Annotated in this window: 46 protein-coding genes, 1 tRNA gene and 1 pseudogene; 30 read left to right on the top strand and 18 right to left on the bottom strand. The window is 30.0% G+C overall.

Translation table 11 applies throughout. The features are described from left to right. Positions 1-87: 87 nt before the first annotated feature. The 4 genes from H2280_RS04415 to tgt form a co-directional block, all read right to left on the bottom strand. Positions 88-1,227, bottom strand: coding sequence for a lysozyme inhibitor LprI family protein (locus H2280_RS04415; RefSeq protein ID WP_337215794.1), 1,140 nt, complete (start codon positions 1,225-1,227; stop codon positions 88-90). A 592-nt stretch (positions 1,228-1,819) separates the two neighbouring features. Then, positions 1,820-1,896: transfer RNA gene (locus H2280_RS04420), tRNA-Arg, on the bottom strand. A 43-nt stretch (positions 1,897-1,939) separates the two neighbouring features. Then, entirely contained in the window at positions 1,940-2,716 is a 777-nt protein-coding gene (locus H2280_RS04425) for a CorA family divalent cation transporter (RefSeq protein ID WP_137624279.1), read from the bottom strand. Continuing rightward, a complete protein-coding gene (gene tgt / locus H2280_RS04430) occupies positions 2,706-3,836 on the bottom strand; it encodes a tRNA guanosine(34) transglycosylase Tgt (RefSeq protein ID WP_337215795.1) in 1,131 nt (376 codons plus the stop codon). Before tgt ends, H2280_RS04425 begins: the two co-directional genes overlap by 11 nt. Positions 3,837-3,869: 33 nt before the next feature. On the opposite strand from tgt, the gene H2280_RS04435 reads away from it, so the two are divergent. The 14 genes and pseudogenes from H2280_RS04435 (at position 3,870) to H2280_RS04505 (ending at position 23,150) form a co-directional block, all read left to right on the top strand. After that, the gene (locus tag H2280_RS04435; protein WP_137624277.1) at positions 3,870-5,258 is read left to right on the top strand and encodes a COG3400 family protein; all 1,389 of its coding nucleotides are present in this window, start codon (positions 3,870-3,872) and stop codon (positions 5,256-5,258) included. A 68-nt stretch (positions 5,259-5,326) separates the two neighbouring features. Further along, on the top strand, positions 5,327-6,382 hold the full coding sequence (gene aroB, locus H2280_RS04440; RefSeq protein WP_337215796.1) for a 3-dehydroquinate synthase: 1,056 nt from the start codon (positions 5,327-5,329) through the stop codon (positions 6,380-6,382). Then, on the top strand, positions 6,379-7,929 hold the full coding sequence (locus tag H2280_RS04445; RefSeq protein WP_337215797.1) for a mechanosensitive ion channel domain-containing protein: 1,551 nt from the start codon (positions 6,379-6,381) through the stop codon (positions 7,927-7,929). The genes aroB and H2280_RS04445 overlap by 4 nt, the downstream gene beginning before the upstream one ends. Positions 7,930-7,932: 3 nt before the next feature. After that, the gene (mtaB, locus tag H2280_RS04450; RefSeq protein ID WP_337215798.1) at positions 7,933-9,186 is read left to right on the top strand and encodes a tRNA (N(6)-L-threonylcarbamoyladenosine(37)-C(2))-methylthiotransferase MtaB; all 1,254 of its coding nucleotides are present in this window, start codon (positions 7,933-7,935) and stop codon (positions 9,184-9,186) included. Positions 9,187-9,189: 3 nt separating this feature from the next. Next, on the top strand, positions 9,190-10,794 hold the full coding sequence (locus H2280_RS04455; RefSeq protein ID WP_337215799.1) for an ATP-dependent metallopeptidase FtsH/Yme1/Tma family protein: 1,605 nt from the start codon (positions 9,190-9,192) through the stop codon (positions 10,792-10,794). 222 nt (positions 10,795-11,016) lie between these two features. Continuing rightward, positions 11,017-11,805, top strand: coding sequence for an HrcA family transcriptional regulator (locus H2280_RS04460; protein ID WP_337215800.1), 789 nt, complete (start codon positions 11,017-11,019; stop codon positions 11,803-11,805). Beyond that, entirely contained in the window at positions 11,802-12,329 is a 528-nt protein-coding gene (gene grpE, locus H2280_RS04465) for a nucleotide exchange factor GrpE (RefSeq protein ID WP_137624271.1), read from the top strand. Before H2280_RS04460 ends, grpE begins: the two co-directional genes overlap by 4 nt. 23 nt (positions 12,330-12,352) lie before the next feature. After that, the gene (gene dnaK / locus H2280_RS04470) at positions 12,353-14,221 is read left to right on the top strand and encodes a molecular chaperone DnaK (RefSeq protein ID WP_337195695.1); all 1,869 of its coding nucleotides are present in this window, start codon (positions 12,353-12,355) and stop codon (positions 14,219-14,221) included. A gap of 117 nt (positions 14,222-14,338) precedes the next feature. After that, complete coding sequence (locus tag H2280_RS04475; protein WP_337215801.1) at positions 14,339-16,255, top strand: class I SAM-dependent DNA methyltransferase; 1,917 nt, start codon at positions 14,339-14,341, stop codon at positions 16,253-16,255. Further along, positions 16,252-17,305: pseudogene (locus H2280_RS04485) on the top strand (restriction endonuclease subunit S). The gene H2280_RS04475 and the pseudogene H2280_RS04485 overlap by 4 nt, the downstream one beginning before the upstream one ends. Positions 17,306-17,317: 12 nt before the next feature. Then, positions 17,318-18,856, top strand: coding sequence for an ATP-binding protein (locus H2280_RS04490; protein ID WP_337215803.1), 1,539 nt, complete (start codon positions 17,318-17,320; stop codon positions 18,854-18,856). Beyond that, entirely contained in the window at positions 18,853-21,786 is a 2,934-nt protein-coding gene (locus tag H2280_RS04495; RefSeq protein ID WP_337215804.1) for a type I restriction endonuclease subunit R, read from the top strand. The genes H2280_RS04490 and H2280_RS04495 overlap by 4 nt, the downstream gene beginning before the upstream one ends. Then, positions 21,776-22,786, top strand: coding sequence for an MBL fold metallo-hydrolase (locus tag H2280_RS04500; protein ID WP_337215805.1), 1,011 nt, complete (start codon positions 21,776-21,778; stop codon positions 22,784-22,786). Before H2280_RS04495 ends, H2280_RS04500 begins: the two co-directional genes overlap by 11 nt. 10 nt (positions 22,787-22,796) lie before the next feature. Further along, the gene (locus H2280_RS04505) at positions 22,797-23,150 is read left to right on the top strand and encodes a cupin domain-containing protein (RefSeq protein ID WP_137621541.1); all 354 of its coding nucleotides are present in this window, start codon (positions 22,797-22,799) and stop codon (positions 23,148-23,150) included. A gap of 36 nt (positions 23,151-23,186) precedes the next feature. Here the strand turns inward: H2280_RS04505 and H2280_RS04510 are convergent, their stop codons facing one another. From H2280_RS04510 to H2280_RS04565, 12 genes are all read right to left on the bottom strand, one after another. Continuing rightward, positions 23,187-24,356: a pyridoxal phosphate-dependent aminotransferase gene (locus H2280_RS04510; RefSeq protein ID WP_337215806.1), complete on the bottom strand. Its 1,170-nt coding sequence runs from the start codon at positions 24,354-24,356 to the stop codon at positions 23,187-23,189. Between the two features lie 131 nt (positions 24,357-24,487). Next, positions 24,488-26,332 (bottom strand): biosynthetic arginine decarboxylase, encoded by a 1,845-nt coding sequence (speA, locus tag H2280_RS04515; RefSeq protein ID WP_337195687.1) that lies wholly within the window; start codon positions 26,330-26,332, stop codon positions 24,488-24,490. Then, entirely contained in the window at positions 26,329-27,555 is a 1,227-nt protein-coding gene (gene hisS, locus H2280_RS04520) for a histidine--tRNA ligase (protein ID WP_337215807.1), read from the bottom strand. The genes speA and hisS overlap by 4 nt, the downstream gene beginning before the upstream one ends. Continuing rightward, positions 27,552-28,130, bottom strand: coding sequence for a dTMP kinase (gene tmk, locus H2280_RS04525; protein ID WP_337215808.1), 579 nt, complete (start codon positions 28,128-28,130; stop codon positions 27,552-27,554). Before tmk ends, hisS begins: the two co-directional genes overlap by 4 nt. After that, positions 28,121-28,597: a pantetheine-phosphate adenylyltransferase gene (coaD, locus tag H2280_RS04530; RefSeq protein ID WP_137624263.1), complete on the bottom strand. Its 477-nt coding sequence runs from the start codon at positions 28,595-28,597 to the stop codon at positions 28,121-28,123. The genes tmk and coaD overlap by 10 nt, the downstream gene beginning before the upstream one ends. A gap of 62 nt (positions 28,598-28,659) precedes the next feature. Beyond that, on the bottom strand, positions 28,660-29,217 hold the full coding sequence (locus H2280_RS04535) for a UbiX family flavin prenyltransferase (RefSeq protein ID WP_137624262.1): 558 nt from the start codon (positions 29,215-29,217) through the stop codon (positions 28,660-28,662). Beyond that, entirely contained in the window at positions 29,214-29,876 is a 663-nt protein-coding gene (flgA, locus tag H2280_RS04540; RefSeq protein WP_337215809.1) for a flagellar basal body P-ring formation chaperone FlgA, read from the bottom strand. Before flgA ends, H2280_RS04535 begins: the two co-directional genes overlap by 4 nt. A gap of 12 nt (positions 29,877-29,888) precedes the next feature. Next, positions 29,889-30,662 (bottom strand): MetQ/NlpA family ABC transporter substrate-binding protein, encoded by a 774-nt coding sequence (locus tag H2280_RS04545; RefSeq protein WP_337215810.1) that lies wholly within the window; start codon positions 30,660-30,662, stop codon positions 29,889-29,891. A gap of 61 nt (positions 30,663-30,723) precedes the next feature. Continuing rightward, complete coding sequence (locus H2280_RS04550) at positions 30,724-31,650, bottom strand: methionine ABC transporter permease (protein WP_337215811.1); 927 nt, start codon at positions 31,648-31,650, stop codon at positions 30,724-30,726. Beyond that, positions 31,647-32,657: a methionine ABC transporter ATP-binding protein gene (locus tag H2280_RS04555; protein ID WP_337215812.1), complete on the bottom strand. Its 1,011-nt coding sequence runs from the start codon at positions 32,655-32,657 to the stop codon at positions 31,647-31,649. The genes H2280_RS04550 and H2280_RS04555 overlap by 4 nt, the downstream gene beginning before the upstream one ends. A 3-nt stretch (positions 32,658-32,660) precedes the next feature. Continuing rightward, positions 32,661-35,279: a valine--tRNA ligase gene (locus H2280_RS04560; RefSeq protein WP_337215813.1), complete on the bottom strand. Its 2,619-nt coding sequence runs from the start codon at positions 35,277-35,279 to the stop codon at positions 32,661-32,663. 29 nt (positions 35,280-35,308) lie between these two features. Further along, positions 35,309-36,355: a hypothetical protein gene (locus H2280_RS04565; protein WP_337215814.1), complete on the bottom strand. Its 1,047-nt coding sequence runs from the start codon at positions 36,353-36,355 to the stop codon at positions 35,309-35,311. A 125-nt stretch (positions 36,356-36,480) separates the two neighbouring features. Here H2280_RS04565 and H2280_RS04570 point away from each other — a divergent pair, with 125 nt between their 5' ends. From H2280_RS04570 to H2280_RS04630, 13 genes are all read left to right on the top strand, one after another. Then, entirely contained in the window at positions 36,481-38,505 is a 2,025-nt protein-coding gene (locus H2280_RS04570) for an ATP-dependent helicase (RefSeq protein WP_337215815.1), read from the top strand. Positions 38,506-38,591: 86 nt separating this feature from the next. Further along, entirely contained in the window at positions 38,592-39,116 is a 525-nt protein-coding gene (gene tpx / locus H2280_RS04575) for a thiol peroxidase (RefSeq protein WP_137624254.1), read from the top strand. Positions 39,117-39,380: 264 nt separating this feature from the next. Next, a complete protein-coding gene (gene napA, locus H2280_RS04580; protein ID WP_337215816.1) occupies positions 39,381-42,155 on the top strand; it encodes a periplasmic nitrate reductase subunit alpha in 2,775 nt (924 codons plus the stop codon). A gap of 17 nt (positions 42,156-42,172) precedes the next feature. Continuing rightward, complete coding sequence (gene napG / locus H2280_RS04585) at positions 42,173-42,916, top strand: ferredoxin-type protein NapG (RefSeq protein WP_337215817.1); 744 nt, start codon at positions 42,173-42,175, stop codon at positions 42,914-42,916. Further along, positions 42,913-43,695: a quinol dehydrogenase ferredoxin subunit NapH gene (napH, locus tag H2280_RS04590; protein ID WP_337215818.1), complete on the top strand. Its 783-nt coding sequence runs from the start codon at positions 42,913-42,915 to the stop codon at positions 43,693-43,695. The genes napG and napH overlap by 4 nt, the downstream gene beginning before the upstream one ends. Further along, a complete protein-coding gene (locus tag H2280_RS04595; RefSeq protein WP_337195674.1) occupies positions 43,692-44,216 on the top strand; it encodes a nitrate reductase cytochrome c-type subunit in 525 nt (174 codons plus the stop codon). Before napH ends, H2280_RS04595 begins: the two co-directional genes overlap by 4 nt. A 9-nt stretch (positions 44,217-44,225) precedes the next feature. Continuing rightward, positions 44,226-45,140 carry a WD40 repeat domain-containing protein gene (locus H2280_RS04600; protein WP_337215819.1) on the top strand — a complete coding sequence of 305 codons (915 nt, stop codon included), beginning with the start codon at positions 44,226-44,228 and terminating at the stop codon, positions 45,138-45,140. Continuing rightward, a complete protein-coding gene (locus H2280_RS04605; RefSeq protein WP_137624248.1) occupies positions 45,133-45,468 on the top strand; it encodes a chaperone NapD in 336 nt (111 codons plus the stop codon). The genes H2280_RS04600 and H2280_RS04605 overlap by 8 nt, the downstream gene beginning before the upstream one ends. A gap of 12 nt (positions 45,469-45,480) precedes the next feature. Continuing rightward, the gene (locus H2280_RS04610; protein WP_137624247.1) at positions 45,481-45,666 is read left to right on the top strand and encodes a hypothetical protein; all 186 of its coding nucleotides are present in this window, start codon (positions 45,481-45,483) and stop codon (positions 45,664-45,666) included. Between the two features lies 1 nt (position 45,667). Next, the gene (locus H2280_RS04615) at positions 45,668-46,246 is read left to right on the top strand and encodes a LysE family translocator (RefSeq protein ID WP_137624246.1); all 579 of its coding nucleotides are present in this window, start codon (positions 45,668-45,670) and stop codon (positions 46,244-46,246) included. Between the two features lie 53 nt (positions 46,247-46,299). Then, on the top strand, positions 46,300-46,548 hold the full coding sequence (locus tag H2280_RS04620; protein WP_337215820.1) for a tetratricopeptide repeat protein: 249 nt from the start codon (positions 46,300-46,302) through the stop codon (positions 46,546-46,548). Next, complete coding sequence (ciaD, locus tag H2280_RS04625; protein WP_337215821.1) at positions 46,545-46,991, top strand: effector protein CiaD; 447 nt, start codon at positions 46,545-46,547, stop codon at positions 46,989-46,991. Before H2280_RS04620 ends, ciaD begins: the two co-directional genes overlap by 4 nt. Continuing rightward, positions 46,960-48,081 carry a CCA tRNA nucleotidyltransferase gene (locus tag H2280_RS04630; protein WP_337215822.1) on the top strand — a complete coding sequence of 374 codons (1,122 nt, stop codon included), beginning with the start codon at positions 46,960-46,962 and terminating at the stop codon, positions 48,079-48,081. Before ciaD ends, H2280_RS04630 begins: the two co-directional genes overlap by 32 nt. A gap of 199 nt (positions 48,082-48,280) precedes the next feature. Here the strand turns inward: H2280_RS04630 and H2280_RS04635 are convergent, their stop codons facing one another. Beyond that, entirely contained in the window at positions 48,281-48,805 is a 525-nt protein-coding gene (locus H2280_RS04635; protein ID WP_337215823.1) for a BspA family leucine-rich repeat surface protein, read from the bottom strand. Between the two features lie 142 nt (positions 48,806-48,947). Continuing rightward, a complete protein-coding gene (locus H2280_RS04640) occupies positions 48,948-52,460 on the bottom strand; it encodes an acyl-[ACP]--phospholipid O-acyltransferase (RefSeq protein WP_337215824.1) in 3,513 nt (1,170 codons plus the stop codon). Positions 52,461-52,703: 243 nt separating this feature from the next. Here H2280_RS04640 and H2280_RS04645 point away from each other — a divergent pair, with 243 nt between their 5' ends. The 3 genes from H2280_RS04645 to H2280_RS04655 form a co-directional block, all read left to right on the top strand. Next, positions 52,704-52,940, top strand: a complete 237-nt coding sequence (locus H2280_RS04645) for a hypothetical protein (RefSeq protein ID WP_337215825.1) — start codon at positions 52,704-52,706, stop codon at positions 52,938-52,940. A gap of 264 nt (positions 52,941-53,204) precedes the next feature. Beyond that, positions 53,205-54,683, top strand: coding sequence for a hypothetical protein (locus H2280_RS04650; RefSeq protein WP_337215826.1), 1,479 nt, complete (start codon positions 53,205-53,207; stop codon positions 54,681-54,683). 2 nt (positions 54,684-54,685) lie between these two features. Next, positions 54,686-55,108 (top strand): hypothetical protein (locus H2280_RS04655; RefSeq protein WP_337215827.1); only part of this gene is annotated, 423 nt, incomplete at its 3' end.

Raw genomic sequence — 55,108 nt, forward strand, 5'->3', positions numbered from 1 at the left:
TGGCTATTGCCATAAACTTGCCTCGAAGCGTTACAAAAATAATTGGGTGAATTAAACGCTTTTTTACCCCTTGTAAATAATACCTTGTTAATTTTTCCTAATATAAATATATCTCTTTTCATAAGTGCATTTTAATTCTCTTTTATCGCCTTTTAAAAGATAAATGCGTTCTATTGGATAAGTAGATTTTTCATCATCCTGAAATCTGCGATTATAAAGGGTAATATAATTTTTTCCTTTAAACTCCATAACTCCATAGTATAAATAGCCTAGCATAGGATATCCAAAATCAAATTTTAGTGGTTGTGAAATTTTATTGCTTGGCATGGCATATAAACCAAATACTACAGCAGCATCGCTGTCAAGACCTGCTCGAAGATTATCTCGAGTATCTAATCCATCAAGATGTAAATCATCCCCATAGATTTTATCACTTGCTTTTGCATCTAGCTTACCATTTTTATATATCCAAAGTGCTTCATAATAAGCCCCTGATATAAGAATCAGATTTTCGGGCACTCCATCATTGTTAATATCAATTTTTCTTTTATACATTTTGGTATTATGGATAAAGAAAAAATTGTCATCATATTCGTCTTTGATAGCTTTTGCCATTTTTTCTTTTATAATCTCTCCCTTTTCTGTGCAAAAATCTGAAGTAATACCATATCTACTACTTGTTCCAAAAGTACAAAAGCCTATGCTATATGGAGGATTGACAGAAGGAGGAACTTCTTGCCATTTATTCTCATCAAATTGATCATCATGCTGTCTTGCATATTCACATAATTCTTTATTGTTAGAATCTAGCACCTTACCTAGAAGTTTAAGCAAGTCTGTAATGCGGTTTTCATAAGAATGTCCTATAAAATCAGAGCGTTCTTCATAGGCATCTTCTTCATCATAATCATATTGTATAAAATCAGCTCTATCAATTTTATTTAATTTTTTAATAAATGCCCTTTGTGAATCTAAAAGATCTTTTAGTCTTTGCTCCTTATCTGGAAACTTAGAGACTTTTAACTCTTTTGTTAATTGTGTATAGACTTCAGCCATATAGCGATCTAAATTTTGTAAATTCCCGCTTTTATCATTGCATATCATCTTTTCAACATTGCTTTTTGCTTTAGCACAATCAAAACTAGGTTTAGCTTCACTTGGAGATTGGGCATTAGCACTAATGCCTAAAATTAAACACAATCCTAAAACTATTGAAAACTTTTGCATGGATACTCCTTTAAATGTTATTAAAGATATTTAAATACTGCAATTAATTTGCATATTATATAAAACAATAAGAAAAATAATAAATTTAAACCAAGTAAATAATACTTCTCTTTTTTCACTAAAGGAATTTTATGCTTTTTTAAAATAAAAATTTTAAATATTAAAAGATAAATAAGAGAGCAGATATTAAAAATTAAGGTTGCAAAAAATATAAAATCAAGTTCAGCTTTTAAATGAATATTATCATAAGATATTGCAATTGAAAAAATGATTCCGGTGCTAACACAGCAAATAATTCCATAAAAAAACCAATAGATAATACTTTTTTCTTTGGATAAAATTTGCCTGATCTTAGGAAAAAATAAAGCAATGATAAAAGGTGCTAAGCCTTTTAAAATTTCTTGAGGAAATGAGACACAAACGATGAATGCAGTCCATAGGCAACTAAAAATATAATCTCCTAGAGTTGTCATAATTGAACCTTAATTTTAAATTTATATATTTTATAAAAAATACATAAACTAAAATGATTTTAAAAGATGAAAAGCTTAATTTTTTATGATAAATCTAAATGAATGTTTTTGAAGTTTAATGGTGCGCTCAAGAGGATTCGAACCTCTGGCCTTTTGAACCGCAATCAAATGCTCTATCCAGCTGAGCTATGAGCGCATTTTTAAAGACGCTATTATATAATATTTTTCTTAAAAATAGGTTATTTGTTTGATTTTTTAGTAATTTTATCATCAAATTCCAATTCTTTTTTTCTTTTTTTATAATAAACAATAAGTCCAAGAACTAAAATCAAGCATATAAGTGTAAAAATATACCAAGTAGCATTTTTATTGCCGTTTAAAAATAACCCATTCGTATTCATTCCAAAAAAACCTACGATTAAATTTAGAGGCAAAAATATCGCAGAAAGGACGCTTAAAAAATATAAACTTTGATTAATCCTTTCATTTTTGATCGCATTTATAAATAAATGTAATTCGTTAAGTCTTGTTAGAATTTCTTTGCTATTTTTCAAGGCTATATTAGCGCCAAAAATCAATGGTCTTAAGGCTTTTTTATGCGGACTTGATTCAGCAAGTAAATTTAAAGCTTCATTAAATAGAGAAAGGTTTTTTAAATTTTTATTTATTTTTTGCTTTAAAATGAAACTTTTTTTAAAAAAATTTTTAATCAAATTGCCCTTTAAAAGGATATTTTCTTTATGCTCTATAATATTTTCAAAATGCGTATTCATCGCTTTATATTCATCCAAGTTAGCACGGATAATGTTTAGAAAATCATTAAGGTTGAAAATTTTAAATTCTGTATTTTCTAATTTGAAAATATATTCTTCCTCAAATCCAAAAACATGAATCTTTTCTTTATCTGTTTTGGAGTTTAATGAGGATAAAATTAAAATTTTTTGCCCTAGAAAATCCATATATAAAGTGTTGGAATTTTTACTTAAAAATTTAGCTAAATTATCATCATACTGCATTGTTTAACCTTTTAGAATAAAAATCTTTTCTAAATTTATTAAATTCGTTTTTTTGAATCGCCTCTCTCATTTGTTTTACCAAATCAAGATAATAATGCAAATTATGCAAACTCGCTAAGCGAAAAAAAGTTAGCTCCTTAGCTTTAAAAAGATGATTTAAATAAGCACGTGAGAAGGTGCGGCAAGTGTAGCATTGACAAGTTTTATCTATAGGATCGTGATCGTTAATAAATTCTGCTTTTTTGATATTAAATTTGCCAAAGCTAGTGAAAAAAGTTCCATTTCTAGCATTTCTTGTTGGCATAACACAATCAAACATATCTACCCCACGTGCAACATTTTCTACTAGATCTTCAGGAGTGCCAACGCCCATTAAATATCTAGGACGATTTTCATCTAAAAAAGGATTTAAATTTTCTACAGTTTCATACATAAGAGCATTTTCCTCTCCGACACTAAGCCCTCCTATAGCTAGTCCATCAAATTCCATTTCATTTAAAGCTAAGGCGCAACGTTTTCTTTCTTCATAATCAGTTCCGCCTTGGATGATTCCAAAAATATTTTGATCTAAACCTATGTTTTGTTTTTGCATTTTTTTATGATATTCTATGGCTTCTTTTGCCCATAAAATAGTCCTATCAACAGAAATTTTAACCCTTTCTTTGGTTGCAGGTAGGGCAACTAGATCATCTAAGATCATCATAATATCTGATTTAAAAGTATATTGGATATCCAAAACACTTTTAGGGGTAAAAAGATGCTTGCTTCCATCAATATGACTTTTAAATTCTATACCTTCATTAAAATGTTTTGAATTTTTACTTAAAGAAAAAGCTTGAAAACCACCACTATCGGTTAAAAAACTTCTATCAAATTGGGTAAAACCATGCAAGCCTTTAAAATTTCTAATCACCTCCAAACCAGGACGCAAATACATATGATAAGTATTAGCAAGAATGATTTTTGCATCGAGTTCTTTTTTAAGATCGTTAGCATCAAGGCTTTTAACCGCACCCACTGTTCCAACAGGCATAAAAATAGGAGTTTCAAAGGTGCTATGTGCTGTAGTGATTTCACATACTCTAGCCATGCCATCTTTATACTTTAATTTAAATTCCATTTGATATAATTCCTTTTTTTGGAGATAAACACAATGAATCATATTTTAATTATAATTGATGGAATTTTAGCAAAGCATTTCTTAGAAAGGCTTTGTTTTGAAAAAGGTTTAGGGTATTTTTTTACTATCGTTTGCCAAGAAGAACTTAATATAAAGAGTGATTCTTTGGAATTATATCGTTTTGATCCTACCAGTACAGCACGTCTTGAAACGATTATGGGTAAAAACTTTAAACAAGCTTTTATTTACATGCAAGATGAATTTGAGGCGAAAAAAACCTATGAGGCTTTGCGTTTATTAGATATCAATTTAGAAATTGAAATTATGGATTTTTGGGGCTTAAGCATCAGCGATTCTCATGTAAATTTAATCGATGCGAGAATGACTTTGAGTCGTAGATTGATGAATTTTTTTCCAGATATTGCCCTTACTGCCCAATACGTAGGACTCGGAGAAGGGGAGATTATGGAGGTGAAAATTCCTTCAGGATCTATTTTTGCCTACAGACATATTAGATCTATTCAACAAAAAAGATGGCGTATAGTATTGATTTATAGAAATTCAAAAATTTATTTTGTGAAACCTAGCTTTGTTTTAGAGCCTAATGATAGCATTTTAATCGTAGGAGATCCTGTTGTTCTTCAAACTATTTTTCACAATATCAGAGATAAAGCAGGGCAGTTTCCTATTCCTTTTGGAAGCAATATTTTTACCCTTATTGATATGAAAAATATGAGTGAAAAAACTCAAGAGAATTTGATCAATACAACCTTATATCTTGAAGAAAAAAGCAATGCAAAGAAAAGTTTTATAAGAGTGATAAATCCTAAAATGAGTCCTATATTTCATAAATTAAAAGAATTATTTTATGAAAAAGAAGGGGTGTTTTTTGATTATTTTAATACAGATTTTACCCATTTAGATGCTTTTTTGCAAAATAACGATATAGGGATGCTCATTACAGATTATAAACATTTTCAAAAAGAGAAAAAGAAATTTTTTGATTTAAAAATTCCTATACTAAAAATAGGAGAGTGTGAATTTAAAAACTTAAAAGAATCGGTGATTTTAAGTGCTAATGAAAGCGAACTTGAAAATAATGCCAATGTGATCACTGATTTTAGCAAACAGCTTGATTTTAATCTAACGCTTTATTATTACAATCCTAATTCTCAAAATATCAGCGATATGAAAGAGTATTTTAGCAGTTTATCTAAACTTTATGATAAAAATATTCAAATCATTCACAAAAGAGACGATAATCCGCTTTTAAATTTACAATACCGCAATGATTTATTGCAATTTGTAAGTTTTGAAAAAGAGCTTTTGGGCGGAAATTTTAGTAAAAGTTTAAGTACAAATTTAAACAGACATTATGCTAAAATGAAGCAAAATTATCAGCTTTTTATACCGGTTGAATAAAGCAATTTTAAGCAATAATTAGTCCTAATTTGATAAAATAGATTTAAGATTAAAACAAAAGTGAAAAAATGCAAATAAAAGTCAATTTAAAAGAAAATGCGTATCAAGTTTATATCGATGAATTAGAGAATTTAGAATTTGACACTAAGGTTTTTATACTTTCAAATCCTAAAATTTCAGGACTTCATCTAAAAAAATTACTCGATAAAATTAAAGCTAAAGAGATTTTTATCGCTACGATAAAGGATGGAGAAGAATATAAAAACTTAAACACCATAGAAGAAATTTTAAATCAAATGTTTAATTCCAAGCTTGATAGAAAAAGTATCCTAATAAGCTTTGGCGGCGGAGTGATCAGCGATATGGGAGGATTTGCAGCAAGTATTTATAAAAGAGGCATTGATTTTATCAATATCCCTACGACGCTTTTAGCCTGTGTTGATGCTGCTGTTGGCGGAAAAACTGGAATCAATAACTCTTTTGGAAAAAATCTTATAGGAACTTTTTATCAGCCAAAAGCTGTGTATTGTGAGAGTGAATTTTTAAGAACTTTAGGCGAAAGAGAACTTGCTGCTGGTATGGCAGAATTTATAAAAATGGCAGTGATATTTGATGAAAATTTACTAGCTTTCATAGAAAGTATAGATGAAAAAGCTTTTTTAAGTGCAAAATGTGAAAATGAAATTTTTTCTAAAATTATCGCTAAAAGCATAGAGCTTAAGGCTAAAGTTGTAGAACAAGATGAAAAAGAAAGCCATCTTAGAATGCTTTTAAATTATGGTCATACCTTTGCTCATGTTATAGAAAATTTAACCAATTATAGCGTATATTTGCACGGTGAAGCTGTGGCTATAGGTATGAATATGGCAAATCGTTTAGCCTTAAATTTAAAGCTTTTAAGCGAAAAAGAATGTGATAGAATCGAAAGAATTTTAAGAAAATTTAAATTACCAACGTATTATAAAATCGATAATGTTGATGCTTTTTATGAAGCTTTCTTCATGGATAAGAAAAATTCTAATCAAAAATTAAATTTCATTCTTGCCAATTCTTTGGGCAAAGGCTTGATTAAAAGCGATATTGATCTAAAAGATATCATTAAAACCTTAAAAGAATTCTCATGAAAAAAATCATTTTTCTAGCTTTATTTTTTATCATAGCCTTTGCAGACACCAATAGCACGATCGCTAAAGGTATCCAAGAAAAAATCAACACTTTAAATACCATCATTAATGCAAGTATTTGGAATGTAAGATATGAAAATTTTATGAAATATCAAAATATCAATGATGAAATTCTCATTCTAAATTTAGATCTTAAAAAAACCACAGATATACTCGCACAAGAAGAATTAAAACGTAAAATCAGCAATTTAAAAGAACAGCTTAATTTGTTAAAAGAATACAAAGATTTAAATTTTGCTCAAATTCTTAGCGCTCCAAATCATGTTGAAATTTTGCCAAAACTTACCAATCCTTTAGCCATAATCGGGGCTTTTTCTCATATTAAAAAAATAAAAGGAGAAAAAGAGGAATATTTATCTAAATTTAACGAGTTTAAAAATTTAGTCGATAAGATCAAGGAGAAAAATTCAGAGCTTAAAGAATTGGTTGATTTTGATCCAAGTCCTAAAAATATACAAGCTTTAAAAGAATCCGATCAAAAATTAGAAGAATTTGATCAAATTTTAAATTTCATCAGTGCTTCTTATTCGGTGTATGAAAAAAAGATTGATGAGGAAATTTCAAGGGTTAGTTCTGAAATTAAAATCCAAACCTTAAGAGCGATTAACATTATCATTTCTATCGTTTTTGTTATTGCTATTTCATTTTTGCTTAAATATATCGCTAAAAAATACATCAAAGACAGCGAAAGATACTATACAGCAACTAAAATCATCAATTTTATCAATATCAATATTATCTTACTTATCTTGCTTTTTGTCTACATAGAAAATATAAGCTATCTTGTAACCATACTAGGATTTGCTTCTGCCGGTTTGGCAATTGCCATGAAAGATATGTTTATGTCTATGCTTGGATGGTGTGTGATCGTTTTTGGGGGTAGTTTTAGAGTAGGTGATCGCATTAAAGTTTTTCAAAATGACACAACTTATGTAGGTGATATTATAGATATTTCTTTTTTAAGAATCACTCTTTATGAAGAGCTTACTCTAGAAACTTATATGAAAAATCGCCGCAGTGGCCGTATTATCTTTATACCAAATAATTATGTTTTTACAAATTTATTGGCTAATTATACCCATCATGGTATGAAAACCATCCTTGATGGAATCGATATTAATATAAGTTTTGATAGCAACATCGAAAAAGCACAAGAAATAGTAGAAAAAATCGTGACTCATCATTCAAAAAAATACACAGAGCTTGCAAGAAAAAATATGCATCGCTTAAAAGATGAATACAGCATTAAAAATTCTAAGGTAGAACCTAGATTTTTTGTATTTTTTGAGCATTGGGGGATGAGAATTTCTGCTTGGTATATGACAAGCTCTTATGCAGCTTTAGTGCTTAGAAGCACAATCAGTAAAGAAATTATTAAAGAGTTTAACAAACACAGCGATATCAAAATCGCTTATCCAGCGCAAAATTTGTATGTGGATAAAATGGATTTAAACCACAAATTTAAAGATTTTCCCATAAAGGAATAAAGATTGAAAGAAAAAGTTTTTTTTAAAACCTTTGGATGCAGAACAAATATTTATGATACAGAGCTTTTAAAACGTTATGTAAAAGATTTTGAAATTACGAATGATGAAAAAGAAGCACAAATTGTAGTTGTCAATTCTTGCACGGTTACAAATGGAGCCGATAGCGGGATAAAATCATATATCAATACCATGAAAAAACAAGGGGTTAAAGTTATACTTACAGGTTGTGGGGCTGTAAGCAAAGGAAAAGAGCTTTTAGAACAAAAGCAAATTTTTGGAGTGCTAGGAGCGTCCAATAAAGATAAAATCAATGAATTTTTAAACGCAAAAACAAGTTTTTATGAGCTTGGAAATTTAAATTTTATCGATAAAGATATCGTTTGCGAGTATGAAAACCACACTAAAGCCTTTGTTAAAATTCAAGAAGGATGCGATTTTGCCTGTTCGTATTGTATCATTCCTAGTGTAAGGGGTAAATCAAGAAGTGTAGAAGAAAAAGATCTTTTAAAACAAGTGGAAATTCTTGCACAAAATGGTTATTCTGAAATCGTTTTAACAGGAACTAACATAGGATCTTATGGTATAAAAAATGGCACAACACTAGGAAAACTTTTGCAAAAAATGGGAAAAATTTCAGGGATAAAGCGTATAAGGCTTGGCAGCTTAGAACCAGCTCAAATTGATGAAAGCTTTTTAGAAATTTTAGATGAAGCTTGGATTGAGAAGCATTTGCATATCGCTTTGCAACACACAAGTGAAAAAATGTTACGCATCATGAGAAGACGTTCACATACTGATAATGATCTAAAACTTTTTAATCATATAGCAAGTAAAGGTTTTGCTCTAGGGACTGACTTTATAGTGGGTCATCCTGGAGAAAATGAATCTATATGGAAAGAAGCTTTAGATCATTTTAAGAATTTTCCACTCACTCACATACATGCTTTTATTTTTAGTCCTAGAAACAATACTCACTCAGCTACCATGAAAGAAGATCTTGTTAGTGGTGATGTGGCTAAAGAAAGATTAAATCTTTTAAAAGACATCGTAGAAAAAAATAACTATGAATTTAGAAAGAAAAATAAAGTTCCACTTGAAATTTTAGTTGAAACTCAAAAAGATGGTGTTTTTGAAGGTTATGATCAATTTTTTAATAAAATAAAAATAAAAAGCGATCAAGATATAGCTAAAGAATGGTTGCTAATAAACCGATATGAAGTGCAAGAAAAATATAATTTTTCAAATTTGCAAGGCTGAAAAATGAAAAATAAAAAAATCATACTCATATCTTTTGTGATTTTGTGTGTTCTTTTTGGAATTTTATACATCAAAAACGAACCAAAATACATCGATGAAAGTCTTTATCAAAGTCTTTTGGATCAAAATTTAATCCAAAAAGCCATTATAGATAGTGAAGAAGTTTTGTTAAAAACTAAAGAAGGAAATTATGCCGTTATTAAAGATGGAATCGATTTAAAAACCCTTTTAGCTAAAGTTCCAGTAGAGATAAAAAAAGACAATACTTTGTGGCTTATAGGTGTTTTTGTTCTTTTAATCATTTTATTTTTTTTAATTCTTTCTTTTTTAAGAAAAAAAGAAATGGCAAAATACCCAATTTCTACTAATAAAGCATCTAGTGCAAATCAAAATCCCCAACTAGAAAGTTCCAATATCAAGCCTGTGATTTCAAACATAACCTTTAAAGATGTTGCAGGTGTTGATGAGGTTAAGATGGAATTAAGCGAATTGGTGGATTTTTTGCAAAATTCTAAAAAATACAAAGAATTTGGCGTAAAAATGCCTAAAGGCGTTTTGATGGTTGGGCCTCCAGGGGTAGGAAAAACTCTCATAGCTAAAGCCGTTGCCGGAGAGGCGGGAGTTCCCTTTTTTTATCAAAGTGGCTCTAGTTTTGTAGAAATTTATGTTGGAATGGGTGCAAAAAGAGTTAGAGAGCTTTTTTCTAAGGCTAAGATGATGGCACCAAGCATTATTTTTATCGATGAAATCGATGCAGTAGGCAAAGCAAGAGGTGAGATGTCCAACGTTGAAAGGGATAGCACCTTAAATCAGCTTTTAACTCAAATGGATGGCTTTGAGGACAATAACGGCGTTATTGTTATAGCCGCTACCAATAAAATAGAACTCATGGATCCAGCTTTATTGCGTTCAGGGCGTTTTGATAGAAGAATTTTTTTATCTTTGCCCGATTTTAGGGATAGACTTAGAATTTTAAAAATTTACATGAAAGATAAAAATAACAATGTCGATTTAAGCAAAATCGCTAAAGCAAGCGTTGGTTTTAGTGGGGCAGGGCTTGAAACTTTAGTCAATGAAGCAGCGATCAATGCTTTAAGAAGAAATAGCACTTTAGTTGAAGAAAATGACTTTTATGAAGTGTTAAATAAAGTGCTTGTGGGCAAAAAGAAAATTTTAACTTTCAATGATGAGGAAAAGAAAATTCAAGCCACTTATCAAGCGGCTAAGGCATTAAGTGCGTATTATTTTGATATAGGGTTTGAAAAATTCACGCTTATTGAAGATCGCTTTAAAGAATATGAAAAAAATATCAGATCCAAATCCGAACTTATCAATCGCATTAAAGTTTATTTAGCCGGTTCTAGAGCTATGAATTTAATCTACAATGAAAGCTACACAAACTCACAAAATGACTTTTTAAAGATCAAAGAATTGCTAGAATATATGGTTAATTTTGATATGATAGAAGAGCCTAATTTGGAAGAATATAAAAAAGAAGTGGATGAATTCTTAAGCTCTATGAAAGAAAAAATTTTAAAATTATCAGAACTCCTACTTGATCAAGAAAAAATCGAATACAAAGATATCAAACTTTTTATGCAAATTTAATCTCCAAAATTAACAACACATTGAAATTTCTATATTTTCAATGTGTCTTTACATTAGTTAATAAAATATATTGTATAATACTAACTCATAAAACTTTAGTTATATAGACTAAATTAAATTAAGTAAATTTTTTTATATATATACTTGACAAAATAACACTCAAAGTTGTATAATACCTTTAGCAATTAAAAAAAGAGAGTGCTAATTTAAAGAAAGGAAGTCATGAGAAATCACGATAAAAAAGGTTTGATTTTAGATTCTATTATCGAAACCTATTTATTAGATAATGTTCCTATAGGTTCTAGTGAGCTTAATTTAAATTTATGCATTCCAGCATCGACTATACGTGTTTATTTGAAAAGATTGAGCGATGAAGGATTGATCACTCAACTTCATATAAGCAGCGGTAGAATTCCAACCGTTTTAACGATGCAAAATTATTGGCAAAATTTTTGGAAAGAAAAACAAAGTGAAATTAATATCACTAACGAGGTTTTTTTAAAAGAATTAAGCAAAGAATTTGAAATTTATTGCTTGGTTTATGGAGGTAGAAATTTAATCTTAAAAGAAATTTTTAATCTCAATACCAAATTTATAGTTTTGGATTTTGAAGAAGAAGAGCTTGTAATAAAATACACCAAAGAAGCTTGGGAATTTTTAAAAACCTTGATAGGTTTTGATCTTTTTAGCATAGAAAATATAGCTTTGAAAGTTTCTTTCATGGAGCTTGTTGAAAAGATCACTTGTTTAAGACAGAATTTGATTTATTATAGAAGTAACGAAGAAAGGGCTTACCAAATTTATCAAAACGATGAATTTGTTAAGCTCTTAGATTGCGGTGTGCATCATTATTTTAAAGACAGCTTAGAATTTGAACCTTTATTTAAAGAAGGTTTTATGGGGCTTAAAGTAGATGGGCAATTTTTGGGCGAAGATGTAAATATTATCTTAGCGGGTAGTGTTTATACGGACTATAAAAAAATACTAAAACAAATAAAGGAGGCAGCGTGAGCGAACAAAAGCAAGAAATCGAAAACGAAAATTCACAAGAATGCGAAAATTTGCAAGAAGAAAATACATGCAATGAAGAAAATGAACAAGATAAATTGCAAAAAGAATTCGATGAATTAAAAGATAAATATATGCGTGCAAACGCTGAATTTGAAAATATTAAAAAAAGAATGGAAAAAGAAAAAATAACCGCAATGCTTTATGCTAATGAAGGCTTTGCGAAAGATTTGCTTGATGTTTTAGACGCTTTAGAGGCGGCTTTAAACGTTGAAGCAAAAGATGAAATCAGTTTAAAAATCAAAGAAGGAGTGCAAAATACTTTAGATTTGTTTGTTAAAAAACTTGAAAAAAATGGTATTAAAACCATAGAGGAAGTAAAAGACTTTGATCCAAATTTACACGAAGCGATGTTTCATGTAGATAGCGCGGATCATGAAAGCGGAGGTATTGTGCAGGTTTTACAAAAAGGATATAAAATTAACGATCGCGTGATACGTCCAACAAAAGTAAGTGTAGCAAAATAAATTATATATTGAAAGGATAAAAAATGAGTAAAGTTATAGGTATAGATTTAGGAACAACCAATTCTTGTGTTTCTGTTTATGAACGCGGAGAAAATAAAGTAATCCCAAACAAAGAAGGTAAAAACACAACTCCTTCGGTGGTTGCTTTTACAGATAAGGGGGAAATTTTAGTTGGAGATAGTGCAAAGCGTCAAGCTGTGACCAATCCTGAAAAAACTATATATTCTATAAAAAGAATTATGGGTTTGATGATCAATGAAGAAGCGGCCAAAGAAGCTAAAAGCAGACTTCCTTACCACATCACTGAAAGAAATGGAGCTTGTGCGATCGAGATCGCAGGAAAAATTTATACTCCACAAGAAATTTCAGCGAAAGTTTTGATGAAATTAAAAGAAGATGCGGAAGCTTTCTTAGGTGAAACTGTAGTGGATGCAGTTATCACTGTTCCTGCTTATTTTAATGACGCGCAAAGAAAGGCAACTAAAGAAGCTGGAACTATCGCAGGGCTTAACGTTTTAAGGATTATCAATGAGCCAACAGCTGCAGCTTTAGCGTATGGACTTGATAAAAAAGATAGTGAAAAAATCGTTGTTTATGATCTAGGTGGTGGTACATTTGACGTTACTGTGCTTGAAACAGGCGATAACGTAGTGGAAGTTTTATCAACCGGTGGTAATGCTTTCTTAGGTGGAGATGATTTTGATAATAAATTAATCGATTTTCTTGCAAGTGAATTTAAAAATGAAACAGGAATCGATCTTAAAAATGATGTAATGGCTTTACAACGTTTAAAAGAAGCGGCTGAAAATGCTAAAAAAGAACTCAGCTCAGCTAATGAAACTAATATCAACTTGCCATTTATTACAGCGGATGCAAGCGGCCCAAAACACTTAACAAAAACCATCACTAGAGCTAAATTTGAAAGTATGATTGAAGGTTTAGTAGCTGAAACCATCACTAAAATCAATGAAGTGGTTGATGATGCGGGGCTTAAAAAAGATGAAATTAAAGAAATCGTTATGGTAGGGGGATCTACTCGTGTTCCTTTAGTGCAAGAAGAAGTTAAAAAAGCTTTTGGAAAAGATCTTAACAAATCTGTAAATCCTGATGAAGTTGTGGCTATCGGTGCAGCGATCCAAGGTGCGGTTATAAAAGGTGATGTTAAAGACGTGCTTTTACTTGATGTAACTCCACTTTCTTTAGGTATTGAAACTTTAGGCGGTGTGATGACTAAGATCATAGAAAAAGGCACAACCATCCCAACCAAAAAAGAACAAGTTTTCTCAACTGCAGAAGACAATCAAAGTGCCGTAACCATCAATGTTTTACAAGGTGAAAGAGAATTCAGCCGTGATAATAAATCTTTAGGAAATTTCAACCTTGAGGGAATTCCACCAGCACCACGTGGTATGCCACAAATTGAGGTGACTTTTGATATCGATGCAAATGGTATTTTAACCGTTTCTGCTAAAGATAAAGCAACAGGCAAAGCACAAGAAATCAAAATCACAGGTTCAAGCGGCTTGAGTGAAGAAGAAATCGATAAAATGGTAAAAGACGCAGAACTTCACAAAGAAGAAGACAAAAAACGCAAAGAAGCTGTAGATGCAAGAAATGCAGCTGATAGCTTAGCACATCAAGTTGAAAAATCTTTAAGCGAACTTGGAGAAAAAGTTCCAGAAGATGAAAAAGCAAATATTCAAAAAGCTTTAGATGAGTTAAGAGAGACTTTGAAAAATGAAAATTCAAGCAAAGAAGAAATTGAAAGCAAAATGAAAGCTTTAAGCGAAGTTTCTCACAAATTAGCTGAAAATATGTATAAAAAAGACGACGCACAAGCTAACGATAAAAAGAAAAAAGACGACGATGTTATCGACGCTGAAGTAGAATAATTTCCTTTTATCTTCATGCCAAGCTATTTTTAGCTTGGCCTTTAAAATTCAAATATTTTTTAAATGACTTTTAGCAAAATTTTTCTATAATTCTTTTTATTTTTAAGGAAAAATTTTATGGATACGGCTCGTTTTCAACCAATCATAAATTTTATATGGGGAGTAGCAGACGATCTGCTTCGTGATGTTTATGTTAAAGGAAAATATCGCGATATTATCTTGCCTATGACTGTTTTAAGAAGAGTGGATGCGGTTTTAGAGCCTACAAAAGATAAGATTTTGGATCTTTACGAACAATTTAAAGATAAAATAGATAATCTTGATTTTTTAGGTAAGAGCAAAGGCAATGGCTTAGGCTTTTATAATTATTCTAAATTCACCTTACAAACTCTTTTAAACGATCCTAAAAATATAAGAGTAAATTTTGAAAATTACCTTGATGGTTTTAGTGAAAATATCCAAGATATCATTTCCAAATTTGAATTTAAAAATCAGCTAGATAGATTAGAAAATGCCAATATTCTTTTTGGTGTTATAGAAAGATTTTGCTCGCCTAAGATAAATTTATCTATAGCGCCTATACTAGATGCTCAAGGCAACGTTATCCAAGAAGGCTTAAGCAACCTTGGCATGGGATATGTTTTTGAAGAACTCATTCGTAGATTTAACGAAGAAAACAACGAAGAAGCAGGAGAGCACTTTACCCCAAGAGAAATTATAGATCTTATGACACATCTTGTATTTTTACCCGTAAAAGAACAAATCAACAAACCAGACAAGATTTTTCTCATCTATGACAATGCCTGCGGAAGTGGCGGAATGCTAACCGAATCAAAAGAATTCATCACAGATCCTCAAGGCCTCATACAATCTAAAGCAAAAATTTATCTCTACGGACAAGAGATCAACCCAGAAACTTACGCTATATGTAAAGCCGATATGCTGATAAAAGGCGAAGATCCTGACTATATCAAATACGGCTCAACCTTAAGCGATGATCAGCACAAAGAAACAAAATTTGATTTTATGCTGACCAATCCACCTTATGGAAAATCTTGGGAAAACGATCAAAAAATTCTAAGGGTTGAAAAGAAAGGCTCAAATTCAACTTGCGATGATCCTAGATTTAGCGTAGGTATCACAAGTAAAAGTGATGGGCAAATGATGTTTTTGCTAAATATGCTTAGCAAAATGAAATTTAATACTTCTATGGGTTCACGTATCGCTAGCGTGCATAATGGCAGCTCGCTTTTTAATTCCGATAGCGGTATGGTGGCTATTAGAAAACATATCATTGAAAATGATTATCTAGAGGCTATAGTCGCACTGCCTACAAATATGTTTTACAATACAGGAATTCCGACTTTTATTTGGATCATCGCCAACAAAAAACCAAAACACAAAAGAGGTAAAATTCAGCTTATCAACGCAACAAGCCAAAAGTATTATTCTAAGATGAAAAAATCTCTAGGTTCAAAACAAAATGAGATGGCAAAAGAACACTTAGAAAAAATCACCGAGTTATTTTTGGAAAACATCAGCAATGAAGACAGCAAAATTTTAGACAATATCGAATTTGGTTATACCAAAATCACCATAGAAAAGCCAAAAAGTATCGAAAATTTAGAGCTTGATGAAAGATTTGCAAAACTCAAAGATAAAGACAAAATTTTAGAAAAATTAAAAGAATTGGAAAAAAATCCTAAAGAATTTCAAAGTAAAGAAGAATTTATAAAATTTCTAGGCGTAAAACTCAAAAAAAGTGAAGAAAATTGTCTTATAGATAACGATAAAACCAACAATACAGAAAAAATTCCACTCAAGCAAGATATACGCGAGTATTATGAAAATGAAGTGAAACCTTATGTAAAAAATTCTTGGATCGCTTGGGAAAGTGCAAGCGTAGGGTATGAAATACTTTTTAACAAATATTTTTACACCTACACACCGCCAAGAAGTTTGGACGAGATAGACAACGAACTAAGAGCCTTAGAAAAAGAAGTTCAGGAACTTTTAGGCGAGATCATGCAATGAAAAATTTCAAAAGCAGCGGCATAGAATGGCTTGGCGAAATTCCAGAACATTGGGAAATGGTAAAGATTAAGTATTTTGCTAATCTCTATAATGGTGACAGTATAAAAGATAGTGATAAAGGTAAATATTGTATTGCAGATAATGACACTATACCAAAATAATTTTTTTTCAAATATTAAGGGATTAATAGGCGGTGTTACTCCTGAACAAATAGGTAATTTTTTATTTTTACTTCCACCATTAAAAGAGCAAGAGCAAATCGCAAATTTCTTAGATGAAAAATGCGAAAAAATCCAAAATTTTATAGAGAAAAAAGAAAAACTCCTCTCGCTTTTGCAAGAACAAAAACAAGCCTTGATAAATGAAACCATCACCAAAGGGCTTGATAAAAATGTAAAATTAAAAAACAGCGGCATAGAATGGCTTGGCGAAATTCCAGAACATTGGGAAATGGTAAAGATTAAGTATTTTGCTAATCTCTATAATGGTGACAGTATAAAAGATAGTGATAAAGGTAAATATTGTATTGCAGATAATGACACTATACCTTATATTGCCACAAAAGATATAGATATTATTTTTAACTCAATAAATTATTACAATGGAATGTTTATAAAAAAAACAGATGCAAATTTTAAAAAAGCCTATAAAGAATGCATATTGCTTTGTGTGGAAGGAGCAAATGCGGGTAAAAAAATAGCAATTTTAAATCAGGAAGTTTGCTTTGTCAATAAGCTTTGCTGTATTAAAAATAAATCTACAGAATTAAATTCAAAATTTTTATTTTATTTTTTTCAAGGTATTTTTTTTCAAAATAATTTTTTTTCAAATATTAAGGGATTAATAGGCGGTGTTACTCCTGAACAAATAGGTAATTTTTTATTTTTACTTCCACCATTAAAAGAGCAAGAGCAAATCGCAAATTTCTTAGATGAAAAATGCGAAAAAATCGACTCTCTTATAGCAAAAATCAAAAAGCAAATCGAACTCATAAAAGAATACAAAACCACACTCATAAACGAAGCCATCTGCGGCAGAATGGATTTATAAAAAGGAGAAAAGATGAAGATTGTTCAAGTTAAAATAAAAAATTTTAGAAGCTATGCAAGTGAAATTAAAGTTGATTTTGATAATTTAACTGCATTTGTTGGAAAAAATGATATAGGAAAATCTACTATTTTAGAAGCTTTAGACATTTTTTTTGATGGTGGTGTCATTAAGATAGATAAAAATGACATAAATAAAGAGTGTGAAAAAAATGGCAATAATGAAATTCAAATATCTGTCATTTTTGATAATTATCCGCAAGAGTTAATTTTAGATACATTAAATCCTACAAATTTAAAGGAGGAGTATTTATTAAATCAAGATGGCAAATTGGAAATTATTAAAAAATATCCAAACGCAGCGAAAGCTAAAGTCTTTCTTAGGGCATATCATCCAACAAATAGCAAATGTGCCAATTTGCATCATTTAAAGATTAATGAACTTAAGAAAATTATCCAAGAAGAACACATAGAATGCGAAAATTTTACAAAAAGTGCAGAATTAAGAAAAGCAATTTGGAGACATTATTCCAATAATCTTGAGCTGCAAGAAATAGAAATAGAACTTAACAAAGAAGATACAAAAAATATTTGGGAGCAGCTAGAGAAGAAATTGCCATATTATGCTTTATTTCAGTGTGATAGAACAAATAATGATGGAGATAGCGAAATACAAAATCCTTTAAAAACTGCAGTTGCACAAATTTTTAAAGATGAAGTAATTTCCAATGAACTTCAGGTTATAGCTAAAAAAGTAATAGAAAAATTACAAGAAGTAACAAATTTAACTCTTGAAAAATTAAAAGATATGAATTCGGAAATTGTTCAGACTTTAAACCCTAAAATTCCAACCGTAGAGCAACTTAAATGGGCAGATGTGTTTAAAAATGTATCCATTGAAGGAGACGAAAATATTCCTATTAATAAAAGAGGAAGTGGGGTTAAAAGAATGATACTTTTAAATTTCTTTAGAGCTGAAGCTGAAAGACAAAAAAATAATAACGAAAAAAGTAATATTATCTATGCCATAGAGGAGCCTGAAACTTCACAACATCAATATTATCAAAGATTGCTTATGCAATCACTAAAGAAATTATCCAAAAAAGAAGGAATTCAAATTATACTTACAACACATAGTCCAAATGTTATTAAACAACTTCAATTTGAAGATATAAGAGTGATTAAAAACAGCCAAGACAATATAAAAGAGATTGTAAAATTAGAAAAACATGTACTTCCGATTCCTTCGCTTAATGAAATAAATTATCTAGCTTTTGATGAAGCGGATGAAGAATATCATAATGAATTATATGGATACATTGATTTGCAAAATCTTTATAAAAAATATATTCAAGGTAAGCCAACGCAAAAATATATAAAAATAAATATTAATGGAGAATTAGAAGAAAAGAACTACGAAAAAACAACATGTATTAGACATCAAATTCACCATCCTGAAAATACACACAATAAGAAATTTACTTTTGAAGAGTTGCAACAATCTATTAAAGATATGAGAGATTTTATTCAAGCCAATAAGGAAAATCAACAATGACTAATTACCAAGAAAAAGATTTTGAAGAATTTATAGAATCATACCTGATAAACCAAAATGGCTATATAAAAAGAAACTCTCAAGATTATGATAAAAATTTAAGTCTTGATGTAGAGCTTTTTGAAAAATTTTTACAAGCTACGCAAAATAAAGCATTAGAAGAGCTTAAAAAGCGTTTGGGGGAAGACTATAAAAAAGAAATTTATAAGCGTATTTCTTCACAAATTCAAAATAAAGGCATGCTTAAAGCTTTGCAAACTTATGTAGAGATCAAAGGGGTAAAAATCCATCTAGCCTTTTCAAAGCCAAATACCGATGCAAATGAGCAAAGTTTGTATAATTATACGCAAAATATTTTTTCAGTTGTTCGTCAGTTGTATTATAGCAATTACAATAAAAACTCACTTGATATGGTGATATTTTTAAACGGCCTACCCATCATCACCTTAGAACTTAAAAATTACCTTACCGGACAAAATGTATATGATGCTATAAATCAATACAAAGAAGATAGGGATCCAAAAGAGCCTATATTTAGTCATTCTATCATACATTTTGCCTTAGATAGTGATCTTTGTTATATGAGTACTAAGCTACAAAAAAATGCTACGAAATTTTTACCTTTCAATCGCGGATTAAATAATTCAAGCGGTAAAATAGGACTGCCAAGCGGAGCTGGTAACCCACCAAGCGAGGGGATGAAAACGGCATATTTATGGGAAGAGATCTTTAAAAAAGATACTTTAATGGATTTGTTTTTTAATTTTATGCAAATTTTAAAAGATAAAGATGCAGTAATATTTCCTCGATATCATCAATTTGATCTTGTTAAAAAACTGCTTAAAGATCTTAAAGAAAATGGAGTAGGAAAACGCTACTTGATCCAACACAGTGCAGGAAGTGGAAAGAGTAATTCTATAGCTTGGCTTGCACACAATCTTGTAAGCTTGCATAGAATGCAAAATGAGAAATTAAAAAATGTTTTTGATACTACCATAGTAGTAACCGATAGAAAGATTCTTGATCGACAAATTCAAGACACGATCAAAGCTTTTGAAAATAAAGAAGGTGTGGTAGAGGCGATCACGCAAGGAAGCAAACAGCTTAAAAATGCTTTAGAAGAGGGTAAAAAGATCATCATCACTACTATTCAAAAATTTCCATATATCTTAGATGAAGTCAAAGATTTTAAAGATAAAAATTTTGCCATTATCATCGATGAAGCACATTCTAGCCAAGGTGGAAAAAATACAGAAAAAATGTCAGAGGTTATCAGAAGCAAAAGTGCTGAAGAAAATGAGAATTTAGAAGATGAGATTATCGAGCTTATCAAAAGTAAAAAATTTCAACCTAACGCATCGTATTTTGCATTTACAGCGACACCAAAATCGACAACTTTAGAAATGTTTGGAAATGCTTGTATGGTTGATGGCGTTAAGCAATTTATCCCTTTTCATCTTTATCCTATGAAACAAGCTATAGAAGAGAAGTTTATACTTGATGTGCTTAAAGGATACACCACTTATAAAAGTTACTATAAAATCGTATCAAATACAAATGAAAATCCAAAATACGATAAAAAACGAGCCAACGCAAAATTAAAAGCCTATGTGCAAGGCAATATCGAAGCCATAGAAGAAAAGTCAAAAATCATGATCGAGCATTTCTTTCAAAATAGCTTTAAAAAGATCGCAGCAAAAGCAAAGGCTATGGTTGTTACTAGCTCAAGAGAAAATGCTGTGAAGTATTATTTGACTTTTAAAAGGTATTTAAGCCAATATTATCCTCAATTTAAAGCCATAGTGGCTTTTTCTGGGGATTTAAATTTTGAAGGTGAAACTTATAGTGAAAGTTCTTTAAATGGTTTTTCAGAATCTATTTTAAAAGAAGAATTTAAAAAAGATGAGTATCGTTTTTTGATCGTTGCGCAAAAGTATCAAACCGGATTTGATGAACCGCTTTTGCATACAATGTATGTTGATAAAGCCTTAAGTGGAATCAGTGCCGTTCAAACCTTATCAAGACTTAATAGAATTTGCCAAAATAAATTCGATACTTTCGTTTTAGATTTTGTCAATACTCATGAAGATATAGAAAAATCTTTTAGTGTTTTTTATGAACAAACTTATTTATTTAAAGATATAGATAGTGAGGATAAAATTTACGATCTTAAAGCAGAGCTTAATAGCTATGAAATTTATACTCAAATAGAAATTGACGATTTTGCTAGTGCTATTTTAAGACGAGAAAGAGAAAATATCATCCATGCTAAATTAGATCAAATGATAATGCGTTTTAACGCAAAAGATGAAGAAGTAAAAATAGATTTTTACAATAAAGCAAAAAAATACATCAATGCCTATTCTTTTCTTGCACAAATTTTGCCTTATGAGGATAGTGAATTAGAAAAACTCAATATCTTGCTTAAAAAACTTATTTCTAAGATCATCTTGCCAAAAGCACAAGCTATGGGTGAAATTTTAGATAATGTGAGCTTAGAGGCTTATCGTATAGAACTTGAAGCAACTAAAGATATCGTTTTAAAAGGCAATGGAGAGCTAAAGCCTAACACCCTTGATACTTCCAATAAACCCCAAAGTCAATTAGAAGAACTTCTTAATATCATAAAAGAATTCAATACCAAGCAAGGCGGTATAAATTTTGAAGAAGAAAATGAAAGAGCGGAAATTCTTTATAATATCAAAAATGAAATTATAGAAAATGAAGAAGATCGCAATTCTTTAAAATCTGCAGATATTCAAAATGCTCATGTTAGATTTAAAGAAATTTTTAATGATAAATTTCAGGAAGTCTTGTTTTTAAATTCGGTTTTTTTCAATGAAATTAACAATAACTCCAATTTCAAAGACAAGATTATAAATAAAATGTTTAATATGATCCGCGAAGAAATCAAAGAACATGTATCATAAATTTGATCTTTGCGATGGCAAAGAAAGACTCAAAGCTAAAAGAGCACAAGGCAAGAAATACGAAATATTTCTCAATGAAAATGAAGAAAGCTATAAGAATTTCAAAGTTCCTTTTAAAGAGGTTTTAAAGTATTACTACCTTTACCCTAAAAATGCCATTGTCCCTTTCAAACTTCCTTTTTATAAGCCTAACTTAAGCGATTTTGATGCCCCGCATATTACTTGGCTGGGGCATTCTTCGCTTTTTGTGAGTTTTAAAAAATATAAAATCTTAATCGATCCGATTTTCAACACTCACGCTTCGCCTTTTTCTTTTATCAACCGTGCTTTTAAAAATGCTCCTGTTTATAGTGCGGATGATTTTGGCGACATTTTTGCAGTGATCATTACACATTCTCATTTTGATCATTTGGACGCAAAAAGCGTAAAAGCTTTAAAGCATAGAGCGAAATTTTTCATCACGCCTTTAAAAGTGGGAAATTATCTTAAAAGTTATGGAGTGAGTGAAAAAAAGATCATAGAGCTTGATTGGTGGGATGGAATAGAATTTGATGACTTAAATATCATCGCAACGCCTTCACAGCATAGCTCTAGCCGTGGAGATGGTAAAAATAAAACCCTTTGGGCGTCTTTTGTGATGGAATTTAAAAGCGTGGATAGAAAGGTATTTTTTAGCGGTGATGGTGGGTATTTTACGCATTTTAAAAAAATCGGAGAATATTTTAAAGAATTTGATCTTGTTTGCCTTGAAAGTGGTCAATTTAACAAAGCTTGGCCTTTTTCGCATTCTTTTCCGGATCAAATTTTGCAGGAAGCAAAAGATCTCAATGCAAAGGCTTTGATGCCTATACATTGGGGAAGATTTTTAGCGGGAACTCATGCTTGGAATGAGGTTGTAGAATTTTTGTATAAAAATCTCGATATCGCCTTCATAACGCCTAAAATGGGAGAGGGCTATAAAATAGGCGATGAATTCAAGCAGGATTTTTGGTGGAGATAAAGGAGAAATGATGAAAATAACTCAATGGAATACGACAAATTTTCTTTCAAAGGAAGTTAAAATCAATGTTTTAATCGATGATGAAAGAAGCAAAGAAATACAAATTTTACTCGCTAAAGATAGCATTATGAGAGAACATAAAGCTCCATTTGCAATACACGTTCAAGTTTTAAGCGGCAAAATTTGGTTTGAGGTTCAAGGGCAAAAATTGGAATTAAATACCTTAGATATGATCAGTTTAGAGGCTAATATCCCTCATTCTTTAGGCGGATTGGAAGATTCTATAATAAGACTTAGTTTGAGTAAATCAGATAATATCCAAAGGATAAATGCTATTCTTAAAAAACCTAAAGTGCAAATTTAACAAAATAAATTTTTATTAAATTTGCAATGAATTTAATCAATTGTAATTTTTTATAAATTTAGCGATTCTCTCTAGGCCTTTTTTGATCAAATCTTCACTCGTAGCATAAGAAATTCTAAAATATCCATCCATGCCAAAACCAATCCCTGGAACGACGGCTACTTTTTCTTCTTCGAGTAATTTTTTGCAAAATTTCATAGAATCTTTTTCGATTTTTTGGATATTGATAAAAAGATAAAAAGCACCTTCAGGCTTATAAAAACTGATATTTGGAATTTTTTCTAAGATCTCTAAGGCTACATTGCGACGTTTTTCAAAGGCTTGACGCATGGTTTCTATATCTTGATCGCATTCTCCAGTAAGTGCAGGAATGGCGGCGTATTGTATAACCGAGCAAATATTTGAAGTACTTTGCCCTTGCAATCTTTTAACAGCAGAAATTAATTCTTTATTTTTGCTAGCCATGTAACCAAATCTCCAGCCAGGCATAGCACCGCATTTACTAAGCCCATTAATCGTTACAGTGCGTTTTAAGGTGTCTTCATTTAAACTTGCAAATGCTGTAATTTCGGTATTATCATAAGAAAGTTTTTCATAAATTTCATCGCTTAAAACTACGATATTTGTATTTTTTAGAATTTCAGCGATCTCTAAAAGTTCTTTTTTGCTATAAATTGAACCTATGGGATTTGATGGAGAATTTAGCATTAAAACTTTTGTTTTTGGAGTGATGGCTTTTTGAAGTTGTTCAGCGGTGATTTTAAAGCCATTTTTCTCCAAACCCTCTATAAATACGGGTTTTCCTTCTGCAAATTTAACCATCTCCGGATAACTAACCCAATAAGGCGTAGGAATAATAACTTCATCATCTTTTTCAACTAAACATTCTATGCATTGAAAAAGGGAATGTTTAGCACCGACATTAACAACAATTTCACTTGTTTCATAGTCTAAAGCATTGTCTTTTTTTAATTTAGTTTGAACAGCTTTTAAAACTTCTTTAATGCCAGGAACTGCCGTATATTTCCCACAACCTTTTTCAATAGCAGCAATAGCAGCATTCTTTATAGCTTTGGGGGTATCAAAATCAGGCTCTCCGGCTGAAAAACTAATGATATCTTCGCCTTTAGCTTTTAGTTCGTTTGCAAGAGAAGCTATGGCTAGAGTGATTGACTCTTCTAAAACTTGCGATCTTTTAGTTAGCATATATTTTTCCTTTTTTGTTTTTTATTTTATTCTATCTAAAAAATGTATGGTTTAAGACAAGAAGATAAAAAAATAAACAAAAAAAATAAAAAGCGTGAAAAATGGTAATACTTGGAAAAGAAAATTAAAATTTAATCCTCTTTTCCATCGATGCTTTTTAAATAGCCATTATCATTTAAAAATAAGTAAAGTTCTCCTAGGATATGCTTTTTTTGCTTTTCATTGACTAATTTTGAATTACTAATTCTTTCATTGAGTATATCCATAATTTCATGGATGTCATAATCAAGATCTTCAAGTGTATCGAGTATGGATTGAGCTTCTATAATCCCTTCGATTTCATAGCCTTTTTCATTAATGCTAATAATTGCTTCAGTAGGATGGGTAAAAAGATTGTGTTTCATTCCAAGCACTTCTTGATAAGCTCCTACAAGAAAAAAGCCTAAGAAATAATTTTCCTTTTCTACATCAATATCATGTAAAAATAAAGGTTTGTCTTTAGAGTATGAAATTTCCCCATCACTATCGCAAGTGATATCCCATATACTCGCACTTCTTGTTGGCTCTTTATCTAAATGATCAAGAGGCATGATAGGAAAATTTTGTTCTAATCCCCAAAAATCAGGTAAACTTTGAAAAAGTGAAAAATTCACCAAATATCTTTCTTGAACTTCATCTTGTATGGCAAATAAATCAGCAGGATTTTGCTTATCTCCTAAAAGTAAAATAGCTTTTTTAATGATTAGATGTGTTAAAATTTCAGCGTTGGATCTGTCTTGCAAATCCACATATCCTAAATCAAAAAGTGTTAAAATACTTTCTAAATGATCGATACTATCGTGCAAATATTCCAAAGCATTTGAAGGCTTAATGCTTTTGAAAAGATCGTATAATTCATCAATAAGCTTTGGATTTTTTTCTTTGAGTAAAAGTTTATCTTCAGAATACTCTTGAGAGAAAAGTTCTAAAACAGGAGCGATTAAAACAGCGTGATTTGCTGCGATAAAACGACCACTTTCTATAAAGATATCAGGCTCTAAATCGCTTTTTTGTTCTGCGATATTTTTAAGGATAAATACAACATCATTTGCGTATTCTCTAAGTGTATAGTTTCTGCTATTTTCATTTTTAAACTGAGAATACTCAACAGCTAAACCACCGCCAAGATTGATTGACTTTAAGTTTTTTGCCCCCATTTTTCTAAGCTCAGTATAGATATTTCCAACTTCGTTTAAGGCTTTTTTTAAAGGATGAATTTCAGTAATTTGAGAACCTAGGTGAAAATGTATCATGGTAAATTGATCTAGCAATTTATTTTTCTTAAGTAAATTAACAGCTTCTATAAGCTCGGTTGAAGTGAGTCCAAATTTGGAATTTATGCCTCCGCTTTTCGCCCAAATTCCAACACCAGCAGAATGCAAACGCACTCTTAAGCCTATATTTGGCTTAGGCTTAAAGCGTTCTTTGGCTATATCAATGATCGCTTCAAGTTCGTTAAGTCCTTCTATGGTTAAAGTGATATTATGTCCCATTTCCGCTGCAATAAAACCTATATTGATAAGTTCTCTATCTTTAAAGCCATTTACGGTTATTGGAGCATCTTCATTGTTAAAGGCCATAGCTAAAAGAAGTTCAGCTTTGCTGCCAGCTTCGAGTCCGTAATTGTATTTTTTTCCAAGTCTAACAAGATTTTTAACAAAACCAGGGTATTGATTGACTTTTAAAGGATAAACCGCGTTAAATTTGCCCTTGTAATTAAATTCCTTACGAGCTTTATTGAAACTTCCATAAATACTTTCGATTTGTTTTTGGATTAGATGTGGAAATCTTAAAAGCAAAGGTCCTTTATAACCATCATTTCTTAAATCTTTTACGATATCAATAATAGCGGGCTTTTTTTCATGATTGATACAAACTTTACCATTTTTGATAATAAAATTTTCATTCCCCCAAATATTAATCCCATAATCCATCATAAAAACTGCTCCAAATCTGAAATTTTAATGGTTTTTTCATCTTTATTTTCTAAATTTTTATAAAACAAGCTTTCATTTTTAAATTCATTTTCACCCATGCAAAGAAAAATTTTAACTCCAGCTTTATCGGCATTTTCTAAGTGTTTTGCGAGTTTTTTTGCATCATAGCTTAAAAGAACTTTGTAGTTTTTTCTAAGTTTAGTTGCGATTTTAAAAATTTTTGAAATATAAATTTCATCCAAAGAACAAAGATAAATTCCTTCTCTTTGTAATTTTTCTTCCTTTTGTTCTAAAATAGCCATAATTCTTTCTATACCCATGGCAAAACCTATGCCAAAACCGCTTTTTCCCCCTAAATATTCTATAAGTCTATCGTATCTTCCTCCGCCAGCAATGGCTGATTGTGCGCCGATTTCATCGCTTATAAATTCAAAAGCTGTTTTAGAATAATAATCCAAGCCTCTAACAAGCTTAGAATCTAAAGTAAAATCAATTCCATTTTCTTTTAAAATGCTTTGCAAATGATTAAAATCATCTAAACAGCATTGACATAAATTTTTTTCTAAAAGTGGAGCTTGATGAAGCAAATTTTGACATTGTTCATTTTTGCAATCTAAAACGCGTATAGGATTTAAGCTTTTGCGTCTTTTGCAATCTTCACAAAATCCTTCTTGATTATCAAGATAATGAATAAGTTTTTCTCGGTAAGGTGGAAGGCATTTTGAGCAGCCTAAAGAATTAATAATGAGCTTAAATTTAATATCAAGGCGTGAAAAAATTTCAGCTAACATTAAAATAATACTAGCATCTTCATAAACGCTGCTTATACCAAAACTTTCTACACCAAATTGATGAAATTCTCTTAAGCGTCCCTTTTGCGGCCTTTCATAGCGAAACATAGAACCATGATAAAACCAACGTTTAATGTTTATGTTTTTATCAAATTTCTTCTCGATATACGCACGAACTGCTCCAGCAGTCCCTTCAGGACGCATGCAAACTTCATTACCCCCCTTGTCTATAAATTCATACATTTCTTTGCCCACTATATCAGAGCTTTCACCCACACTTCTTTTAAAAAGGATGCTTTGCTCTAAATGTGGCGTATTGATAAATTCAAAACCGTAATTATTGGCAACATCTTCGCAAACTTCAATAATTTTTTTATAGTATTTAGCACTTTGATCGGTTAGATCTTTCATTCCTTTAAGAGCATTAATCATTGCAAAAATTCCTTTATTTTGGTGTGTAATCCTTCTATACTTTTGTTTGCATCAAGCTTTAAAATTTCTATTTGAATTTTATTTTTTAAGAAGAATAAAATATTTTCTAGCTTATTTTGGACATTTAAAAAGTATTCTATCCCACGTTGTTCTATAGCATCTTGTTTTTTTTCTCCTAAGCGTTGGTTGATTAGTTTTTCATCCGCTTTTAAAAATATGATTTTTTGTGGAAAAAAATGATCAAGCGCAAAAGAATTAAGAGAAAAAAGCAATTCATTATCAAAATCAACCGCATAAGCCATACCCGATATAAAACTTCTATCACTGATGATAAGTTTATCTTTATTTGGATGGATAACTTCTTCGTAATGCTGTGCGCGATCAGCTAAAAAAAGTAAAACTTCAGCTCTTTTTTTAAGATTTAAATTTTGATAAAGCAAGATATCTCTTAAAGATTTTCCTAAATCAGTTCCACCTGGTTCTAAGGTAAAAATAGCTTCTTTATAAATTTCTTTTAAGAGTGAAATTTGCGTACTTTTGCCAACGCAATCAATCCCTTCAAATGCTACATACAAGTTTTATCCTTTAAAAATGGCAAAATTTCCTTTGGAACTAAAGAGCTTACATCGCCTCCATGCGTGACTATAGAACGCACTATAGAGCTTGAAATAAAAGCATGTTTTAAGCTTGGCATTAAATAAATCGTTTCTATCTCATCCCAAAGAGCATGATTTGCGTATCCAATTTGTAATTCATATTCAAAATCACTCACAGCCCTAAGTCCGCGTATGATGGTATTGATCTTAAATTCTTTAGCTAAATCTACAAGCAAATTATCAAAGGTGATGATCTCTACATTTGAAATATCTTTTATTGCAAGTTCTGCTAATTTTTTACGCTTTTCTAAACTATAATAAGGTTTTTTATGATCGCTCTTTGCAATAGCTATAATGATTTTATCAAAGATTTTAAGAGCGCGTCTTACTACATCTAAATGTCCATTTGTAATAGGATCAAAAGTTCCAGGATATAAACAGGTCATTACAACTCCAAAAATTCAAAATATAATGAATTTAGCCTTAAAAAATAGTAAAAATTCTTAGCTTATTTCCATCTTTGATATAGCTTGTGAGAAATTTCTAATAAATCAAGCCATTTGCCGATGATAAAATTTTCCATCTCTTTTAAGTTTTTAGCCTTTGAATAGCTTGCAATAACAGGCGGAGCTATAATAACACCCATTTGACTTAATTTGGCCATGTGTTCTAGATTGATGGTAGAAAAAGGCATCTCCCTAACGCCTAAAATGAGTTTTTTTCTTTCTTTAAGTGCTACAGCAGCACAGCGAGTTAAGAGAGTGTCTGCTAAACCTGCATGAATTTTTGCCAAAGTGGAAATAGAGCAGGGCGCAATGATCGTTTTTTCTATCCCAAAAGAACCACTAGCGACACCAGCACTTAGATCGCTATCTGATAAAAAATAGGTATTTTTAAATTTTTCATCGCATATTTTTTTTAGATCTTTTTTACTTTCAGCATGAAAGCTTAATTTTGCTCCTTCGCTAATAATACAATAAAGTTCGCATTTTTTTTCTAAATTTTCTAGCAAACTCAAGCCCAATGAAACACTGCTTGATCCTGAAATTCCTAATAAAATTTTCATTGGATAATCATCCTATTTTTTCCTATGACTATACCTTGCATCACTTTACCTTCTTTATTTTTTGCACGAATTCTTTCTCCCATGTTGGCACTTTGTAAGGCTGTAAGTTCTATGGAAACATCTATATTTCCATCTCTTAGTATTCCTATTATAGGATCATTTCTGCGGATTAATGCGAGGGTTTTAAACATATTTTCTTTTAAAATAGTGTTTTTATTGATATTGTTTTTAGCGATGAGATTATTTGTATCTTCAACATCTAAAGCATTAGACGGTACTTTATCAAAATCAAGCAAAACAGTTCTATAATCAAGCGGACTTAGTTTTTGTCCTCTTTTTATAGCTCTTTCGCTTTTTAAAACTTGTAAATTTCCTTGGATAAAATAGCGAAAAAATAAATTTTTTTGCAAATTTTGCGGAGTATTAAATTCTGCTCTTAAAAAGCCTTGAGATTGTTCAAAACGTCCATTAGCTATTCTTAAAAATTGATATTGATTAAAATCTTTAGGCAAGGAAGTGCTTCTTAAGTCAATTTGAGTGATGATGATTTTTGGAAAATTATTGGTGATTTCTTTAGCAAGGGCGAGTTTGATTTCTTCCAAATTCGCTCCTTTGCTTAGACTAACAAAAACTATAAGTATAAAAAATAGATTTTTCATCATATATTTTTATTAAAAAGCAGGTAAAACAGATCCATTATATTTGTTTAAAATAAACTGTTTTACTTTATCGCTTTGCAAAGCTTTAATCAAAGCTTTTATTTTGGGATCGTTTTCATGTCCAGCTTTAACAACTAAAATATTTGCATAGGGGCTGTTTTTATCTTCCATAAATATACTATCCTTAATAGGATTTAAATTAGCCGATAAAGCGTAATTAGAATTAATAACAGCAAAATCTACATCCCCTAAAGATCTTGGCAATTGTGCTGCTTTAAGTTCGATAAATTTTATTTTTTTTGGATTTTCTATAATGTCAAGTGGAGTTTTTAAACCATTGTTTTTAAATTTTAAAGAGCATTTTTGTGCAATGATATCTAAGGCTCTGCTTTCATTTGTAGGATCATTAGGTATAGCGATACTTGATCCTTCTTTGATATTGTCTAAACTTTTATATTTTTTAGAATAAACAGCCATAGGTTCAAGATGGATGCTAGCTACCTTGACAAGATTAGTGCCTTTATTTTTGTTAAATTCTTCTAAATAAGGCGTGTGTTGAAAAAAATTCGCATCAACTTCACCACTATCTACAGCTAAATTAGGCAAAATATAGTCTGTGAATTCTTTAATGACGAGTTTATAACCTTCTTTTTCAAGATCGGGCTTGATTTGTTCTAATATTTCAGCTTGAGGTACTGGTGTAGCAGCAACGCTGATAGTTTCTAGGGCATTGAGATTTAAAAACAAACCTAGCAAACTTGATATCAATAAAATTCTAATTTTCATTATTTTTTTCCTTTTTAGATAAATAATTTATTTTTATATCTAATTTTTATTCATACTTTGCTTAAAAGTTATGAAATAATTTTTTCTTTTTTATAAATGTAAAAATAAACAATACAATTAAGAAAAAGCAGATTATAAATTGAAAAATACAGTTTTCTTCATTGTTTAGACTTGATACTATGCTTATGGCAAATAAAACAATCAAAGACAAAATAATATTTAAGCTTTTGTCATTTTTTGACCAAGAATAAAAAAGATTGCCTAAAATTTGTATGATTTGAACTAAGATCAGTAAAATAATAACAGTTTGTATCATGATTTCTTTATTAAATCGTTCATATCCATAGCGAATAGCAATGTCACCAAGTCCGCCACCTCCAACCGTTCCGGCTAAAGCTGAAAAGCCTATGGTAAAGATTAGAATTAGGGTTAAACCATTGATGATATTAGGCAAAGATTCTACAAAAATAACTTTAAAGATGATTTGTGCATTGCTTGCCCCATAACTTTTAGCAGCTTCAATGATCCCTTTATCAACTTCTTTAAAAGCACTTTCTAAAGTTTTAGCCAAATAAGGAGCCACGCCAATAGTCAAAGGCACAATTGCCGCATCAGTTCCTATGCTCGTTCCAACAATGATTCTAGAAAGAGGCAATAAAATAACAATAAGGATCAAGAAAGGAAAGGCTCTTAAAATATTAATAATAAAATCTAAAATAGAATAAGCAAATTTATTTTGTTTGATGCCATTTTTATCCCAAATTGCAAGTAATATCGCAGGGATAATAGCCAAAATAAAGCCAAAAAATACAGACATTAAACTCATATAGATGGTTTCATTTAGTGCGGGTTTTAAGATAAGATCATAATTTTGAGGAAAAGTAAGAATAGAATCTGTCACAACTTCTTTTATATCTTTCCAAGAAATTTCAGAAACAAATTGCGATATTCTACCAAAAAAAGCATTCAAGAAATTTTCTTCATTCATGATGCAAACTCCCACAATACACCGTTTTTTTCTATATAGTTAAGCACTTTATCTTTATCTTTATGATCGATATTAATCACTAAATTTCCTAAGGCTTTGCCGTTTAATTTTTCTATTTTTCCCCAAACTATATTAAAATCTATATTCAAAGTTCTAGCCATATGAGTAATGATTGTATTTTCAACCACTTCTTTAGGAAAGTATAATTTTATATTTAATCCATGTGAAGGTAAAAAGTCGCTTTCGCCTAAAAACTCTTTCATTTTTTGATTGGGTTTTAAGAAAAGCTCATCAATAGCGCCACTTCCTATAATCTTACCTTGTTCTAGTAAAAGCGCCTTTTGTGCTATATCTTTTACCACATCCATTTCATGAGTTACCAAAACCACAGTAATTCCAAATTCAGCATTGATTTTGCTGATAAGCTCTAAGATATTTTTAGTGGTATTAGGATCTAAAGCCGAAGTTGCTTCATCGCTGAGTAGAATTTTTGGATTTAAGGTTAAAGCTCTAGCAATGGCTACTCTTTGTTTTTGTCCTCCGCTTAATTCTTTTGGATAAGCGTTAAATTTATGCTTAAGACCTACAATTTCAAGCAAAGAATGCACTTTTTCATTGATTTCTTTTTCGCTCATGTATTCTTTGTTGAAAATTTTAGAATGAATTTTACATTGAGAAAAATGTGTTCTAAGTGGCATAGCGATATTTTCAAATATATTTTTTCTTTCCATGAGAGCAAAATTTTGAAATATCATTCCTATATCTTTTCTTAGCATTCTAAGTTTTTTAGGATCTTTTTGCTTTAAATCTTTAATCTCTTCACCTAAGACTTTTAAATTTCCTTTTTGATAATCTTCAAGTCCGTTGATGCATCTTAAAAGAGTTGATTTTCCAGCTCCACTATGTCCAACGATGGCATAAATTTCACCTTTGTTGATTTCTAGGGAAACATCATTGATGACAAGTTCTTTTCCGTAATATTTTTTTAAATTTTTTATCTTTATCAAATTTTAACCTCTTAAATTAGCAAGTTCGGCGGATATTTTTTCAAGTTGTATTTGCAAATTTGATAAAGAATTTTTATTTTGCTCTACGACTTCTTTAGGGGCGTTGGCTACAAATTTTTCATTACTAAGCATTGAATTTATCTTAGCGATTTCTTTTTCAAGTTTGGCTTTTTGGTTTTCAAGTCTTGATATAATCCCGCTAAGATCGACATTATCAAGTGTGATAAAAATTTCTAAATTATCGCTGACATCGCAAATTGCTTTTTCTAATTTCTGATTTGTAAATTCTATATTTTCACATTTTGCTAAAGTTTTTATAAATACAATAGATGAGTTTAATTCTTTTTCAAAAATAGGATTGTTAAGCTTGATATAGGCTTTTTCTATTTTGGAATTTCCTAAATCAATAAGGCTTTTAGCTCTTCGTATGCTTACAATGCTTTCGATCAATAAAGAAAAGGTGTTTTCTATATCATTTTCATTTTGTAAAACGATTTTAGGATATTGCGCGATCATGATGGAAGGGCTAGTTTCTAAGCTTGTATTGCTAAGCTCGTGATATAAAAATTCGCTGATAAAAGGCATAAAAGGATTTAAGAGTTTTAACGCTTCTTTAAAAATACTTCCAAGCTCTTTTACGCTTGATTTTTCAGCTTTGCTAAGTTCTATTCCCCAATCGCAAAAATCATCCCAGAAAAATTTATAAATTGTATTTGCAGCATCATTGAAGCGATAATTGTCCAAATTTTCTCTAACATTTTTAACGCAATTTTGAAATTTTGAAAAAATGTATTTTGCAAGTTTTGATTCTAAACTAATGTGTTCTAAATCCTCAAATTTGCTTTCATTTAAAAGTAAATAATTTGCTGCATTTACGATTTTGTTAGTAAAGTTTCTAACTTGCAAAAGTTTATCGTTGCTAAGTTTGATATCCCTTCCTTGTATGGCAAGTAAAGCTAAGGTAAAACGCAAAATATCCGCACTATATTCTTTAATGCTTTCATTAGGATCGATCACATTTCCAAGGCTTTTACTCATTTTTCTACCTTGTTCATCTTTAACAAGAGCATGCAAATAAATATCTTTAAAAGGTAAAGCGTTTAAAGCATTTGTGCTTTGAAACATCATTCTTGCTACCCAGAAAAACAAAATATCAAAGCCAGTTATCAATAAAGAATTAGGATAAAATTCTTTCAAATCTTCCTCAAACCAAATTTGATCTTTACCCCAGTTTCCATTACCCCAGCCTAAAGTACTCATAGCCCAAAGTCCAGAAGAAAACCAAGTGTCTAAAACATCCTCATCTTGTTTGAAATTTTTACTTTGGCATTTTGGGCAAATTTCAGGAGTATCTTCGCTCGCCCATTCATGCGTGCATTCGCAATAATACACAGGAATTTGATGTCCCCACCAAAGTTGTCTTGAAATGCACCAATCTTTTAAATCTTTCATCCAAGCGTTAAAGCTATTGATCCAATGATTTGGATAAAATTTACTTTCACCTAAAGCAACTTTTTCTATACTTTCTTTGGCGATTTCTTTTTTAACAAACCATTGTTTTGAAATATAAGGTTCAACGACATTGTTACAGCGATAACAATATCCTACTTGATTATTGTATTCTTCTATTTTTTCTATAAAGCCTAGTTCTTCAAGTTTAGCAACGATTTTCTCTCTTGCGTCTAAACGCTCTAAACCTTGAAATTCTAAACAATGTTCGTTTAAGATACCTTTTTCATCAAAAACAGTTATAAAATCTAATTGATGTCTTAAACCAACTTCATAGTCGTTTATATCGTGTGCGGGAGTAACCTTAACCACTCCCGTTCCAAATTCTTTATCAACATGGGTATCTGCTATAATCTTGATAGTTTTTTGAGTGAGTGGTAAAACCACTTCTTTTCCTATAAGTTTATTGTAGCGTTCATCTTCTGGATGGATCATAACCGCTGTATCGCCAAAAAAGGTTTCTGGACGAGTGGTAGCTACGACTAAGTATTTATCGCTATCTTTTAAAAAATATTTAATATGATAGAGTTTTCCTTTGTTTTCTTTGTATTCGACCTCAATATCGCTTAAAGCTCCATCATGAGTACACCAATTGATCATATAATTTCCACGAACGATAAGCTTTTTATTGTAAAGCTCAACAAAGGCTTTTTTAACGGCATTAACTAAACCTTCATCCATGGTAAAGCGTAAGCGACTCCAAGCTGGAGTTATGCCTAAAGTTCTCATTTGATCTAAAATTTTACCGCCACTTTGTTCTTTCCACTGCCAAACTTTTTCTATAAATTTTTCTCTACCTAATTCTTCTTTTTTAAGTCCTTGTGCAAGAAGTTGCTTTTCGACTACGTTTTGAGTGGCAATGCCTGCATGATCAAGTCCCGGCTGATAAAGAACTCTATAACCATCCATTCTTTTATAACGAGTCATTATATCTTGCAAAGTGAAAGTTAAAGCATGTCCGATATGAAGTACCCCAGTTACATTTGGAGGAGGCATCATGATGCAAAAATTTTTATTTTTTTCTTGTATGGATTTATTTCCGTCTATTTCAAAATATCCACGTTCTTCGCAAATTTTATAGTATTTTTCTTCGACTTCTTTATTATATACCATTATAAATATAACCTTTATTTTATAAAAAATTATTTAGATGAAATTTCTACCATTTCACAGAATGGGAAGAAATATTGTGCGAAATTAGCACCCGTTTTTAAACTTTTGATGTGCTTAGAAAATTCGCTACCTTTTCCTTCTTTTTTGATTTGGATACTGATTTTTTTGATTTTTTCTTCACGTGCGATGTGACTATCAATTTCTTGAGGATTATCCATATAAGGTTTGATTCTATCTACACTTATATATTTATAAGCTTTTCTCATATCTGAAAATATAATATCTTTATTATAAACAGTTAGTTTCATTTCGCCTTTTGGAAGCATTTTTACAAAAATAGCTAGATTGTAATCTTTAGCATTAGTTTGTATAGGCTCTAATATCTCTTTTAACAAGTTAATTCTATAATCACTTAAAAATTTTCCATCTAAAATATATACTTGCATACCTTCGGTGCTTAATTGAGGTTCTAAGCGACTATCTTTTCCGATGGTTAAATATTCTTCAGCGACGCTAAGCTTGTGTTTTTTAGCATTTTTACCTGTTTTATTTTTTAAAGCTTTTTCTTGTTCTAGAAGTTTTCTTTGTCTTTCTATTTCTTTATTTAAAGCTTCTATTTTTGCTTTTTTCTCTTCTTCTGTGATCTCTTTTTTACTTTCAACTTTTTTTTCTGTTTTTTCTGCTACTTTGCTTGATTCTGTTTTATTTGCCACACTTGTATTTTGTTCTTTGATTTCGCTTGATTTTTTTTCAACTTCTTTGCTTATGTTTTGCTCTTGTTGATTGTTTAAAGCAGTACTATTGTCTATTTTGCTTTCTACTTTACTTTCTTGTTTTTGATTATAGCTTGGATAAGATGGGGTGTTATAAGCATTGTTTGAATAATTATTATTTATTTGATTAGAATATGAATTTTGCTCATATGTATTTGATTGTGTATTAGTTTCATAATTGTTTGTTGGGGTGTAAGAATAATTTGGTTTTGAGTATTCAAAAAGGTAATAATACGTTCCTCCAAGTATTAAAATTACGGCGATTAGTATTCCAGCAATGACAGAAAAAACTTTAAAATTCATTTTTAATTTCCTTTTTTTATTTTAAAAATATTGTTTTATTTTACTACAATCAAATATAAAGAATATTTAAATTTTGTATTTTTAAGTAATTTTTTTTATAATTTTAACTTTTTTCAAGGAGTATAATGCCACTTTCTAGATTAAATGAGGAACAGTATCAAGCTGCAACCGCTGATTTTGGACACAATTTAATAATCGCAAGTGCGGGTACAGGAAAGACTTCTACTATCGTTGCAAGAATATCCTATCTTTTAAGCAAGGGCGTTGATCCGCAAAAAATAATGCTTTTAACTTTTACCAATAAAGCTAGTAAGGAAATGATCAGTCGTTTAAATATTTTTTTTGATAAAAGCATTACAAATAAAATTCTTGCAGGAACTTTTCATAGCACGGCTTATACTTTATTAAAAAATGCAAATAAAGATATTATTTTAAAACAAGCTAGTGAATTAAAAACTTTGCTTAGAAGCGTTTATGAAAAAAGAACTTTTAGACATTTAAGCGATATAAAACCTTATCAAGCAAGTTATTTATATGATGTGTATTCTTTGTTTCAAAATAAAGCACATGATCAAGATTTTTTTACTTGGTTTTGTAAAAATTATGAAGAACAAAGTATATATGCTGAAATTTATGAAGATATTTTTAAAGAATACGAAAATGAAAAAAAACGTTTTAATTATGTTGATTTTAACGACTTACTTTTAAATTTAAAAGAACTTTTAAAAGAAAAACAATATGAATTTGATGAAATTTTAGTGGATGAATATCAAGACACAAATACTTTGCAAAGCTCCTTAATTGAATCTTTTAAAAGTAAAAGTTTATTTTGTGTGGGTGATTATGATCAAAGTATTTATGCTTTTAATGGAGCAGATATTAATATTATCGGGAGTTTTAAAGAGCGTTTTAAGGATGCAAAAATATTTTCTTTAAATAAAAACTATCGTTCTTCAAGAAGCATTTTAGCTTTGGCAAACAAAGTGATTTTAAACAACGAAAGACTTTATCCTAAAGAATTGGTTGTTACAAGAAAAGATGAATTTAAAGCACCAACTTTATTGACTTTTGAAGAATTGTTTGATCAATATAAAAATATCGCTAAAATGATATTTACAAGTGGAGTAAATTTAGAAGAAATTGCAGTTATTTTTAGAAACAATTCAAGCGCTGATGGGATTGAGGTAGCTTTAAGAGAGCAAGGGATTGCTAGTACTAGAAAAGGTAGTGGAAGTTTTTTTGAAAGTTTAGAGGTTAAAGCTTTTAACGCAATTTTAGCTTTAGTGATTAATCCAAAAGATATCATGGCTTTTATCCATCTTATCCAATACACAAAAGGAGTTGGCGGGGTATTAGCAAAAGAAATTTTTGATGCACTTTTGAAATTAGGACATGGAAATTTAATCAAAGGTTTTTTAGAACCTGATAAAAACGTGAATTTGCAAAATCATCAAAAAAGAAATTATCAACTCGGTCTTTTTGGAGATTTGGATGAATTATTAGATGAAAAACGTTTTAATTTACAGAGTGAATTTAATACTCATCCTATTTTAAAAATTTCAAAAATCAATGATCTGTGTGCTAAAAATTTAGAAAAAATTTATTTTTTTTTAAAAGAAGCTATGGAGATTAAACACTCTTTAGCTTTGGTAAAATTAATTTGCCAAAATTCTTTTTATAGAGAAATTTGCGAAGAACTCGCTATTAAAAGAGCAACAAATAAAGCAGGGCAGGTTGATTTAACAAGAAAAGCTGAAAATTTAGAAAAAATAGAAGGCAAATTAAACGTCTTAAGAGAGCTTGCTAAAAACTATAGTGATATTTATAAATATTACAATTTTTTAACCTTAGGTGCTAGTGAAATGGGCAGCGAAAAAGGGGTTAGCTTATTGAGTGTTCATGCAAGCAAAGGTTTAGAATTTGATCTTGTTTTTGTGGTGGATCTTGCACAAGGTCGTTTTCCTAATCAAAAGCTTATGGGGATGGGTGGAAGCTTAGAAGAAGAAAGAAGACTTTTTTATGTTGCAGTCACTAGAGCAAGAAATATACTTTATCTTAGTTATGCAAAATATGATAAAAATAAAAAAACCTCTTTTGCTCCTTCATGTTTCTTAATAGAAGCTGGACTTTGCAAAGCGGAGAAACTTTGATTTTAAAAAAATATTAGTATTCATAAGATATAATTACTCTTAAAACATAATTTCAATGTTTTAAACTATAAATAAAGGAGAATATTATGAGTTCAGTTAATTTTAAAGGAAGTCCAGTAAAGCTTAAAGGAAATGCTTTAGAAGTTGGAGATCAAGCACCAAAATTAAGCTTAAAAGCAAAAGATTTAAGTTTGGTTGAAATCGGTGCAGCTGGAAAAACTCAAATTATTTTAAGCGTACCAAGCCTTGATACTCCAGTATGTGCTACAGAAGCTAGAGATTTTAATAAAAAAGTAGCAAGTTATAACGGAGCAGAAGTTATTATAGTGAGTATGGATTTACCTTTTGCTATGGGAAGATTTTGCAGCACAGAAGGTATAGAAAATTTAACCGTAGCTAGTGATTTTGTTTCTAAAGAATTTGGTGAAAAATATGGAGTTTTAATCGAAGATACCGCATTAGAAGGTCTTTTAGCTCGTGCTGTATTTGTGATTAAAGATGGAAAAATCGCTTATAAAGAATTAGTCAATGAAATCACAGAAATGCCTGATATATCTAAACTTGATTCTTTTTTCAATAGCTGCGGTTGCGGTGGTTGTGGTTGTCATTAATCTAAATATTTTGGTCACAAGCTTTTGTGACCATTTATAAACAACTAATCTTTTAAAATATATTTTTTTCTTTTTTGGTACAGATGCAACCTTTAGGGTATTTTTTTATTGTTTTATATTATTTATTTTTTGTAAAAATTTCTTTTAAAAATGCTATAAAATAGATATTTAAAATTATTATCTTTGCTTGAAAAAATAAAACAAAATTTACATTTAACTGCTATAATTAGCCGACTTTTTATTTTTTTAAAAGGAGAATAGTATATGAATAGAAGGGATTTTATTAAAAATACCGCTATTGCAAGTGCTGCTAGTGTAGCAGGATTGAGCGTGCCAACTTCTATGCTTGCTAAGCAAGAAGAGAATTGGAAATGGGATAAAGCCGTTTGTAGATTTTGCGGAACAGGCTGTGGAATTATGATAGCTAGAAAAGATGGCAAAATAGTCGCTACAAAGGGAGATCCAGAAGCCCCAGTTAATCGTGGTCTTAACTGTATCAAAGGATATTTTAATGCTAAAATTATGTACGGAGAAGATCGCCTTGTTATGCCTTTAATGCGTGTCAATGATAAAGGTGAATTTGATAAAAAAGGTAAATTTCAACAAGTTTCTTGGAAAAGAGCCTTTGATGAAATGGAAAAACAATTTAAAAAAGCTTATAATGAATTAGGCGTAAGTGGCGTAGGTATTTTTGGTAGTGGTCAATATACTATTCAGGAAGGTTATGCAGCTTTAAAACTTGCAAAAGCTGGTTTTAGAACAAATAATATCGATCCAAATGCAAGACATTGTATGGCTTCAGCGGTTGTAGGTTTTATGCAAACTTTTGGCGTGGATGAGCCATCAGGTTGTTATGATGATATAGAGCTTACAGATACTATCGTTACTTGGGGTGCTAATATGGCAGAAATGCATCCTATTTTGTGGTCTAGGGTAAGTGATAGAAAATTAAGCAATCTTGATAAAGTTAAGGTTGTTAATTTAAGTACCTATTCAAATAGAACTTCAAATATTGCTGATATAGAAATTATTTTTAAACCAAATACCGATTTAGCAATATGGAACTATATTGCAAGAGAAATCGTTTATAATCATCCAGAAGCAATGGATAAAGAATTTATCAACAAGCATTGTGTTTTTGCAACAGGCTATGCCGATATCGGCTATGGTATGAGAAATAATCCAAATCACCCTAAATTTAAAGCCAGTGAAAAAGATACAGTTGAAAAAGAAAATGTAATCACTTTAGATGATGAGGAAGCGACTTCCTTAGCATATCTTGGAGTAAAAAAGGGTGATAAATTCCATATGAAACATCAAGGTGTAGCGGATAAAAACTGGGAAATCTCTTTTGAAGAATTTAAAAAAGGTTTAGCTCCTTATACACTTGAATATACAGCAAAAGTTGCTAAAGGCGATGATGATGAATCTTTAGAAGACTTTAAGAAGAAACTTGAGCAATTAGCAAAATTATACATAGAAAAAAATCGCAAGATAGTAAGTTTTTGGACTATGGGCTTTAACCAACATACTCGTGGTTCTTGGGTTAATGAACAAGCTTATATGGTACATTTATTACTTGGAAAACAAGCAAAACCAGGTTCTGGAGCCTTTTCTTTAACTGGACAACCAAGTGCTTGTGGAACAGCAAGAGAAGTGGGAACTTTTTCACATCGTTTGCCTGCGGATATGGTTGTGGCAAATCCAAAACATAGAGAAATTTCAGAAAAAATATGGAAAGTTCCAGCTAAAACGATCAATCCAAAACCAGGGTCTCCTTTTGTTGGAATTATGAGAGATTTAGAGGATGGTAAAATTAAATTTATTTGGGTTCAAGTAAATAACCCATGGCAAAATACTGCTAATGCAAATCACTGGATTAAAGCTGCTAGAGATATGGATAATTTCATCGTTGTGAGTGATTGTTATCCAGGAATTTCAGCAAAAGTAGCCGATCTTATTTTACCAAGTGCTATGATTTATGAAAAATGGGGTGCTTATGGAAATGCTGAAAGAAGAACTCAACATTGGAGACAACAAGTTTTACCAGTAGGTGCTGCTATGAGTGATACTTGGCAAATTTTTGAATTTGCAAAAAGATTTAAACTTAAAGAAGTTTGGAAAGAGCAAAAAGTTGATGATAAACTCACTTTACCAAGCGTCTTAGAAGAAGCAAAAGCTATGGGATATAGCGAGGATAATACTTTATTTGATGTATTATTTGCCAATAAAGAAGCAAGAAGCTTTAAAACAAATGATCCAATCGCTAAAGGTTTTGATAATACCGATGCTAACGGAGATGAAAGAAAAATCGAAGGCAGCGATGGAAAAGAATTTAAAGGTTATGGCTTCTTTGTTCAAAAATATCTTTGGGAAGAGTATAGAAAATTTGGTTTAGGTCACGGACATGATTTGGCTGAATTTGATACTTACCATAAAGTAAGGGGTTTAAGATGGCCAGTTGTTAATGGCAAAGAAACTCAATGGAGATTTAATACTAAATTTGATTACTATGCTAAAAAAGCTTCTCCAAATTCTGATTTTGCTTTCTATGGTGGATTTGATAAAATGTTAGCAAATGGTGATCTAAAAGCTCCGATTGATGAAAAACCACATAGTATTAAAAATAAAGCAAAAATTTTCTTTAGACCATTTATGAAAGCTCCAGAAAGACCTGATAAAGAGTATCCATTCTGGTTAGCAACGGGTAGGGTTTTAGAGCATTGGCATAGTGGAACGATGACTATGCGTGTTCCAGAGCTTTATAGAGCTGTTCCTGAAGCACTTTGTTATATGAGTGAAAAAGATGGAGAAAAATTAGGTTTAAAACAAGATGATTTGGTTTGGATAGAGTCACGTCGTGGTAAAGTAAAAGCAAGAGTTGATATGAGAGGAAGAAATAAACCGCCAGTAGGTCTTGTATATGTTCCTTGGTTTGATGAAAATGTGTACATCAATAAAGTTACTTTAGATGCTACTTGCCCACTTTCAAAACAAACCGATTATAAAAAATGTGCGGTAAAAATTTACAAGGCTTAATCTAAGGGTTGATAAAAATGAAGGGACGAAGAGAGTTTTTTAGCTTTATTTTTAAGGGTGCTTGTCTTTGCACAGCGGGAGGATTTTTAGCTAATATAAAATTAAAGGCTAGAGATGATTTTTATTTACTTCCACCTGGAGCTGAAAATAAAGAAAGATTTTTAAGTAAATGTATCCGTTGCGGGCTTTGTGTTAAAGCCTGTCCTTGGGATACTTTAAAACTTGCTGATTTATTAGATGAACCAAAGACAGGCACACCTTTTTTTAAAGCTAGAGAAATTCCTTGTCATCTTTGCGAGGACATTCCTTGTATAAAGGAATGTCCAACGGATGCCTTAGATAAAAAACATTTAGATCAAGGGATAGAGTCTTTAAAAATGGGTGTTGCGGTTGTGGATTCTTCAGCTTGTATTGCTTTTTGGGGTTTGCAATGTGACGCTTGTCAAAGGGCTTGTCCTTTGATCGATAAGGCTTTAAAATTAGAGTATAAAAGAAACGAAAGGACAGCAAAACATGCCTTTTTAATCCCTGTTGTTGATAATGATGTTTGCGTGGGTTGTGGAATTTGTGAAAAAGTTTGTGTTACTCAAACGCCTTCTATCCGTGTATTACCGCGTGAATTTATCTTAGGAAAAGATTCAAGTCATTATGTAAAAGGCTGGGATAAAGATGATGAAAAACGTTTAAAAAATGCCAATTCTTCTAAACACTTTGACGCTAAAAAAGTGCAAAATTATCTTAATGAAGGAGATAATTTATGAAATATTTGATTGCTAGACGCATAGTTCAAATAGGAATTTTATCTCTTTTTGGTTTTAAGGCAACGGATTTTATTTTAAAAGGAGATTTAAGTTCTTCTAAACTTTTTAACACTATACCTTTAAGCGATCCTTTTGCCATTTTGCAAATTTTTTTAGCGAGTTTGAGTGTTGATTTGACTGCATTATTTGGCGCTATAATCATTGCAATTCTTTATGGAATTTTTTTAGGTAGGGCTTTTTGTTCTTGGGTGTGTCCTATAAATTTAATCACAGATTTTGCTGCTTTTATTCGTTCTAAATTTGGATTTAAGAATAGTAAATTTTTAATTTTAAATAAAAAATTTCGCTATTATGTTTTATTTTTGGTTTTAATTCTTTCTTTTGCATTGTCTTTGCCTATCTTTGAAAGTTTTTCTTATATAGGGATTGTACATAGAGGAATTATTTTTGGTACTACTTCTTGGATATTTATCGCTTTTGTAATTTTTTGCATAGATGCTTTTTTAAGTCCTAGGGCGATTTGTTCTCATATTTGCCCTTTGGGTGCTTTTTATGCTTTAATCTCTCGTTTTGCTTTGCTAAAAATTCAGCATAAAAGTCAAAATTGTACGAAATGTTATCATTGTGTTGGAATTTGTCCAGAAAAACAAGTTTTATGGATGATTGGAAGAGAAGATGCGAAAGTAACTTCGGGAGAATGTATAAGATGCGGTAGGTGTATAGAAGTTTGTAATGATAATGCTTTAAATTTTAATATTTTTGATTTAAGGAAAAATTGATGAAAAAGAAAATTATTTTACTTTCAGCTGCGGCAACTCTTTTTTTGGTTGCATGCGGGGTTAATAATGGATTGAGTTCTGAACAAATTGGACTTAGAAAAGTAAGTTTGGAAAATGAAAATAAAGTTTCCTTAGTGGAAGCAAATTATACCAATTTGCAACCTGGAGAATCGACTCGTTTTGAAAGATCTTATGAAAATGCTCCACCTCTTATTCCACATGCGATTGCAGATATGCTTCCTATTACAAAGGATAATAATACCTGCTTAAGCTGTCATGATAAATCTATCGCTAAAGATGTGGGTGCAACTCCACTTCCAGCAAGTCATTATTATGATTTTAGACACAATAAAAGCACTAAAGATAACATCAGCGATGCGCGTTTTAATTGTACTCAATGTCATGTGCCACAAAGCGATGCTAAACCTTTAGTGGGTAATAGTTTTAAACCTGAATTTAAAAATGAAAAATTGAAAAGTCATTCAAATTTGATCGATGTGATTAATGAGGGTGTAAAATAAAACAATAAAATGAAAAAATTTCTTTTTATTTTGTGTCTTTTTTGCGTTTCCTCTTATGCTTATGAGCTGAAAATAAATTCAAATATAACAGCTTTAAAACTTGATAAGCAAAACTTATATATAGGCACTGATAAAGGTGAAATTTTACTATATAATATTAAAGATAAAAGTTTGAAAGAGCTTTTATCTTTTCCAAAAATTAAAAATTATTATGGCGATGAATTTGCCAAAATTTATAATTTTGATATTTTAAAAAACAAACTTTTAATACTCAGCGAGGGTGATTTTGGCTCTAAAAATTTAAGTTTTTATAAAGAGAGTTTGCAAACAAAGAAACTTGAAGAAAGTAGCATAATAAAAGCATTTTTTATCGATGAGGATACTTACCTTTTAATCTCCATTGGTTCTGAAATAGAATTGATTGATAAAAATTTAAATCATATAAAAAATTTTAATTTTTCTTATTCTAGTCTTAATGATGTGATGTTAAGCGAAGACAAAAATAAACTAGTTGCAGGTTTTGAGAGTGGAGAAGTCAAGCTTTTTGATTTGAAAAATTGGAAAATACTGAAAAACTATGATAAAATACATAAAGATAATATTTATCAAGTAGATTTTAAAAATAATGTTATTTTAAGTTGTGGAACGGATAGGCGTGTAGGGATTATAAAAAACAAAGAGCAAAGATTTTTACAAAAAGATTTTTTAATTTATGCTTGTGCTTTAAGTCCTAATGGAGAATTAGCAGTTTATAGCGATAATGAAGCTGGAATTAGCGAAGTTTTTAACACGGATGATTTTAAAACTATTAAAACTTTTAATAATAAAAATTTGATGAGTGAATTTATTATTTTTTTAAATAATAAAGATTTTATCATTTCAGGTTTTGGGGATACCATAATATTTAGGAGTATTGATGAATAATCTTTCTAGTGTTTTAATTACGGCAAAAGAAGAATTTGTAGATGATTTAAAAAAAGCTATTTCTGAAATTCCTTTTTGTTCAGTAGAGCTTTGTGAAAATGAAAAAATTATAGTTGTGATTGAAAGTGAAAAATTAGAAGATGAATTAAATTCTTATAAAATGCTAGAACAATTGCCAAATATAATCAGCATTAATATGGTTTTTTCTTATCAGGATTTGGATGAGGATATGCAAAAAGCTATAGATAGTGGCGCGATAGAAACAATAGAAAAAAATGAAAAAGCTGAAAATATAAAATATTACGGTAGTATTTTTAATAAAATTTAAAAAAGGTGAAAAATGATATTTTTAATCCCTTTGTTGATCATCGTAGGTGTTATTTTTGGAATAGACTATTTATATTTTAGTGATGAAAATAGTAAAATCGAAACACAAAAGGAAATCAAACAAGAAATGAATTCTAGTTTGAAAGATGAAAGAAGTAAGTATATAGAAGAGCTTTTTGATTCTAAAACAAAACAATAAAATGGATTATTTGTTATTTATCTTTACTTTTGCGAGTGTTTCTTTACTCCCAGGTTTATGCATGAACCTTGCTTTTTCTCTAGGCCTTTCTTTGGGTTATAAAAATGTTTTATGGATGATGATTGGGGAATTATTCGGCTTGGCTATTATTGTTATTTGCTGTGCTTTTGGTGCAAATTTTATTTCTCAACATGCCAATTTATTTAAAATTTTTAAAATATTTGGAGCCTTGTATCTTTTTTATGTGGCTTTTAATTTGATTAAATCTCATGCTAAAATTCATGAAACTAAAATCACCAAAAAGGCTAAATTTTCTCTAGTTTTTCAAGGTTTTATTACTTCGATTACAAATCCAAAAACTTGGATTTTTATTTTATCGATATTGCCTTCATTTTTAAGATTTCATACTAGTGTGCTGTTTTTAACTAGCATGATTTTATTGATCGAATTTTGTTCATTAAATTTATATGCTTTAGGTGGAAGTTTTTTTAAAATTTTTATGAATAAACATTTAAATAAATTAAATAAAATAAGTGCTTTTTGCATTATTATTTTAGCAATTGGCATTATGTTTGATTAAAGGCTAGGTTAAATTGCTTTTTGCTAAAATAAATAAAAAACTACTAGGAAAAATTGATGAAAAATACAATTACTGAAGCGTCTATTTATGAAGCACAAGGACTTAAGGAAGAAGCTTTAGAAATTTATAAAAATATTTTAAAAAAGGATCCTAGTAATCAAAATGCTATTGATGCTGTTCGCAGACTTAGCGGATTTAAATCCAAACATAAAGATTTAAATGCTCAAATGCTTGATTTTTTTATTAATATGAAAAGCGATACTGAAATCAATGAATTTAAAAGATGGTTGGTAAAAATATGAATTTAGAAGATTTAGCAAAAAAAACAATCAGTGAAGTTAGTTCCATCATGGAAGAGCAAAGAAGACAAAGTGAAATTTTAAAGCAGCAAGAAGAAGATATCATAAAAACTAATGAAAAAAATGAAGAACCCATCGTAGAAGAGATTTCTCAAGATTTGCAAGATGAAATTATTACGATAAAAGAGCAAGAAATTGAAATTCCAATGCAAAGCAAGGAGAGTGAAAATTTATCGTATGCTTTAGAGGAAAACTCTCATTTTGTTTCTCAAGAACCTCAAAGCTTTAATGAAGAGATATTTTTTAGCAATCTTAGAGAGCGAATTTTAGTTCTTTTTGAGGGCTTAAATAGTGTTAAAAAAGAGGATCTAGAATCAAGACTTAATCTCACAACTAATTTTTTAGAGTTTTTACTTGCAAATATCGAAGATCGACTTAAAAAATAACTCCGATTTAGCTTTTATTGCAAATTTCTTAAAACCTTACACCCAAAGAGCTTATTTAGTAGGTGGTAGCGTCAGAGATATGCTTTTGGGTTTAGAACTTTTTGATTATGATATTGAAATTTACGACATCGATGCAAAACAATTTGATGCTATTATGCAAAAATTAGGTGCAAAGGGCTTTGGCAAAAGTTTTTTTGTGTATAAATTTCGCAATTTTGATTTAGCACTCGCTAGAACAGAAAATAAAATATCCTATGGACATACAGGCTTTGAAGTAAAAATTTGCAATGATGAAAAACTAGGTGCAAAAAGACGAGATTTTACTATAAATGCTTTGATGATCAATATTTTTAGCGGAGATTTTTTAGATTTTTATAATGGCTTGCAAGATTTAAAAGATGGCATTTTAAGACACATTGATGAGCAAAGTTTTCAAGAAGATAGTTTGAGAATTTTAAGAGCCATTGTTTTTGCTTCAAGATTTGATTTTGCAATAGCCAATGAAACTTTAAATTTAATGCGAAATATGGATATTAAAGATCTTAGTAAAGATAGAATCAACACTGAGCTTTATAAGTTCTTTAAAAGTTTAAAACTTGAAGTTGGATATAAATACTTACAAGAACTTCATTTGGAAAAAGAAATTTTTAACTTCGAGAGTAATTTTAAAAGCCTAGAATTTCAAAATTTGCTTAAAGAAGCTAGAAAGTTCATTAAAGATGAGGCTTTATTTTTATATCTGTATCTTAATTTTTTTAAGTTAGATAAAGAAGTGTTTTTTAAAAAAACTAAACTAAAAAAAGAATATTTTAAAAAAGCAAATCAAGCTTTTTATTTGAATGATGTAAATGATTTTGAATTAGCAAAGATCGCTTTTGATATGCCTTTAAAAGAATGGCTAGGGCTTTGGGATGAAAAAAGGGTAGAGCAGGCTAAAAAACTTAAACTTTATGAAAATAAATTTGAGAGTAAAATTGTAGCACAGGATCTTATAAATATTGGATTTTTTGGAAAAACATTGGGTGAAAAACTTCAAGAATTAAAAGAAAATGAACTTAAAGAATATATCAAACTAAATAAAAATACTTAAAATAAAACGTTTTTTTAGAAATTTTCAAAATAATGATAAAAATTTCATAGTAAAAACTTTATTATTTTATAACTATTTTAATAATTTTGAAAAGTAATTTATTTTGTGGCTTAAGTTTTTGAAATTTAAGAAAATATGTTTAAAATAAAACAAAAATTGAAAATATAGTTTTGGCTAATTGAACCAAAACTATTATATTTTAATCCTCAATTCTAAATTTAAATGTGATTAAATTCCACAGCTTAAGATCTTTTTTTAATCGTTCGCAACCCTCAAACATATTTTCCATATCTGTAACCTTACTCACATCCCAAGTTTCTATACCACTAAAATCTTTACGTTTATTCCCTCTAAACAAATCTTTAAAACTTTTAATTTTACTCGTATCAAGATCGCCTAAATAAACATTTATATCTTTGATGAGTTTTTTTAATTCGGGTTTTGATTTTGGTGTGTATTTGCAATTTTCATTTAAAAATTTCGATTTGTCTTCTGCTTTACTAAGATTAAGAAGTATATGGTAGCGGTTATACTCATCATTATTTTTTGCATTTTTTTTATTACCGAATTTTTTTCCTAGATCATCAATAACTTGTTGTGGTATTATTGCGCCTTGATTAAAAAGATTTAAAACCTTCTCTCTTTTAGCCCTTAATTCTATTATTGATGCCTTTCTTAATTCTTCTATTGCATCTAAAAGTTGCATATCTAGATCTTGTATCATTTTTTTCCTTTGTTTGTAAATTTTAAATATTTTATCAAAAAAATAAAAAAATTAGATTTGATTTTAAGATGAAAGAGTATTTATTATGAAAGTAAGAAATAAAGAGAATAATAAATTTCTCTTTATTAATAAGTTTTTGTTTTTAAATCAAACTTTTCGCTAATTCTTTAGCTCCTTTTAGATCTACTTTTCCAGAACCAAGCAGAGGAATTTTTTCTACTTTAAAATAGCGGCTTGGTTTAAAGATGGCAGGCATGTTAGAATTTTTAATCGCTTCACAAATTCCTTCAAAAAATTCATCATCACATTCAATAAGTAAAGCGATTTGCTCTCCTTTTTTTTCATCTTCTAAAGCTACGGCACAGAATTTAACCACATCAGTATTTATAAATTTAGCTATTTCTCCTTCTAAAGTTCCAAGAGAAATCATTTCACCACCGATTTTTGCAAAACGAGAATAACGATCAACAATATACAAGAAGCCCTCTTCATCAAGATGCCCTTTATCGCCTGTATTGTACCACCTAATGCCATCAATTTCCTTAATCACTTCATCGGTTTTTTCTTTATTGTTAAGATAACCCACCATAACTTGATGACCACCTATGAGTATGAGTCCGTCTTCATTTGTTTTAAGGTTTTCATAAGTATTTGGATCAACGATTCTAATCGCTGTTCCTGGTAAAGGCATGCCCACACTTCCTTCTTTGTTTGCACGATGTATGATCCAATAATTCGCATCAAAACGATTTGGAAGATTTACACTTGCTACAGGCGTGGTTTCAGTAGCTCCATATCCTTCGAAAATAGTTTTTTTAAATTTCATTTCAAAAGCACTTCTAACTTCATTTTTGAGTTTTTCAGCTCCTGATACTACAATTCTTAAACTTTCAAACATTAAAGCATCTAATTTTTTATTTCTTGCATAAATTCCTAAAAATGTAGATGTTCCACACATGATGGTTACATTGTTTTTAGCTATGGCTTTAGCTACACCTAGAGCATCGGTTGGATCTGCAAAAGTGACACTTTTAATCCCTTCAAGTAAAGGTAAAAATGTCGTAACGGTTAAGCCAAAAGCGTGAAAAGGTGGTAGGGATGAAAGTATAACATCGCTATTTCTTGTGCATAAAACATCAGAAATTTGAGCAATATTGCTTAAAATATTTCTATTATTAAGCATGATGCCTTTTGGTGCGCCTTCGCTACCACTACTAAAAAGTATAGCCGCTATGGCGAGATTGTTTTTAGAAGGAGTGAATATAGCTTTTAAAATACAAGATGGTAAAATACTTACCATTAGCATTGTTCTTAAGATTTTAGCTTTTTGTTTTTTGAAATTATCCACAATATCTTCCATAAAAATCAGATGAATATTTTCATCAAAATTTAATTTTAAGCCTTTATTTTCTAATTTTTCTAAGAATTTTCTTGAGGTATAAATTTGTGAAATTTGTGCGTTTTCTACGGCAGCTTTTAAAGCCTTTTCTCCAGCTGTAAAATTAAGATTAACAACAACTTTTTGAGCAATTAACACTGAAAGATTGACTAAAGAACTTGCAAAGGATGCGGGAAGTAAAACACCCACGCATTCTTCTTTAGGTGCGTAGCTTCCTCTTTGAGTTTGGATATTTAATTTTTGAGTATTTTCTTTTATGAAAGCACTTAAAATCAAACTAAGACTAAGCATTTTTCTATAAGTGATCGCACCGGCTATAGTATCTATAATAGCTATATCGTTAAGATTTCTTTTTGCATTATCAATCCATAATCTAGCGATAGTATGCATAGCTTCACATTGAGATTTCCAAGCCATAAAAGAAAGCTCAAAAACCTTAGCCTTGACTTCATCTTTTTTTGAATGCAAAGACATTGCTTTACCAAAGGCTATAGCTACATTTCTTTTGCTTAAAGTTTTATTTCTAGCAGAAAATTCTTCATCACTCCTAGAAAAAGAGCTTCCCCAAAGTCCTCTTATATAAAAAGGTAAGATAATTCCATCATTTTCCTCTAAATTAGAACAAACGTGTTCAAATCCGGCTCTAAATTCGTTTAATTGCCCATGTCTTGATAATACACCTTCAGGAAATAAGCAAACAAGATTGCCATTTTTAATATATTCTGCGATGAGTTCTAAACTAGCTTTACTTCCTCCGCTTGAAACAGGGATTACACCAAATTTATCCAAAAAGAATTTAATATACCATTTAGAATAAATGCTTCTTTCCATTACAAAATAAACTTTTCTTGGTATAGCCATTTGCACAATGGCCCAATCTATAAAAGAGATATGATTGCCTAAAAGTAGGGCGCCTCCTTTTTCAGGGATATTTTCAAATCCTTCCACAAGCAAACGATATCTTCCTAAAAATGCAATATTTAAAAGAATTCTTATGAGAGAAAATGGGAGTTTATATATAACATAAAGTGCGCCTAAAAGTGAAACAAACATAATAAAATAAAAAAGATAAATCACATCAAGCTTTAAATTTGCAAATAAAGTAGCCAAAACAAGAAAGGCTAACATGGTTATATTTTGTATAAAATTATTTCCAGCTAAAATTTTTCCAAGCTCATTTTCTTTGGCGTGAAATTGTATAAGTGAATTTAAAGGTATGATAAACATTGCCCCACAAAAACCAAATAAAAAGAATAAAAAACTATAAGTGATCAAGCTTGTAAAATAGGGGATGCATAAAGTGATAGCAAAAACACCTATTGCACCTAAAGGAATGAGTCCTAATTCTATATAATTTTTAGAAAATTTTCCAGCCATTAAAGAACCTAAAATCACGCCTATGCCAGAAAATCCTAAAGAAATTTGTACAAAAAAGGTATTATCGATTAAAAGTTCATTTTTGCTAAAAACAGGAAAAGTAACAAGATAAAGTTGAGAAATAGCCCAAAATATAGAAATTCCAACGATGCACAACCAAATGATTTTATTTTTAAAAATAAGCTTTAAATTTTTAATCAACAATTGGGCGCTAAGATATTCTTTTTTATTGAATTTCAATTCTTTATCTTCGGTTTTTAATTCCGGTAAGCGACAAGCTAGGTAAAATTCCACCAATGAAAAAAATATAAGTACAAATCCTAAAGGAGCTACTTGTTTTAAAACATCCGAAGGATCATTGCCACTTGTAGGCTGATAGAGATTTTCAAAACTCAATGAAAATACAGCCATTCCAGCCAAAATAGCAACTATGCTAACAGCATTAACCGCACCATTTCCCATAGCAAGAAAATCTTTTCCTACTAGTTCTTTTATAAAGCCGTATTTGCTAGGAGAATAAAGCGCTGCTTGAATTCCTAAAATAAACGTAAAAATAAAGGCAGTCCAAAAAGCTCCATTATAATAACAAGCACAAATAATAATGGTTAAAATCACACTAAAGCCAGCTGAAATTTTCATAATCCAGTTTTTAGGATATTTATCCGCTAAAAATCCCGAAGGGGAAAGCATTAATATAAAAGGGAGTAGTATAAGTGCATTAACAATGGCTGTTAATAAAAGTTGAGTATCTTCTTCATAAATTTTATAAATAGTATTTTGAATAATAATTTTATGCCCCAAATCAACAAAAGCATTGATAAAAGCTACAAGCAAAAAGGGTAGAATACCATTGATTTTCAAAAAAGATTTTTTTTGCATTTTTAATCCTTGATTGTTTTTACAAAAAAATATTTTAACATATTTTTCAATACCATAATAAATTTATTATTTTTTAAAATGCACAATAGATTTATTAAAAAGAATTGTTTATAGAAAATTAAATATAATTAAAATAATATTATTTTATTTTTTTCAATAATTATTTTTTATAAAAGAAGGTTTAATGCAGGATTTAGATGTATTTTGTTAAATTAATATTTTACTTATATTTTAGGAGTAAATTTGCAAATTCCTATTTATTCTAAATTCAAAGTAAAACTAGAAAGCAAAGGTTTAGATAGTATAACAAGTGGTCAAATTGCTTGGTTTGTGTGTAGTGTAGGTATTTTTATCATTTCCATGATATATTTTTATATCAGTAATAATTATGATCAATTCACTATTTTATTTATTATGCTATTTATTTTTATATTAAATATGCTTTATGGAAAAATTTTTTTGCCTTATTATTACTTGTGATATTAGTGTTTATATACATGAAATATTATGAATTTATTCATAATTTTAAAATTTTGTTTATGATTTTTATACCTATGATTCTTGTTTTTTTAAAAGGCTTGGAGATTTTATTCGGATATATTTTTTTAGTAACTATGGTATATATATTTGAGTTATTAGGAGGATTTTATAAATGAGATATTATGCAACGATTTATATCCATCCAATGAATTTTACATCCCTCATGCATTCATCTCATACTCATCTAGATGAAAAGGATAAATAATGAAAGGTGTGATATTTAAAAAAAAAGAACTAGACTTTTGGAAAAAATTTTACGAAAAACATGCAAAAGATGCTTTAAATTTTACAAAATACGATTCAGATAAAGAAGCTTGGCTAAAAGAGATGCACAAAACCATCACTTCTTACAAACAAGCTTCTAGTAATGGTATAGTATGGACTAAAGAAGAAAAAGAACTTTTTGAAAGTCTTTCTTTAAACGAACAAAGAAAAATGATAGTCAAAAAATCAGAATTAAAATCTGTTTTATTCCCTTATGTTAATGTAGATTATAAAGCTTATGAGTATTCTACAAGAAGTAAAGAAAGTGGAAAAGAAAGCTTTGAAAAAGCAAAAGCATTATTAAATAAAAATAAGGATAAAGTTTTTAGTAGGCTTGATAAAACAACAAGTGAAAATATACTGCATTTTTTTAGAATTGCTTATAAAAGTGGAAATTTAGAAGCAGGGGTGAATTTAGCTAAACTTTTATTTAAAAAAGCAAAATCAAGTGATTATGAGGGAGTATTTGATGATATTAGAGAAAGTGTAAAAATCACTAAAGATTTATTAAATCACAATATCCCAGAAAATGCTTATCATTATTATACACTTTATAAATGGAGTGATGATACAAGTCGTTTTTATCATAAAGAACTTACAAGTTCTATTTTAGGTTTAATCAGAGAAGAAGCAAAGGATTGCTACAACTATGCACTAGAATGTGTGGTGTGGGAAGCTATCGATGAAGAAGCACAAAGAAATGATAGAGATCTTTTAGGGGCTGAGCTTTACTTAGCGGCTGCTATTAAATATCAAAGTCCTATTGCCTTTTTTAAAGCAGCACAATTTTATGCTCCTTCAGGCTTAACTAGAGAAGTATTAGATTATGCTTTGATCCCTTATAATGCCTCTTTAAGGTGTGCCATTGCTTTAGGAAGCAAAGAAGCTTTGGAAACTCTAATTTCTAATTATAAAAATGGCTTAAGAATGATGAGAAAAAATCCTTTACAAGCACAACTTTTAACCACTCATCAAGAACAAAGAAAACTTATCAATGGGCTTGATCCTTATTTTGATGAGAGGTTTAAACCTGAATATATTATTGATTATGGTTCTCTGATTTCTTTGGGCTATGGTGGAACCATAGTTTATCCAGGCATTTCAAGATTGGTATCACAAGGAAGAATTAAAGATCCAAGAGATAGTGATGCTACTAAAGAGAGTATTAAAGAATATTATTTAACAGTATGGGAGATGTTGGTTTCTTTATTAGGACTTTTAAAATTTGTACCAATAGAAGAAGATGTTTTTTATTATATAGGTACCCAAATCTACTCCAAACTTATTTATGGTTATCCTTCCGCAAGGCCTTATGTCTTTCCTAAAGAAATACTGGATTTACCAATAGATTTTAGTAAAGGATTAGAAGGCTATGGTATAGATCCTAATAAAAATAATAATGAAAACACAGAGGATTAAAAATGCAAAGTATTAATTTAGATAGAAGAAAAGCTTTAAAGAATTTAAATCAAATAGCACTTTTAGGCTTTGGTGGATATATACTTCTAAAACAAAATTTTATGGATTTGTCTTTAACAAATGAAGTTTGTTATAATGATATAAAGTTAAGCTCTTTAGAGGATTTAAAAAGCTATATTAAGCTAGATATTAATTTAAATCAAATTTGCAAAGAAGCTTTTATTTATAAAGACTATGAACTTTTAAAAGAATATTTTTTAAATCCTAGCCTTTATTATAATAAAAATAAAAAATTATCCTTTAAAGAATTAAAACTTGAAAATAAAAGTTTATTTATCAAAGCTCCTAAAAGTTTTATAAAAGCCTTAGAAAACCTTATAAAATATGATAATAATTCACACAGTATAACAAGTTTTATATACCAG

The organism is Campylobacter sp. 2457A, assembly GCF_020135895.1.
Classification (GTDB): Bacteria; Campylobacterota; Campylobacteria; order Campylobacterales; family Campylobacteraceae; genus Campylobacter_D; species Campylobacter_D taeniopygiae.

Bases quoted from the DNA above. Each gene is read 5' to 3' on its own strand.
- tgt (WP_337215795.1), bottom strand. From the start codon at position 3,836: ATGGAATTTAAATTAAAGTATAAAGATGGCATGGCTAGAGTATGTGAA.
- H2280_RS04565 (WP_337215814.1), bottom strand. From the start codon at position 36,355: ATGAATTTTAAAGTTTTTTCTGTCATTGCTGGAATACTAATCGCCGTA.
- H2280_RS04605 (WP_137624248.1), top strand. From the start codon at position 45,133: ATGAATAATCTTTCTAGTGTTTTAATTACGGCAAAAGAAGAATTTGTA.
- H2280_RS04435 (WP_137624277.1), top strand. From the start codon at position 3,870: ATGAATCATATTTTAATTATAATTGATGGAATTTTAGCAAAGCATTTC.
- H2280_RS04415 (WP_337215794.1), bottom strand. From the start codon at position 1,227: ATGCAAAAGTTTTCAATAGTTTTAGGATTGTGTTTAATTTTAGGCATT.
- H2280_RS04495 (WP_337215804.1), top strand. From the start codon at position 18,853: ATGACTAATTACCAAGAAAAAGATTTTGAAGAATTTATAGAATCATAC.
- napH (WP_337215818.1), top strand. From the start codon at position 42,913: ATGAAATATTTGATTGCTAGACGCATAGTTCAAATAGGAATTTTATCT.
- hisS (WP_337215807.1), bottom strand. From the start codon at position 27,555: ATGATTAATGCTCTTAAAGGAATGAAAGATCTAACCGATCAAAGTGCT.
- H2280_RS04505 (WP_137621541.1), top strand. From the start codon at position 22,797: ATGAAAATAACTCAATGGAATACGACAAATTTTCTTTCAAAGGAAGTT.
- coaD (WP_137624263.1), bottom strand. From the start codon at position 28,597: ATGACCTGTTTATATCCTGGAACTTTTGATCCTATTACAAATGGACAT.
- ciaD (WP_337215821.1), top strand. From the start codon at position 46,545: ATGAATTTAGAAGATTTAGCAAAAAAAACAATCAGTGAAGTTAGTTCC.
- H2280_RS04600 (WP_337215819.1), top strand. From the start codon at position 44,226: ATGAAAAAATTTCTTTTTATTTTGTGTCTTTTTTGCGTTTCCTCTTAT.
- H2280_RS04570 (WP_337215815.1), top strand. From the start codon at position 36,481: ATGCCACTTTCTAGATTAAATGAGGAACAGTATCAAGCTGCAACCGCT.
- H2280_RS04510 (WP_337215806.1), bottom strand. From the start codon at position 24,356: ATGCTAACTAAAAGATCGCAAGTTTTAGAAGAGTCAATCACTCTAGCC.
- H2280_RS04475 (WP_337215801.1), top strand. From the start codon at position 14,339: ATGGATACGGCTCGTTTTCAACCAATCATAAATTTTATATGGGGAGTA.
- H2280_RS04545 (WP_337215810.1), bottom strand. From the start codon at position 30,662: ATGAAAATTAGAATTTTATTGATATCAAGTTTGCTAGGTTTGTTTTTA.
- H2280_RS04550 (WP_337215811.1), bottom strand. From the start codon at position 31,650: ATGAATGAAGAAAATTTCTTGAATGCTTTTTTTGGTAGAATATCGCAA.
- H2280_RS04635 (WP_337215823.1), bottom strand. From the start codon at position 48,805: ATGATACAAGATCTAGATATGCAACTTTTAGATGCAATAGAAGAATTA.
- H2280_RS04615 (WP_137624246.1), top strand. From the start codon at position 45,668: ATGGATTATTTGTTATTTATCTTTACTTTTGCGAGTGTTTCTTTACTC.
- H2280_RS04455 (WP_337215799.1), top strand. From the start codon at position 9,190: ATGAAAAATAAAAAAATCATACTCATATCTTTTGTGATTTTGTGTGTT.
- flgA (WP_337215809.1), bottom strand. From the start codon at position 29,876: ATGAAAAATCTATTTTTTATACTTATAGTTTTTGTTAGTCTAAGCAAA.
- H2280_RS04460 (WP_337215800.1), top strand. From the start codon at position 11,017: ATGAGAAATCACGATAAAAAAGGTTTGATTTTAGATTCTATTATCGAA.
- napA (WP_337215816.1), top strand. From the start codon at position 39,381: ATGAATAGAAGGGATTTTATTAAAAATACCGCTATTGCAAGTGCTGCT.
- H2280_RS04425 (WP_137624279.1), bottom strand. From the start codon at position 2,716: ATGCAGTATGATGATAATTTAGCTAAATTTTTAAGTAAAAATTCCAAC.
- dnaK (WP_337195695.1), top strand. From the start codon at position 12,353: ATGAGTAAAGTTATAGGTATAGATTTAGGAACAACCAATTCTTGTGTT.
- H2280_RS04610 (WP_137624247.1), top strand. From the start codon at position 45,481: ATGATATTTTTAATCCCTTTGTTGATCATCGTAGGTGTTATTTTTGGA.
- H2280_RS04535 (WP_137624262.1), bottom strand. From the start codon at position 29,217: ATGAAAATTTTATTAGGAATTTCAGGATCAAGCAGTGTTTCATTGGGC.
- H2280_RS04500 (WP_337215805.1), top strand. From the start codon at position 21,776: ATGTATCATAAATTTGATCTTTGCGATGGCAAAGAAAGACTCAAAGCT.
- H2280_RS04650 (WP_337215826.1), top strand. From the start codon at position 53,205: ATGAAAGGTGTGATATTTAAAAAAAAAGAACTAGACTTTTGGAAAAAA.
- napG (WP_337215817.1), top strand. From the start codon at position 42,173: ATGAAGGGACGAAGAGAGTTTTTTAGCTTTATTTTTAAGGGTGCTTGT.
- H2280_RS04490 (WP_337215803.1), top strand. From the start codon at position 17,318: ATGAAGATTGTTCAAGTTAAAATAAAAAATTTTAGAAGCTATGCAAGT.
- aroB (WP_337215796.1), top strand. From the start codon at position 5,327: ATGCAAATAAAAGTCAATTTAAAAGAAAATGCGTATCAAGTTTATATC.
- H2280_RS04445 (WP_337215797.1), top strand. From the start codon at position 6,379: ATGAAAAAAATCATTTTTCTAGCTTTATTTTTTATCATAGCCTTTGCA.
- tpx (WP_137624254.1), top strand. From the start codon at position 38,592: ATGAGTTCAGTTAATTTTAAAGGAAGTCCAGTAAAGCTTAAAGGAAAT.
- H2280_RS04640 (WP_337215824.1), bottom strand. From the start codon at position 52,460: ATGCAAAAAAAATCTTTTTTGAAAATCAATGGTATTCTACCCTTTTTG.
- H2280_RS04560 (WP_337215813.1), bottom strand. From the start codon at position 35,279: ATGGTATATAATAAAGAAGTCGAAGAAAAATACTATAAAATTTGCGAA.
- speA (WP_337195687.1), bottom strand. From the start codon at position 26,332: ATGATGGATTATGGGATTAATATTTGGGGGAATGAAAATTTTATTATC.